The sequence below is a fragment of the Acidipila rosea genome (assembly GCF_004339725.1).
GTDB classification, from domain to species: Bacteria; Acidobacteriota; Terriglobia; order Terriglobales; family Acidobacteriaceae; genus Acidipila; species Acidipila rosea.
The window spans coordinates 115,343-173,013 of record NZ_SMGK01000006.1 but is presented as its reverse complement, the minus strand read 5'-3'; the positions used below and the strand labels follow the sequence as shown (position 1 = coordinate 173,013).

The 57,671-nt window shown below is 57.6% G+C and carries 49 protein-coding genes (2 of these 49 running past the window's edge); 23 read left to right on the top strand and 26 right to left on the bottom strand.

All coding sequences use genetic code 11. From position 1 onward, the window contains the following. The 3 genes from C7378_RS15855 to C7378_RS15845 form a co-directional block, all read left to right on the top strand. Positions 1 to 889: the 3' end of a multidrug efflux RND transporter permease subunit gene (locus C7378_RS15855; protein ID WP_131998913.1), read on the top strand. The gene continues 2,225 nt to the left of window position 1, outside the view; the window shows 889 of its 3,114 coding nt (coding positions 2,226-3,114); its start codon lies beyond the left edge, outside the window; the stop codon is at positions 887 to 889. Between the two features lie 3 nt (positions 890 to 892). Then, positions 893 to 4,036, top strand: a complete 3,144-nt coding sequence (locus C7378_RS15850; protein WP_131998911.1) for a multidrug efflux RND transporter permease subunit — start codon at positions 893 to 895, stop codon at positions 4,034 to 4,036. 66 nt (positions 4,037 to 4,102) lie between these two features. Further along, on the top strand, positions 4,103 to 4,651 hold the full coding sequence (locus C7378_RS15845) for a hypothetical protein (RefSeq protein WP_131998909.1): 549 nt from the start codon (positions 4,103 to 4,105) through the stop codon (positions 4,649 to 4,651). A 47-nt stretch (positions 4,652 to 4,698) separates the two neighbouring features. Here the strand turns inward: C7378_RS15845 and rpoD are convergent, their stop codons facing one another. The 3 genes from rpoD to gatC all read right to left on the bottom strand — a co-directional run bounded on the left by rpoD (position 4,699) and on the right by gatC (position 8,429). Further along, on the bottom strand, positions 4,699 to 6,384 hold the full coding sequence (gene rpoD / locus C7378_RS15840) for an RNA polymerase sigma factor RpoD (RefSeq protein ID WP_131998907.1): 1,686 nt from the start codon (positions 6,382 to 6,384) through the stop codon (positions 4,699 to 4,701). A gap of 212 nt (positions 6,385 to 6,596) precedes the next feature. Further along, positions 6,597 to 8,045 (bottom strand): Asp-tRNA(Asn)/Glu-tRNA(Gln) amidotransferase subunit GatA, encoded by a 1,449-nt coding sequence (gene gatA / locus C7378_RS15835; RefSeq protein ID WP_131998905.1) that lies wholly within the window; start codon positions 8,043 to 8,045, stop codon positions 6,597 to 6,599. Between the two features lie 81 nt (positions 8,046 to 8,126). Continuing rightward, positions 8,127 to 8,429, bottom strand: a complete 303-nt coding sequence (gene gatC, locus C7378_RS15830) for an Asp-tRNA(Asn)/Glu-tRNA(Gln) amidotransferase subunit GatC (protein ID WP_131998903.1) — start codon at positions 8,427 to 8,429, stop codon at positions 8,127 to 8,129. Between the two features lie 96 nt (positions 8,430 to 8,525). Here gatC and rfbD point away from each other — a divergent pair, with 96 nt between their 5' ends. The 9 genes from rfbD to C7378_RS15785 all read left to right on the top strand — a co-directional run bounded on the left by rfbD (position 8,526) and on the right by C7378_RS15785 (position 18,077). Further along, positions 8,526 to 9,419 carry a dTDP-4-dehydrorhamnose reductase gene (gene rfbD / locus C7378_RS15825; protein ID WP_131998901.1) on the top strand — a complete coding sequence of 298 codons (894 nt, stop codon included), beginning with the start codon at positions 8,526 to 8,528 and terminating at the stop codon, positions 9,417 to 9,419. Between the two features lie 27 nt (positions 9,420 to 9,446). Next, the gene (gene rfbB / locus C7378_RS15820; RefSeq protein ID WP_131998899.1) at positions 9,447 to 10,529 is read left to right on the top strand and encodes a dTDP-glucose 4,6-dehydratase; all 1,083 of its coding nucleotides are present in this window, start codon (positions 9,447 to 9,449) and stop codon (positions 10,527 to 10,529) included. Next, positions 10,517 to 11,392 carry a glucose-1-phosphate thymidylyltransferase RfbA gene (rfbA, locus tag C7378_RS15815; protein ID WP_131998897.1) on the top strand — a complete coding sequence of 292 codons (876 nt, stop codon included), beginning with the start codon at positions 10,517 to 10,519 and terminating at the stop codon, positions 11,390 to 11,392. Before rfbB ends, rfbA begins: the two co-directional genes overlap by 13 nt. Before the next feature lie 341 nt (positions 11,393 to 11,733). Next, positions 11,734 to 12,456 carry a hypothetical protein gene (locus C7378_RS15810; RefSeq protein ID WP_131998895.1) on the top strand — a complete coding sequence of 241 codons (723 nt, stop codon included), beginning with the start codon at positions 11,734 to 11,736 and terminating at the stop codon, positions 12,454 to 12,456. A 36-nt stretch (positions 12,457 to 12,492) separates the two neighbouring features. Further along, a complete protein-coding gene (locus tag C7378_RS15805; RefSeq protein WP_131998893.1) occupies positions 12,493 to 13,824 on the top strand; it encodes a flippase in 1,332 nt (443 codons plus the stop codon). Positions 13,825 to 14,062: 238 nt separating this feature from the next. Further along, positions 14,063 to 15,031, top strand: coding sequence for a glycosyltransferase family 2 protein (locus tag C7378_RS15800; RefSeq protein ID WP_131998891.1), 969 nt, complete (start codon positions 14,063 to 14,065; stop codon positions 15,029 to 15,031). A 60-nt stretch (positions 15,032 to 15,091) separates the two neighbouring features. Next, positions 15,092 to 15,919 carry a glycosyltransferase family 2 protein gene (locus C7378_RS15795; RefSeq protein WP_131998889.1) on the top strand — a complete coding sequence of 276 codons (828 nt, stop codon included), beginning with the start codon at positions 15,092 to 15,094 and terminating at the stop codon, positions 15,917 to 15,919. Positions 15,920 to 15,945: 26 nt separating this feature from the next. Then, entirely contained in the window at positions 15,946 to 17,172 is a 1,227-nt protein-coding gene (locus tag C7378_RS15790) for an O-antigen ligase family protein (protein ID WP_131998887.1), read from the top strand. Next, positions 17,172 to 18,077: a glycosyltransferase family 2 protein gene (locus tag C7378_RS15785; RefSeq protein WP_131998885.1), complete on the top strand. Its 906-nt coding sequence runs from the start codon at positions 17,172 to 17,174 to the stop codon at positions 18,075 to 18,077. The genes C7378_RS15790 and C7378_RS15785 overlap by 1 nt, the downstream gene beginning before the upstream one ends. A 3-nt stretch (positions 18,078 to 18,080) precedes the next feature. Here C7378_RS15785 and C7378_RS15780 read toward each other — a convergent pair whose 3' ends face one another. After that, entirely contained in the window at positions 18,081 to 18,869 is a 789-nt protein-coding gene (locus C7378_RS15780; protein WP_131998883.1) for a hypothetical protein, read from the bottom strand. Positions 18,870 to 19,042: 173 nt separating this feature from the next. On the opposite strand from C7378_RS15780, the gene C7378_RS15775 reads away from it, so the two are divergent. Next, positions 19,043 to 20,260, top strand: a complete 1,218-nt coding sequence (locus tag C7378_RS15775; RefSeq protein WP_131998881.1) for a glycine C-acetyltransferase — start codon at positions 19,043 to 19,045, stop codon at positions 20,258 to 20,260. Between the two features lie 92 nt (positions 20,261 to 20,352). On the opposite strand, the gene C7378_RS15770 is transcribed toward C7378_RS15775, so the two are convergent. Continuing rightward, complete coding sequence (locus tag C7378_RS15770; RefSeq protein ID WP_165876847.1) at positions 20,353 to 21,858, bottom strand: TolC family protein; 1,506 nt, start codon at positions 21,856 to 21,858, stop codon at positions 20,353 to 20,355. 300 nt (positions 21,859 to 22,158) lie between these two features. Between C7378_RS15770 and C7378_RS15765 the strand changes: the two genes are divergently transcribed. From C7378_RS15765 to C7378_RS15750, 4 genes are all read left to right on the top strand, one after another. Beyond that, positions 22,159 to 23,337 (top strand): sensor histidine kinase, encoded by a 1,179-nt coding sequence (locus C7378_RS15765; RefSeq protein WP_131998877.1) that lies wholly within the window; start codon positions 22,159 to 22,161, stop codon positions 23,335 to 23,337. A 177-nt stretch (positions 23,338 to 23,514) separates the two neighbouring features. Next, positions 23,515 to 24,708: a D-alanine--D-alanine ligase family protein gene (locus C7378_RS15760; protein ID WP_131998875.1), complete on the top strand. Its 1,194-nt coding sequence runs from the start codon at positions 23,515 to 23,517 to the stop codon at positions 24,706 to 24,708. 70 nt (positions 24,709 to 24,778) lie between these two features. Further along, positions 24,779 to 25,231 (top strand): hypothetical protein, encoded by a 453-nt coding sequence (locus C7378_RS15755; protein ID WP_131998873.1) that lies wholly within the window; start codon positions 24,779 to 24,781, stop codon positions 25,229 to 25,231. A gap of 217 nt (positions 25,232 to 25,448) precedes the next feature. Next, positions 25,449 to 26,756: a DUF5666 domain-containing protein gene (locus tag C7378_RS15750; RefSeq protein WP_131998871.1), complete on the top strand. Its 1,308-nt coding sequence runs from the start codon at positions 25,449 to 25,451 to the stop codon at positions 26,754 to 26,756. Here C7378_RS15750 and C7378_RS15745 read toward each other — a convergent pair whose 3' ends face one another. Next, positions 26,757 to 28,022: a class I SAM-dependent rRNA methyltransferase gene (locus C7378_RS15745; protein WP_131998869.1), complete on the bottom strand. Its 1,266-nt coding sequence runs from the start codon at positions 28,020 to 28,022 to the stop codon at positions 26,757 to 26,759. Between the two features lie 55 nt (positions 28,023 to 28,077). Here C7378_RS15745 and C7378_RS15740 point away from each other — a divergent pair, with 55 nt between their 5' ends. Both C7378_RS15740 and C7378_RS15735 read left to right on the top strand, forming a co-directional pair. After that, positions 28,078 to 29,376 (top strand): alpha/beta hydrolase family protein, encoded by a 1,299-nt coding sequence (locus C7378_RS15740; protein ID WP_131998867.1) that lies wholly within the window; start codon positions 28,078 to 28,080, stop codon positions 29,374 to 29,376. Between the two features lie 72 nt (positions 29,377 to 29,448). Next, on the top strand, positions 29,449 to 31,692 hold the full coding sequence (locus C7378_RS15735; protein ID WP_131998865.1) for a RelA/SpoT family protein: 2,244 nt from the start codon (positions 29,449 to 29,451) through the stop codon (positions 31,690 to 31,692). Positions 31,693 to 31,815: 123 nt separating this feature from the next. Here C7378_RS15735 and C7378_RS15730 read toward each other — a convergent pair whose 3' ends face one another. The 3 genes from C7378_RS15730 to C7378_RS15720 all read right to left on the bottom strand — a co-directional run bounded on the left by C7378_RS15730 (position 31,816) and on the right by C7378_RS15720 (position 33,590). Beyond that, positions 31,816 to 32,343, bottom strand: a complete 528-nt coding sequence (locus C7378_RS15730; protein WP_243648298.1) for a hypothetical protein — start codon at positions 32,341 to 32,343, stop codon at positions 31,816 to 31,818. A 9-nt stretch (positions 32,344 to 32,352) separates the two neighbouring features. Then, entirely contained in the window at positions 32,353 to 33,126 is a 774-nt protein-coding gene (locus C7378_RS15725; RefSeq protein WP_131998863.1) for a hypothetical protein, read from the bottom strand. A gap of 83 nt (positions 33,127 to 33,209) precedes the next feature. Next, positions 33,210 to 33,590 (bottom strand): hypothetical protein, encoded by a 381-nt coding sequence (locus tag C7378_RS15720; RefSeq protein ID WP_131998861.1) that lies wholly within the window; start codon positions 33,588 to 33,590, stop codon positions 33,210 to 33,212. Between the two features lie 245 nt (positions 33,591 to 33,835). Here C7378_RS15720 and C7378_RS15715 point away from each other — a divergent pair, with 245 nt between their 5' ends. Both C7378_RS15715 and msrB read left to right on the top strand, forming a co-directional pair. Continuing rightward, positions 33,836 to 34,234: a RidA family protein gene (locus C7378_RS15715; RefSeq protein WP_131998859.1), complete on the top strand. Its 399-nt coding sequence runs from the start codon at positions 33,836 to 33,838 to the stop codon at positions 34,232 to 34,234. 63 nt (positions 34,235 to 34,297) lie between these two features. Next, positions 34,298 to 34,708 carry a peptide-methionine (R)-S-oxide reductase MsrB gene (gene msrB, locus C7378_RS15710; RefSeq protein WP_131998857.1) on the top strand — a complete coding sequence of 137 codons (411 nt, stop codon included), beginning with the start codon at positions 34,298 to 34,300 and terminating at the stop codon, positions 34,706 to 34,708. Positions 34,709 to 34,777: 69 nt separating this feature from the next. Here msrB and rpmB read toward each other — a convergent pair whose 3' ends face one another. The 8 genes from rpmB to C7378_RS15670 form a co-directional block, all read right to left on the bottom strand. Beyond that, a complete protein-coding gene (gene rpmB / locus C7378_RS15705; protein WP_131998855.1) occupies positions 34,778 to 34,966 on the bottom strand; it encodes a 50S ribosomal protein L28 in 189 nt (62 codons plus the stop codon). Positions 34,967 to 35,174: 208 nt separating this feature from the next. Then, positions 35,175 to 36,434, bottom strand: coding sequence for a lactonase family protein (locus C7378_RS15700; RefSeq protein ID WP_131998853.1), 1,260 nt, complete (start codon positions 36,432 to 36,434; stop codon positions 35,175 to 35,177). Positions 36,435 to 36,579: 145 nt separating this feature from the next. After that, complete coding sequence (locus C7378_RS15695; RefSeq protein ID WP_131998851.1) at positions 36,580 to 37,899, bottom strand: lactonase family protein; 1,320 nt, start codon at positions 37,897 to 37,899, stop codon at positions 36,580 to 36,582. Between the two features lie 163 nt (positions 37,900 to 38,062). Further along, positions 38,063 to 40,132 (bottom strand): M13 family metallopeptidase, encoded by a 2,070-nt coding sequence (locus C7378_RS15690; RefSeq protein ID WP_131998849.1) that lies wholly within the window; start codon positions 40,130 to 40,132, stop codon positions 38,063 to 38,065. Positions 40,133 to 40,303: 171 nt separating this feature from the next. Continuing rightward, positions 40,304 to 41,380, bottom strand: coding sequence for an MlaD family protein (locus tag C7378_RS15685; protein WP_165876846.1), 1,077 nt, complete (start codon positions 41,378 to 41,380; stop codon positions 40,304 to 40,306). A 115-nt stretch (positions 41,381 to 41,495) separates the two neighbouring features. Next, entirely contained in the window at positions 41,496 to 42,611 is a 1,116-nt protein-coding gene (locus C7378_RS15680) for an acyltransferase family protein (protein ID WP_131998847.1), read from the bottom strand. 23 nt (positions 42,612 to 42,634) lie between these two features. Further along, positions 42,635 to 43,339 carry a UMP kinase gene (gene pyrH, locus C7378_RS15675; protein ID WP_131998845.1) on the bottom strand — a complete coding sequence of 235 codons (705 nt, stop codon included), beginning with the start codon at positions 43,337 to 43,339 and terminating at the stop codon, positions 42,635 to 42,637. A gap of 102 nt (positions 43,340 to 43,441) precedes the next feature. Beyond that, on the bottom strand, positions 43,442 to 44,641 hold the full coding sequence (locus C7378_RS15670) for a hypothetical protein (RefSeq protein ID WP_131998843.1): 1,200 nt from the start codon (positions 44,639 to 44,641) through the stop codon (positions 43,442 to 43,444). Between the two features lie 189 nt (positions 44,642 to 44,830). Here C7378_RS15670 and C7378_RS15665 point away from each other — a divergent pair, with 189 nt between their 5' ends. Together C7378_RS15665 and pgeF are read left to right on the top strand one after the other, a co-directional pair. Continuing rightward, the gene (locus tag C7378_RS15665) at positions 44,831 to 46,246 is read left to right on the top strand and encodes a sigma-54 dependent transcriptional regulator (protein ID WP_131998841.1); all 1,416 of its coding nucleotides are present in this window, start codon (positions 44,831 to 44,833) and stop codon (positions 46,244 to 46,246) included. A 363-nt stretch (positions 46,247 to 46,609) separates the two neighbouring features. After that, on the top strand, positions 46,610 to 47,653 hold the full coding sequence (gene pgeF, locus C7378_RS15660) for a peptidoglycan editing factor PgeF (protein ID WP_243648297.1): 1,044 nt from the start codon (positions 46,610 to 46,612) through the stop codon (positions 47,651 to 47,653). A gap of 65 nt (positions 47,654 to 47,718) precedes the next feature. Here the strand turns inward: pgeF and C7378_RS15655 are convergent, their stop codons facing one another. The 9 genes from C7378_RS15655 to C7378_RS15615 form a co-directional block, all read right to left on the bottom strand. After that, complete coding sequence (locus C7378_RS15655; RefSeq protein ID WP_131998839.1) at positions 47,719 to 48,051, bottom strand: HU family DNA-binding protein; 333 nt, start codon at positions 48,049 to 48,051, stop codon at positions 47,719 to 47,721. 66 nt (positions 48,052 to 48,117) lie between these two features. Beyond that, positions 48,118 to 49,026 carry a signal peptide peptidase SppA gene (gene sppA / locus C7378_RS15650; protein WP_243648296.1) on the bottom strand — a complete coding sequence of 303 codons (909 nt, stop codon included), beginning with the start codon at positions 49,024 to 49,026 and terminating at the stop codon, positions 48,118 to 48,120. 120 nt (positions 49,027 to 49,146) lie between these two features. Continuing rightward, positions 49,147 to 50,004, bottom strand: coding sequence for an Fpg/Nei family DNA glycosylase (locus C7378_RS15645; protein WP_131998835.1), 858 nt, complete (start codon positions 50,002 to 50,004; stop codon positions 49,147 to 49,149). 2 nt (positions 50,005 to 50,006) lie between these two features. Beyond that, positions 50,007 to 54,701: an Lhr family helicase gene (locus C7378_RS15640; protein WP_131998833.1), complete on the bottom strand. Its 4,695-nt coding sequence runs from the start codon at positions 54,699 to 54,701 to the stop codon at positions 50,007 to 50,009. Positions 54,702 to 54,761: 60 nt separating this feature from the next. Next, on the bottom strand, positions 54,762 to 55,586 hold the full coding sequence (locus C7378_RS15635) for a CheR family methyltransferase (RefSeq protein WP_131998831.1): 825 nt from the start codon (positions 55,584 to 55,586) through the stop codon (positions 54,762 to 54,764). Further along, positions 55,586 to 56,671, bottom strand: coding sequence for a protein-glutamate methylesterase/protein-glutamine glutaminase (locus C7378_RS15630; protein ID WP_131998829.1), 1,086 nt, complete (start codon positions 56,669 to 56,671; stop codon positions 55,586 to 55,588). Before C7378_RS15630 ends, C7378_RS15635 begins: the two co-directional genes overlap by 1 nt. 5 nt (positions 56,672 to 56,676) lie before the next feature. After that, on the bottom strand, positions 56,677 to 57,048 hold the full coding sequence (locus C7378_RS15625) for a response regulator (protein WP_131998827.1): 372 nt from the start codon (positions 57,046 to 57,048) through the stop codon (positions 56,677 to 56,679). 26 nt (positions 57,049 to 57,074) lie between these two features. Next, positions 57,075 to 57,557 (bottom strand): chemotaxis protein CheW, encoded by a 483-nt coding sequence (locus C7378_RS15620; RefSeq protein ID WP_131998825.1) that lies wholly within the window; start codon positions 57,555 to 57,557, stop codon positions 57,075 to 57,077. Then, positions 57,548 to 57,671 carry the end of a chemotaxis protein CheW gene (locus tag C7378_RS15615; RefSeq protein ID WP_131998823.1) on the bottom strand. 2,210 nt of this gene lie beyond the right edge of the window, so only the last 124 of its 2,334 coding nucleotides appear in the window; its start codon lies off the right edge, out of view; the stop codon is at positions 57,548 to 57,550. Before C7378_RS15615 ends, C7378_RS15620 begins: the two co-directional genes overlap by 10 nt.

Sequence of the window (57,671 nt, the reverse complement as noted above, 5' to 3'; positions counted from 1 at the left end):
GACCATGTTCACCCAGCTGAACCAGTACCATGTCGTGCTTGAAGTTCCGCCCAGCTTTGAACGAACCCCTGACGACCTGAAGAATATCTACGTTGCCTCATCGACCGGAGCACAGGTTCCGCTCAGCACCTTTGTAAGAATCCGCTCAACTCACACACCGCTCGCCGTCAATCACCTCGGCCAGTTCCCCGCCGCGACCATTTCCTTCAACCTCGCCTCCGGCGTTTCGCTGGGCGATGCGGTGCAGGTGATCAACCAGGTCGAGCAGCAGATGGGAATGCCGGCCAGCATCAACGCCAGCTTCCAGGGTACGGCCGCCGCCTTTGAGTCTTCGCTTTCGAATGAGCCCATCCTCATTCTCGCCGCGCTTATCACCGTCTACATCGTGCTCGGCGTCCTTTACGAGAGCTACATCCACCCCATCACGATTCTCTCCACGCTGCCTTCTGCCGGTGTCGGGGCTATCCTCGCGTTGATCCTTTTCAAGATGGATCTCAACGTGATCGGCATTATCGGCATCATCCTGCTGATTGGCATCGTTAAGAAAAACGCCATCATGATGATCGACTTTGCCCTGGAGGCAGAACGCGGTCAGGGTAAGCCCGCCGAAGAGGCGATCTATCAGGCGTGTCTGCTGCGCTTCCGGCCGATCATGATGACCACCATGGCCGCCCTGCTGGGAGGATTGCCTCTCGCTCTCGGCACGGGAATGGGCGCAGAGCTGCGCCGTCCACTGGGCATCACGATTGTCGGCGGCTTGATCTTCTCGCAGGTGCTCACGCTCTACACCACACCTGTCGTTTATCTCTATTTCGATAAGCTGGCGCGGCGCTTCTCCCGGAGCGACCGCCTGCGTATCCATGATGAACACGTGGTTTCGGCGGACTAGCGCATGCACCTTTCCGCCCCATTTATTCGCCGGCCCGTCGCAACCACGCTACTGAGCTTTGCGCTGCTGCTCGCCGGAGCCGTCGCCTACGGGCTGCTCCCCGTAGCCTCGCTGCCGGAAGTCGATTTTCCGACTATCAACGTGAACGCTAATCTCCCCGGCGCCAGCCCGGAGACCATGGCCTCCTCCGTTGCCACGCCTCTGGAACGCCAGTTTGGCAGAATCGCCGGCGTCACGCAGATGACCTCTGCCAGCTCCCTCGGCGGCACCTCGGTGACTCTGCAGTTTGACCTGGACCGCGATATCAATGCCGCCGCACGCGACGTGCAGGCCTCCATCAATGCGGCCCGCGGGCAGCTCCCCACCAACCTTCCCCAGAATCCGCACTACTGGAAGGTCAACCCGGCGGATGCGCCCATCATGATCCTGGCGCTCACCTCCGATGAACTTCCCAAGGGAAGGATCTACGATGCCGCAGATTCGATCCTTGCCCAGAAGATCGCGCAGATCCCAGGGGTCGGAGAAGACTTTGTCGGTGGAAGCTCGCAGCCAGCGGTAAGGGTAGAGCTCAACCCGCTACAGCTGAGCTCCTACAACATCGGGCTCGAAGCCATCCGCACCATGCTCGGCGCGGTCAACATGGATTCGGCCAAGGGCTATCTGAAGTCCGGCGGTCAGATGTCTACCATCGCCGCCAACGATCAGCTCATGAAGGCCAGCCTCTACGGCCCTCTAATCGCCGGCTACAACAGCGCAACCGGCGCGCCGGTACGTCTCGACCAGCTCGGCGAGGTGACCGACGGCATCGCCGACATCCACACCGCAGGCCTGGCGAACGGCAAGCCCGCTGTCCTCATCATTGTCTTCAAGGCGCCCGGCGCAAACGTGATCGCCACCGTCGAGCGCCTCTACGCAGCGCTCCCGGCGCTCAAGGCCTCCATCTCACCGCTCATCAACCTGCAGGTGACACTGGATCGCACCGTAACCATCCGTGCGGCGGTGCACGATGTAGAGATCACCCTCATCATTTCGATTCTCCTCGTGGTGATGGTCGTCTTCCTCTTCCTCCGCAACTTCTGGGCGACGATCATTCCCAGCGTAGCCGTCCCGCTATCGCTCGTCGGCACCTTCGGCGTCATGTACCTGCTGGGCTACTCGCTCGACAACCTGTCGCTGATGGCGCTGACCATTTCGACCGGCTTTGTCGTGGATGACGCCATCGTCGTCATTGAGAACATCAGCCGCTATCTCGAGATGGGGATGAGTCCGCGCGAGGCAGCGCTCAAGGGCTCGCGCGAAATCGGCTTCACCGTGCTCTCCATGAGCACCTCGCTGATCGCCGTTTTCATCCCGATTCTGCTCATGGGAGGCATCGTCGGCCGGCTCTTCCGCGAGTTTGCCGTAACTCTCAGCGTGGCCATCGCCGTCTCCATGTTCGTCTCGCTGACGACCACGCCCATGATGTGCGCCGAGTTTTTGAAGCCTCACGATCAGGAGAAGCATGGCCGCTTCTATCTTGCCGGCGAGCGATTCTTCAACTGGCTGCTTCGCGGGTACGATCACGGCCTCCGCTGGGTGATTGCGCATAAGGGGCCGGTTCTGCTCATCACCGTCGCCACCTTCTTTCTGAATGTCTATCTCTTCATCCTCGTGCCGAAGGGCTTCTTTCCCCAACAGGATACGGGCCGCATCATGGGCTCCATTCGCGCCTCGCAGGACATCTCCTTCGACGCAATGCATGTGAAGCAAACCGCTCTCGCCAATATCGTGCGGCAGGATCCCGGCGTTCAGGCGGTCATCGCCTTCGCCGGCAGTGGCGGCGGCGCAACGGTGAACGTAGGCCGCATGTTCATCACCCTCAAGCCGCTCAACGAGCGCGGCGGCGTCACTTCAGATCAGATCATCGACCGCCTGCGGCCAAAGCTGGCGCAGATTCCCGGCGTCGCACTGTTTCTTCAGTCTGCCCAGGACATCAGTGTCGGCGCACGTGCCAGCGACGCCCAGTATCAGTACACGCTCGAAGGCGAAGATCTGAAACTGCTGAACGAGTGGGCGCCCCGGCTGCTCGCCAAGATGCGCACCATGCCCGAGTTGCGGGACGCTTCCACCGACCAGCAGGACCAGGGTCTCGCAGCAAACCTGACCATCGACCGCGACACCGCTTCGCGCCTGGGCATCAGTGCAGCGATGATCGACAACGTGCTCTATGACGCCTTTGGCCAGCGCGAGGTCTCCACCATGCTGACCCCGCTCAACCAGTACCACGTTGTCATGGAGGTCGCGCCGCAGTATCAGCGCAATCCGGATTCTCTCGCTAACATCTACATCAAATCGCAGACCGGGCAATCCGTTCCCCTGTCAGCCGTTACGAAGTTTGCTTCCGCGCGAACCGCCCTCGCCGTCAATCACCAGGGCCAGTTCCCCGCCGTCACGCTCACCTTTAACCTCGCGCCTGGCGTTTCCCTCGGGCAGGCGGTTACGGCACTCAATATCGCGCAGGAAGATATTGGAATGCCCAGCGCCGTTCACGCCAGCTTTCAGGGAACGGCACAGGCTTTTCAGTCCTCGCTTTCGAGCGAACCCTTCCTGATTCTCACCGCGCTGGCGACCGTCTACATCGTGCTGGGCATCCTCTACGAGAGCTATATTCACCCCATCACCATCCTGTCGACGCTCCCCTCGGCTGGCGTCGGCGCCATTCTCGCCTTGCTCATCACCCATACAGACTTGAGCGTGATCGCGATCATCGGCATCATCCTGCTCATCGGCATTGTGAAGAAAAACGCCATCATGATGATCGACTTCGCGCTCGTCGCCGAGCGGGAACAGGGCAAGACGCCGGAGCAAGCCATCTATCAAGCCTGCCTGCTCCGCTTCCGTCCCATCATGATGACCACCGCAGCCGCGCTGCTTGGAGGACTGCCGCTGGCGCTTGGCACCGGCACAGGCTCCGAGCTGCGACGCCCTCTGGGCATCACCATCGTCGGCGGCCTCCTGGTCTCCCAGATGCTCACGCTCTTCACCACTCCCGTGGTCTATCTCTTCTTCGATAAGCTGCAGGTTCGGGTCCAGCGCTTCGGCAAGCGTTTCGAATCGGGAGAGCGCGTCCCAACTCATAAATCGCCGAATGCTGTCCCCGGCGACTAAATTCCATGCTGCCCTTTTCCTGTAATCTGCTTCATAATGCGGATGGTTAAGACGCGAAAGGGAATCATGCCAGGAACGAAACCGGTACTTGCCGCTGGACTGCTGCTGGTTGCTGCACTTGGCTGCAACTCAAAGACAAAGCCGACGCCCGCCAACTTTCAGGCAGCGCTGAACGCACACTTTACCGAACGGAATGAGTGTCTCTTCCCTACTATGCTTCATTTTCCCTACGAGGTTGGCTCCACTGCGGCCTCCCGGAAAGAGGCGCAGCAGATGGAAGCTCTGATGAAATCCGGCCTGTTGACTCGCCAGGAAGATCTGACGATTCACGTCAATCGCTATTCGCTCACCCCCGCGGGTCAGCGTGCCACAGCCCGCTTCTGCTATGGGCATCGGCACATAACCGGCATTGACAGCTCCACCCCTCCCGTCAAAAAGGATGGGTTCCCCGAAACACAGGTCACCTACAAGTACGTCCTCGAAGATGTACCCGTATGGGCCCGGACTCCCCAGGTCATCCAGGCGTTTCCTCAGCTTAAGGAGCAGCTCTCGGGTGATGCGACGGACAAGGCTACCCTTGCCCAGACTCTGGCAGGCTGGCAGGTTCCGGAATAAAAAAGGCCCGCCGCAGAGAAGCGACGGGCCGGTTGTTTTCTAAGTCTTTATTCGCTGACGTTATCGACGAAGGCCTTGAGCTTCCGGGACCGCGACGGATGCCGCAGCTTGCGGAGGGCCTTCGCCTCGATCTGGCGGATACGCTCGCGCGTTACCTGGAAGCTCTGACCAACCTCTTCCAGCGTGTGTTCGGAGCCGTCTTCGAGCCCGAAGCGCATCTTGATGACGCGTTCCTCTCGCGGAGTGAGCGTTCGCAGGACCTGCGAGGTGTACTCCTTAAGATTCACGCTGATGACGGCCTCAGAAGGAGACACAGCCTGGCGGTCTTCAATAAAGTCGCCAAGGTGCGAGTCTTCTTCTTCGCCAATCGGCGTCTCGAGCGAAATCGGCTCCTGCGCGATCTTGAGGACCTTCCGGACCTTCGCTACAGGAATATCCATGCGACGGGCAATCTCTTCGGAAGTAGGTTCGCGTCCCAGTTCCTGCACAAGCTGCCGCGAGGTGCGGATCAACTTGTTGATCGTTTCGATCATGTGGACAGGGATGCGGATCGTCCTCGCCTGGTCGGCAATGGCGCGGGTAATAGCCTGTCGTATCCACCACGTCGCGTAGGTCGAGAACTTGTAACCGCGACGGTACTCGAACTTATCGACCGCCTTCATCAGGCCGATATTGCCTTCCTGAATCAGGTCGAGGAACTGCAGTCCGCGATTGGTGTATTTCTTCGCAATGGAGACCACGAGGCGCAGGTTAGCTTCAATCAGCTCACGCTTGGCCTGCTCGGCGTCCATGTCGCCCTGGATAATCTCCCGCTGCGTGCGCTTGAGATCGGCGATCGAGAGTCCGGCTTCAACTTCGAGCTTCTCAAGATCCGTCTTGCAGTTCTTCTGCTGCCGGCGGTATTCCTTCCGGAGTTCTTCGCTCTTCGACTGCTCGAACTTGTGATCGAGCGTCCTGATCTGCCGCTCCAGCGTACGCATGGCATCGACAGTCTTGTTGACCTTGTCGAGCAGGCGCTTGCGCTCCTGATTCGTGTACTTCAGCTCCCGGACAACGCGGTTGACCAGAACCTTCTCGCGCCCGATGGCCCAGCGCGTCTTGCGATGCTCCTTGGCCTTGCTCTTGGGGTTGATCTCGGCCAGCTTCTCTTCAAGAGCCAGGGCTTTCTTCTGGTGCTTGCCGAGCGTGTCGATCTTGGCGGTCGTCTGCCGGATGCGCGCCTGCAGGATCTCTTCCGTGATCTCTTCTTCATCGAAGATCACGACTTCCTTCACATTGCGCACACCGCGCTTGAGGTCTTCGCCCAGGGCCAGGATCTCGCGGATCACGATCGGCGAACGAGAAATCGCCTTCATCACGCGAAGCTGGCCGCGCTCGATGCGCTTCGCGATCTCGACCTCGCCTTCGCGAGTGAGCAGCGGAACGGTGCCCATCTCGCGCAGGTACATGCGGACGGGGTCATTGGTTTTTTCGAGTGTTCCGGGCGTCAAATCCAGCTCGACATCTTCGCCCTCTTCACCCTCATCAAACTGGTCGCCGCCGAGCTTGGGTCCGCCTTCCAGTATGTCGATGCCCTGTGTCCCGATGGTTGTCATCAGGTCATCAAGATCATCGGGAGACTGGAGCTCGCCAGGAATCAGGTCATTGACCTCACCGTAGGTCAGGTAGCCTTTTTCCTTGCCCGCATCAATCAGTTTCTGTATATCTTCTTCGTACTTGTCTTCTATCGCCAAGCGCGTTACTCCCGCGGATGATTCGGATTTTTATGGCTTGGGTAGGACACAGTGCGGTCAAGGCCATTCAGGCATTCCCGGAGCGAAAATCTAAATGTATCGCTGGGCGAAGGGCGCACGTCCACCAAAGAATCTCAGGATATCATATGCGACGTCCTGAATCCCGTAAGGAATCCATCCTAGTTATTAGATGTAAATAAAATGAATTCGTTTCAATCCGCTTTCTCAATCGCGTGGCCAACCTGGAAGACCGTCGCCTCGTCAAAGTGCCGGCCAAGGATCTGAACTCCAATGGGCAGGCCCTCCGACGACTGGCCACAGGGAATAGAGATGCCGCAAATGCCTGCAAGATTGGCAGTTACGGTATAAATATCAGCCAGGTACATGGCCAGCGGATCGTCGGTTTTCTCCCCCAGTTTGAAAGCAGGCGTGGGGGCAGTGGGGGTCACAATGGCATCCACATCGGCAAATGCCGCAATAAAGTCATTCGTCAGCAGGCGGCGCACCTGCTGGGCCTTCTTATAGTAGGCATCGTAGTAGCCGGCGCTTAGTACGTAAGTTCCGAGCATGATGCGGCGCTTGACCTCCGCGCCAAAGCCTTCTTCCCGCGAGCGGCGGTACATGGCGGACAAGGTATTCGCCTCAGCCGAGCGATGACCGTAGCGAACGCCATCAAAGCGCGCCAGGTTGGCACTGGCCTCAGCCGTCGCCAGCACGTAATAGGTTGGTACCGCATACCGGGTGTGCGGCAGAGAGATAGGCCGAATCTCGGCGCCATGCGTCTTGAGTCGGTCAATCACCGCTTCTACAGCAGCCCTGACCTCCTGATCGAGTCCCTCCGCAAAATACTCCGCCGGCACTCCGATCTTCATCCCATTGACTCCCCGATCCAGGTCCGCAGTGTAATCGGGAACGGGAAGAGGAGAAGAGGTAGCGTCGAGAGGATCATGCCCGGCAATCACACCCAGCACGGTCGCTGCGTCGCGGACGGTATTCGTAAAAGGGCCCACCCGATCCAGGGAGGAGGCAAAGGCAATCAACCCGTACCGGGAGACGCGGCCATAGGTTGGCAGCATCCCGACCACCCCGCAGAATGAAGCAGGCTGCCTGATCGAGCCACCCGTATCGGTACCCAGCGTAGCGACCGACATGCCGGCAGCTACGGCAGCCGCCGAACCGCCACTGGAGCCTCCCGGCACGCGATCGAGCGCCCGCGGATTCTTCACCGGCCCATAGGCGGAGTTTTCATTCGACGAGCCCATCGCGAACTCATCGCAGTTGAGCTTGCCCAGAACTACCGCGCCAGCCTCCTCCAGCTTCCGCACCGAAGTCGCCGTATAGGGCGGCAGATAGCCTTCGAGGATCTTCGACCCGGCGGTTGCGGGCAGCCCCTCAATGGTGAGCACGTCCTTGATACCCACGGGAACACCGGCAAGAGGCGGCAAATCGTTTCCAGACCTTGCCGCGGCGTCAATCTTTTCCGCGCTGGCCATGGCCCGTTCCCTGCTTACCGACAGAAAAGAATGAATGACACCATCCTCTGCATCAATCCGCGCCAGTGCAGCCTCTGCAATTCCAGAAGCCGTAGCCCGGCCGGATTCGATTGCCTGGCGGACTTCGCCAATCGTAGCGTAGGTGCTTTTTGCCGTATCTACCGTCATTTGTTCAATATTCCATTTCCCGTTTGCAAGCCTGTCATTCGGGCCCTGTACATCCAGGCCAAGGTTGAGCCGGTCCGGTTACTATCGCTCGATCACCTTCGGCACCTTGAAAAACACCCCGTCCGTCTCAGGGGCTCCTGCCATGACTGCATCCCGCCGGAGCGACGTGGCGACATCATCCGGTCGCAAGGCCTCATGGCCGGCCAATTCGCCCACCTGCGCCATCGGCTCGATGTTCGCCGTATTCAGCTCGTTCATATGCTGGACATAGCCAAGGATGGCATTCAGGTCACGCACCATCCGTGTCTCTTCTTCACTGGTCAGCTCCAGACTGGCCAACTCCGCCACCCGCTGCACATCTTCCGTCGTCACTGTTTGCGTCATCCGCCAAGCTCCACTTCTGATGAGTATATCCGCTGTCAAATAGAAGATGCGGCATACTGGACGGTCATAACTTTGATAGCCTAAGGTAACGAAAACATGAGGATATTGGTCACAGGGGTCAACGGGCAGCTCGGCAGGGAGCTATGCCCCATGCTCAGCAGGCTGGGGAAGGTCGTAGCACTCGGCCGGGACGGGTGTGATCTTGGCAATGCCGATGAAATTCGGGCATCCGTCCAGCAGTTGCAGCCTGATGTAATCGTCAACCCCGCTGCCTATACCAACGTCAATGGCGCAGAAACTGACCGCGAACGCGCCATGGCGATCAACGGCGTTGCGCCGGGCATCTTTGCAGAGGAAGCGGCAAAGATGAACGCCCTCTTCCTGCACTACTCGACAGATTATGTTTTCGACGGGGAAAAAGCCGGCGAGTATCTCGAAAGCGATGCCACAAACCCCCTCAACGTCTACGGCGCAACCAAGCTGGCTGGAGAGCACGCCGTGATGGCAGCCGGGGGACGCTCCCTGATCCTGCGAACCAGCTGGGTTTACAGCGCGCATGGAGCCAACTTCGTCCGCAGCATCCTGCGCCTGGCGGCCGAGCGCGAGGAGCTCTCTATCGTTGACGACCAGGTCGGAGCGCCAACCTCGACCCCTGATCTTGCCCGCGCAACCGTCCGGCTCATCGAACAATGCGCCGGCGTGAGCCCGGCTGATTTTCCATCCGGGATCTATCACGCAACCGCCGCAGGCCATGTCTCATGGTGTGGCTTCGCGACAGAGATCGTGAAGCTGGCCGGGAAGAGCGCACCGGTGAAGACGCAACAGGTGAAGCCTATCCCCAGCGCAAGCTATCCCACTCCGGCTCAGCGGCCGATGAACTCAAGATTGAGCAATCAGAAACTGCATGACGTCTTCGGCTTCAACCTGCCACAGTGGCAGAGCAGCCTCGAAGAGGTCATGCACCAGATTGGTGCGACGGTGGCACGATGATTAAACTTCAAGAGGTTCACGCAAGTTATGAATGAGACCATTCTGGTAACAGGCGGATGCGGCTTCATCGGTTCCAATTTTGTCCTTGATTGGTTTGGGACAACCCAAACTCCGCTTATCAATCTCGACAAGCTCACCTACGCCGCCAATCCTCTGACGCTTGCGCCTCTTCAAAGTAAGCCCGGATACAGCTTCGTCCACGGAGACATCTGCGACCGCGAGCAGGTCACGCGCCTCCTTTATGACAAGCAGCCGCGCGCGATTCTGCACTTCGCTGCCGAGAGCCATGTGGATCGCTCGATCGTTGGTCCGGAAGACTTCATTCAAACCAACATTAACGGAACCTTTACTCTGCTCGAGGCCACGCGCTCCTACCTTAAGACGATGAGCGCAGCCGAGCACGCCCGCTTCCGCTTTCTGCATGTTTCCACTGACGAGGTCTACGGCACTTTGCGTCCCGAGGATCCGGCTTTCCGTGAAGACACAGCCTACGCCCCGAACAGCCCTTACGCCGCATCGAAGGCGGCCTCCGACCATCTCGTTCGCGCCTACGTCCACACCTACAAGGTGCCCGCGATCATCACCAACTGCTCCAACAATTACGGGCCTTACCAGTTCCCTGAGAAGCTGATTCCGCTGATGATCGAGTCGGCTCTCGCAGGCAAGCCGCTGCCGGTCTACGGCGATGGCCAGCAGGTGCGCGACTGGCTGTATGTGAACGATCACTGTGCCGCACTGCGTCTCGTGCTCGAAAAGGGTGCACCGGGAGAAACCTACAACGTTGGCGGCTCCAATGAGCGTGCGAATCTGACCATTGTTCGCACCATCTGTGCCTTGCTCGACGAGCTCTCGCCACAGGGCGCTCCCCATGCCCGTCTCATTTCGTTTGTCCAGGACCGGGCCGGACACGATCGGCGCTACGCAATCAACGCTGAAAAGATCAAGCGCGAGCTCGGATGGCAGCCCAGCGTCAGCGTCGAACAGGGATTGAGAAAGACCGTCGAGTGGTATCTCGCGAATCGCGAATGGGTCCGGGGAGTAACGAGCGGCGACTATCTCAAGTGGTTAGAGACGAACTACGCTACACGAGGAGCAGTATGCGCGGAATAATATTGGCCGGCGGTTCCGGCACACGGCTCTATCCAAGTACACATTGCGTCTCCAAGCAACTGCTGCCGGTCTACGATAAGCCCCTGATCTACTATCCGCTCTGCGCTTTAATGATGGCAGGGATACGCGACTTCCTCGTCATCTCGACGCCCGTCGATCTCCCACGTTTCGAACAGTTGCTGGGCTCCGGGCAGCAATGGGGTCTGAATATCAGCTACGCCGCACAACCTGAGCCGAAAGGGCTCGCGCAGGCACTTACGATCGGCGAGCATTTTTTAAACCATGAGCCGGGAGCGCTGGTCCTTGGCGACAACATTTTCTACGGGCACGATTTCGTAAAGTCTGTTCGCAATGCCGCCAGCCTGCGCGATGGCGCCGTCGTATTCGCCTATCCGGTTCACGACCCCGAACGCTATGGAGTAGTGGAGTTTGACGCCCAGGGCAAGGCGCTTTCCATTGAAGAAAAGCCAAAGCAGCCGAAGTCTCGCTACGCCGTTACAGGATTGTATTTTTACGATGGACAAGCCTCCGACGTTGCGAAGTCGATCAAGCCATCTGCACGCGGAGAACTGGAAATCACAGACGTAAACCGTTGGTACCTCGAACGCGAGCAGCTTCGCACAGAGATCCTGGGCCGCGGAATCGCCTGGCTCGACACAGGAACGCACGACTCCCTCCTGGAGGCCGCGCTCTTCATTCAAACCATTGAGAAGCGCCAGGGGCTGAAGGTATGCTGTCCTGAAGAAATCGCCTACAGGCTCGGCTACATCGACGACGGCCAGGTCGAAGTCCTCGCCCACAAAATCGCCAAAAGCGGCTACGGCGAATACCTGCGCAGTATCCTGCTCGATAGGGTATTTTGAATCAGGGCTTTTATATCCCAGACATTAGGCCGGAGCATCGATAGCGTACCGCGCACCTATTTCGAGATCGAATAATGACGCCATTAGAGTTGTCCTCATCCTCGCCCATGCAGGAGAGAGACTTTATCGCAAACGTTCCTGTCTTTATTAACGTACGAGATCGCCTGGGATGCCTTCTTCGTCTGCTTGCCTGGCTGGAGCAGGCAGGGCATCGAAACATAACCTTAATCGACAATGCATCCAGCTACCCGCCGCTGATCAGTTTTCTTCAATCGACAAATCACCGCGTCATACGTCTCAAGAAAAACGCGGGCCATACTTCTCTATGGCAGATGTCCGAGTTGAAAGAGACCCTCGCCCGGAGCTGGTTTATCTATACAGACCCGGATGTGGTGCCCATTGAGCCATGCCCCCTCAACATGGCATGGTCCCTGTTCGAACTCCTCCGCGCCTTCCCTGCTTACATCAAGGCTGGTCCCGCCCTTCATCTCGATGATCTCCCAGCTCACTACCACCTTCGCGAGCAGGTAATCGCACTGGAGAACTCCTTATATGGGAGGGAAATATTGCCTGGCGTATTCCAGGCTGATATCGATACGACCTTTGCCCTCTATCGCCCACACTCCCCATATACGCTAGGCCCTGCCATGCGGGTGCGCGGGGACTGCGAGCTTCGCCATCTCCCCTGGTATGTAGACAGTTCCAACGTTGACGAAGAAGAGCGCTACTATCGTGAACACGCGTCGCAGAACGTGACCAACTGGAATACTGGTGGCGACGTCAAGCTCAACCACGCGCCCGTCCCGGGAGGATTGGCTGCTCGCATGGAAAGCGATCCCACGGGGCTTCTGAATGACCTTCGCGGGTCCAAAACCGGCAAGACAGCATTGGCGATTCGAGCGATCAGGCACGCTATACGCGGCAACTTCTCCCCGCTGATAAGTTCCACGGCTTCCCCCACTGAGACACAAAACGCCATAATGAACTTCCTCCTCTCCGATGAGTGGCGGATGAGCTTTAACCTTCTCGCACCCATGCGTAAGCTGAGAGCAGCACTGAGCTAAGGCAGACTCTGCCGCACTTTACGCGAGCATACATACATGTTGAACAGGCTATGGGCAAGCAAAAATAGAAGGTCGATATCGGGCCTGGTATCGGTAAGCCTGGTGGCTGCAGCTATTTCGCTTCTCAGCAGCATCGTTCTTGCCCGCGTCCTCGGAATTTCGCAGTACGGGGTCTATGTCTATCTTTTATCGGCCGCTGGGCTCACGGGTTCGATAGCTACTCTGGGCCTGCCCACCCTCGTCTTGCGACAGGTTTCTGCCTGGAGAGAAACCTCGCAGTGGGGGCTTTTTCGCGGAATTATAAAGTTTAGTATTACCGCCGGGATATTCAGCTCATTATTCTTAGGAGCTCTGCTTCTGGCCTCCGGCCCCTTTTTAGGGAAGATACGCCAATCTGAGGATTTTATGCCGGCCTTGTTCCTGTCCGTAGGAATTATGCTGTGCACCTCTCTTGATCAGATCATCGAAGGCGCGCTTCAAGGAATGCACATTATTGCTAGAAGCCAGATTCCTCGAACGATCATCGTCCCTTCCTGCGTACTCCTCTTCGCGATCATCGCCAGAAATACTCTGTTGATCACCACGAAGCGGATCCTCATCGTGCAATGCATAGTAGGCTTGATGGCCCTGTTCTACCTGCTTAATCAATTGCGCGCGGCCATACCAGATGCAGCCAGACTGGAAGCACCGGTGATGCAGCCAAGGCAGTGGCTGCTGGAAGCCTTTCCATTCCTCGGCAACGGAATCATGTTCTTGATCAACACGCAGGTTGACACCCTCCTCATCGGCTATTTCAAAGGCGAGCGGAGCGCAGCCGTCTACACAGTAGGCACCCGTGGAGCCCAGATGCTCATCCTCGTTCTGGGCGCAATCGTCACGGCCATGCAGCCGCGAATGGCTGCCCTCTCTGCAAGTGGCGATAATACTGCACTCGCCCGACTGGTTACCCGCACATCCCGTGCCGGCTTTGGGGTTGCATTCGCCGGAGCTGCATTTTTCGTTGCATTCGGCGCGCCCCTCATCTCCATTCTTTATGGAAAGAGCTACGTGACAGCTTCGGCCGTTCTTTCCATTCTGGCTATCTGTCGGCTGGCGCATGCGAGCACCGGCTCGTTAGGGGCTTATATGAGCATGACAGGAAAGCAGCACTTATTACTGCAGGCGCTTACTGGCGAGGCACTGGCAAATGTTCTTTTGAATTTTCTATTGATTCCGCGGTGGGGCATCTACGGAGCAGCATTCGCAACCGGCATCAGCATGGCATCGATGAATATAGGACTGACTATCTATGTGCGCTGGCGCTGGGGTATGGATGCCTCCATCTTCGGCAGACATTCAGCCCCGCGGCATGCCCCTCAACCTCTCTAATCCGACGGAGTGCCTACGCCCTGTAGCTGGAAAAAACAGCTAATCTCAGCGATCATTGAAGATCATGACATGAAAGCGAGTGACGGGAACGGCCTGCCCCTGCTCTGGCATCAATAATCGCGCCACGGTAGTGCTTGTATTCCCCAGCGATGGGCGGTTCTAGGACTTTGAGGTATGTTGCCGTACCGGCCAGCACAGATATACCCTGAACTTCGGAAACAAATCATTCCGCCTATTCATGAATACATCTCACACTCCCGCAATCACTTCATCTTCGAACAGTGATTCCGCCTTCCCTAAAATAGGCATCGTTACCGTAACCTATAACAGCTCCGAGGTCTTGGATGATTTTTTGCGATCGCTGGACCATCAGACATACCGCAACTTCATACTGATTGCGATAGATAACGCCTCTACTGACGATACGTTACAAAAACTGCGTGCGCGTCAAATTCCCAGCGACATTGTAATCTCCAACATCGATAACGTAGGAATCGCAACTGGAAATAACCAGGGCATACAGTTAGCCCTCGAAGCCGGTTGCGACTATGTGTTGCTACTCAATAATGATGTCACTTTTGGGCCTGAACTTATCACGAGGCTGTTACAGGGACTAATCGAGCAGCGGTGCGATATGGTATCGCCACTCATGTATTATCACGATCGTCCCGATGTATTTTGGGCAGCGGGAGGATACTTTCAGCCGTGGCTGGGTTATCGCTGCCTGCATTACGGACTAGATCAAAAGGATACAGGTCAGTTCAACTCGGTAAGGCGTGTACAGCATGCGCCAGCCTGCTGCATCTTAATCCATAAAACTGTTTTCGATATTGTCGGGCTTATGGATGACCGCTACTTTGTCTATAACGACGATACAGATTTTACTCTTCGTGCATGGAAGCATGGTGTTTCACTTGTTTGCTTGCCCGATGCCAAACTCTGGCACAAAGTAAGCAGTCTTACACGTAAAGGTTCAACTTTTTTCGTGAGGTATGGGACGCGAAATCGGGCCTTTTTCATGGGTAAGTATCTTGGGCGAGGCGCCCTCTTTGCTATCGGTCTCACTTACAAAGCATATTTCTTGCTAAGACTACTACTCCGCAAAGATGATGTGGCCCTCTTTAAACTCAAGCTCAGCAGCTGGAAAGAGGGCGCATCTATCAGCAAAAACTGGCTACCTCAATCCGCGGCAAAGGTCAGCTCATAGATGACCACCGGCTATACCAGGATCGCTTCAATGAATGCCGTCGATAAGAGCAGGCTCTAGATGAGTTCAATCGGGATAATTGTAGTCACCCACAATAGCAGCAAGTTTCTTGGCAGATGCATTGGCGGAATCGACAGCCAGACCTTACCCCCGGATGCGGTCGTTATCGTTGACTCCGGTTCAACTGACCCAGGATACCTGCGTGCATTAAGCCATCGGCCCAACTACTCCCTGCTATTACGGAAAAATATCGGCTTCTGTGCGGCGAACAATCTGGGCTGGCGCGAATGTCAGACGCTCGACTACATCCTGCTCCTCAACCCCGATGCATTTCTGCCTCCCGACTTTCTCGCAAACGCTCTCGATTTCATGGATCGATCAGCAAATCTCGACGTGGGCGCAATCTCGGGTGTTCTCCTCGGCTACGATATCGATAAAGATCAGCCTACGGGATTGATTGACTCCACCGGAATCGATCAGAGATGGTACGGGAGACTTCATGACAGGGATCAACGTTCCCCTGTCGCAAACCTTGCCCGCTATCACTTACCTGAACCAGCCAATGCCCTCTGTGGCGCACTCATGCTCTGTCGAAATAAAGCACTCCGTGAAGTCTGTACATCGGGAGAGCTCTTTGATCCCACATTTTTCATGTACAAAGAGGACATCGATTTGTCTTGGCGGCTTAAAGCCTCAGGATGGAAGATACTTTTTCATCCTGATCTATGGGCTTACCACTGCCGCGGATGGAAAGGCCGGCATAACGTGTCGAAAGCAGCACGCGTGATGTCTTCCCGCAATGAGCTCCGGTTGTTCAAGAAACACCGCTCCCCTTATCTGCTGTACGCTCTATTTAAATATCCGATCGTTCAACTGTTAGGAATTTAACGCTACGAGGAGCCCCCAGTAGAAGAATGCGAGTTTCGCTCAAAATCTATCATTGCTTCTTCTGGCTGACGGTATTCTGCGTTGCAGTGCCGGGATTCGCTCCTCTTAAGGCAATGGCTATTTTTTCTGTATGGCTCTACATCGTAATCAAAGGCAGAATGCGTATCAGTTCCACCATATGGTTTCTCGCGGTTTGCGCGATGATAACGGTGTGGAGCGGCATTTCAATCCTCAAAGGCTTTGAACTCAATCAAGTACTGGATCACGGCTCGCGCATACTGCTGTTCTTCCTGGTCTTGGCCATAGGTGCCTTCGCAGCTCAGAAGTCAGCATTGTCAAGAGACCAACTGGATTCGCTGTTACTCGTCATTACAACCGGCGCAATGCTGCTGAAGATATTAATTCTTATCGGCGTGCTTACCGGTTTTTTTACTTTAGAGACAGCAGAAAAAACGATAGGATTTGAGACTGTTACCGACAGTATTGGTTTAGGGCTGCTACGCTTGCAGTTTCCCTCGGACATCATCATTCTCTTCCTGCTCCCTTGCTACTTAGGGGGACGCCGAAGGTGGAAAGACATCCTGTTTCTGATTGGCATCTCAGGGGTCGTCCTCTTGAGTTTTTCCAGATTTCTCTTCGCAGCCTATCTCATCTGCATATTTCTCCGAGCTTTTTGGATAAAACGATCAGATTTTGTTTCGCGGACAGGAATCGTTGTTACGACAATTCTGGTCTTAATATTCTCGGCGAGTCTTCTGACACGGTTTGCAGGAGAAGGTTCAAGCGCCTCCGATGAAACGCGTACCGAGCAGATAGCGCAAATGGATCGAGTAATTCTGTCTAATCCATTCTTCGGGACAGGAATCGGGTCACACGTTCCCAACTATAAAAGAAGTGATTCATTCCCCTTTTTCTATGAAGTGCAGTGGTATGCAATGACGATGCAAATGGGAGCCATTGGCATTTCCCTCTTTGTAGCTTTGCTCGGATTGATTATTTTTAGCCAGATTGATGGGCGCAGAAATATGTTTTATTCCTCTTGCATTTTCATGCTTTGGTTTATAGCTGGATTCACGAATCCCTATATCACTTCTTTAGGTAGCGGATTTGGTTTTGCCATTCTATTGATTAACTGCAGACTGCACACTAATTCTCCAGTCGTTCGCCAGCGGCATTCAGGCCACAGATTTAGATCGCTTCTGCGACTGCCCTTCAACACAGAAGCGGCTCACGAATTTGGTCTAATCTCGTAATGACTGCCTCCATCATCGTCCCCACCCTCAACGCCGCTCCGGACTGGCCGCGCTTCGCGCCAGCATTGTTGGCTTGCGCGCGCCCGCAGGATGTACTCGTCATCGACTCTTCTTCCACCGATGGAACCGCTGACCTCGCGCGGGCGGCAGGCTTTCGAGTTCACACCATTGCCCGGGAGGATTTCAGCCATGGGCGCACCCGCCAGCTCGCTGCGGAGCTGCTTCCCGAGGCCGAGATCCTTGTCTATCTCACTCAGGACGCCATCCTCACCTCTCCCGATGCGATCCATAAATTAATCGCCTCGTTTGATGACCCCTCCGTGGCTGCAGCGTATGGGCGGCAGTTGCCACGGCCCGGGGCAGGGCCCATCGAGGCGCATGCGCGGCTATTCAACTATCCAGCCCATTCCCAGGTGCGCACGCTCGCAAGCCGGAGCGAACTCGGCTTTAAGGCCATCTTCATCTCCAACTCCTTTGCCGCTTACCGGCGTTCCGCGCTCATGACGACCGGCGGTTTCCCCGTGGACACCATATTCGGCGAAGATACCGTCACTGCAGCGCGCATGCTGCTCACAGGCTGGAAAATTGCCTATGTTTCCGACGCAGCCGTATACCATTCCCACAGCTACACGGCCGCGCAGGATTTTCGCCGCTACTTCGACATTGGAGTTCTGCACGCCCGCGAGCCTTGGCTCTTGAAGGAGTTCGGCACCACCGGCGGTGAGGGCAAGCGCTTCGTCTTCTCAGAGATTGCTTCCCTCTGGCCTGCCCATTTCTGGCTCATTCCCTCGGCACTTCTGCGAACAGTTGCCAAGCTGGCTGGCTACCAGATTGGACGGCGCGAAGCGCGCCTCCCTCTCGGCGCTAAACGGCGTCTCAGCATGCATCGCGGTTTCTGGAAATAATCATCATCGTAGAAGCAGGGCTTGAGACAGCCTGAAGCTGACAACGGATTCAGCTGGCAGGTTGATGTCGCGATTCCCGGTAAAAGCTGCGCCTGCCGTACCTGCGCCCGCACCAGCCAGGCCACCGACCAGCAAGCCCACTCCACCCGTGGCTACGCCACCGATCAGCATACCCAGCCCCGATCCGCCGCCGATAAACGCAGCTGTCCGCCGACCTTTGCCCTTCTTGGTACGGGTCAAGCTACGCGTGTCGATCTGGTAATGACGATTGTTGACTTCGAGTCCCGTAAGCCTCAACTGCAGAATGGAAGCTCCCTTGAACCGGCCCCGGCGATGAGCCCGCAGCACAATCCCCTCGGCCGTAGAGCCGGCAGGGATCAGCATTTCTCCATTGGCGCTGATCGGATTGACGATAGTTCCAGTGAAGCTCTCACCCGTAGACGCCGTCTTCACATTGATGCCCTGGTTCAGTCGCACGCTCAACACCGTTCCGGCTGGAACCGAGAGAGGCGCGGCGGCTGGCTTCGACTGTGCCGATGCATTCGCCGTCGGAACCGAGGGCCCTGCTATCGCCTGACCGTTAGCCGCAGAAGCCAGGCCACTGTCGGATGCCGCGGAGGGCTGCCCTGTCGTCGACGCTGCCGGGCCGTTGTTGGAAGCATTCGGCTGTTGAGCTCCCTGCTGGGGATTGGAATAAACCTTTGCTCCGTCGCTGTTGCCGTTTTTCGCAGTCCGGCTGCAGCCCGCCACAAGCAGGACTGCGACCACCACCAGGAGACTCTGAGACTTCATACGGGATTTCGTAAACGTTCGCTTCATTCTTCTGCTTTCTTTCTCAGAATGGAAAGCGCACACGCTGTATAGAAACAGCCGCCGCGCGCTACCATAACAGGTTACGCGAAGCCGAACCCCCATATCGTTCGTCAACATCCGCGGAACAAATTTCAATCGCTAGGAGTAACTCCATGCCGGGCACTCTTTCTGAACGTCCGCAACTTCAGCACCTGACTGCACAGCTCGATGAGCTGAAGCAGAAGGGCACCTATTTTCGCCTTCGTGTGCTGGATGACGTACAGGCGCCGGTCTGCACCTATGACGGCAAGCGCGTCATCAACCTCGCCTCGAACAATTACCTGGGGCTGACCGCACACCCCAAGCTGCGCGAAGCCGCGATCGAGGCGATCAAGATGTACGGCGTGGGTTCAGGCGCGGTGCGCACCATCGCCGGAACCATGAAGATACACATGGAGCTCGAAGAAAAGATTGCGCGCTTCAAGAATGTCGAGGCCTGCGTTGTCTTCCAGAGCGGATTCACGGCGAACGCCGGCACAGTATCCTCGATCCTCGGCAAAGAAGACTTCATCATCTCCGATGAGTTGAACCACGCCTCCATCATTGACGGTGCACGGCTTTCCCGCGCCAAAATCAAGGTGTTCCGCCACAAGGATGTCTCTCACGCCGAGGAGATCCTCAAGGAAATCGCCAGTGAGCCGGGCAGAAAGCTCATCATTACCGACGGCGTCTTCTCCATGGACGGCGATATCGGGCCGGTCGATCAACTCTGCGACCTGGCCGAAAAATACGGCGCAATCATGATGGTGGATGACGCTCACGCTTCAGGCGTTCTGGGGCGCAATGGGCGCGGCAGTGTCGATCACTTCGGCTGCCATGGCCGGGTCGATATCCAGGTCGGCACACTCTCTAAAGCCATCGGCGCCCTCGGCGGCTATGTCTGCGGGTCGAGAGATCTCATTGATTTTCTCTACCACCGCGCTCGTCCCTTTCTTTTCTCGACCTCGCATCCCCCCTCAGTCACAGCCACCTGCATCGCGGCCTTTGACTTACTTGAGTCGGAACCGGAGCGCATCGAGCGCCTCTGGGACAATACGCGCTATTTCAAGGCTGAACTTGGCGGCATGGGCTTCGATATCGGGGGTCTTACTACGCCCGCCAGTGAAACGCCCATCACTCCCATCCTCGTCGGCGATGGCAAGAGGACCATGGAGTTTTCCCGCGCCCTGTTTGACGCCGGTGTCATGGCTACCGGAATCGCCTTCCCCACCGTCCCCGAGGGCAAAGCACGCATTCGCACCATCATGACCAGCGAGCATACGCGGGAACAGTTGGATCAGGCTCTCGAAACTCTGGAGCGGATCGCCCGCAAAATGGGGATTCTGGGCTGAGGGGGAATGGCTCTTCCCAATCGAAGCAGCTGGCCAGATGATCCGCGCTGGCCAGCTGCCTCATGAATGAGCCCGAATGCGTAGAGGCGCCCTTAGGGCCGAGCCGCCGAAGCGCTCTCCGCAGCCCGGTCATTCTTGATCGCTGGGGGATGGCCACCCTGCAGATACGTCTTGTACTGCGTATCGATAATGCCGAGGCTGCGAGCAAACCCTAGCTTCGTCTGATTGAACCTGTAAACGTCAGAGACGTACTGAGCCTGCGCCCGGGCCAGCGTCGATTGCGCCTGGGTTACTGGCAGATTATCGTCTATCCCGGCGCGGAAGCGTTCCGTCGCCTGCTCGAGCGCCACCGTGGAAAGCTCGACATTGCTTCTCGCCACACGAACCATCTCCGCATCGGTCTTCAGGTCGAGCAGGCTGTCCCGCAGTTGCTGCTCAATCTTCAACCTGAGATCCGCAAACTGCGCACGCAGCGAGTCCAGCTGGGCCTCGGCCACATCCCTGTCACCCCGGAACTTCGCTTCCTGAAACAGCGGGATCTCCAGCGTTCCCATCGCCGCAAACGTTCCGTGATAAATCCCCCCGGAAACGCCTGTCACGCCGTAGTTGCCACCGAATTTGAGAGTCGGCAGCCGCTCATGCACGGCGGCGCTATGCTCCAGGCGCGCAACCTCCATCTTCTGCTTGAGCGACTGGTAATCCTGCCGATTGGCGTACGCTTGCGCCCGCGCCTCATCCAGGCTTACCGCGGCAATATCCGCGTAAGGAGCAGTTTCCGTCAGCTTCACCCGCTGCCCCGGAGGAACTCCGATCTGCCTGCTGAGCGAAATAATATCCTTCTGTAGCCTTGCCTCATCCGCAATCACCACCTGCTGCTGCTGCTGATCCTGCACCCGTGCGCGCAGCTCATCCACATTCGGAACCACTCCGGCCCGGTGCTTCTCCACCGCCTGATAGAGCAGCTGATCATCCGTCCTCAACAGCGAGCGGGCGTAGTCCAGCTGCGCCTGGTCGGCCAGCGCCTGCAGATACGAATTCCCGACATTCAGCACCACAAGCCCCCGCGACGATTCCGCATCGTAGTAGGCAGCCCTCGTGTTCGACCGCAGCGCACGATAGAGATCGAAGCCAGCCCAGTTAAAGAGCGTCTGGTCGAGGTTGATCTGGCCCTGCTGGGTCGTAACCTTCACGACAAAGGGAAAATTGATCGATCCGCCCGCAGGCAGCAGCCCTGCAAACTCCGGCAACAACCCAGGCCGGAAACCCTGCGCCGCAAGGTTCAACTGGTGAAAGGCAAGCTGGCCCTGAAGGCTGACTTCGGGCAGAAACAGGTTCAAGGTCTGCAGCTTCTGTGCCTCAGCCTGCTTCTGATTCTGGCGAGCGAGCGTCAGGGCGAGATTATTCTGGATGCCCAGGCGGATAGCCTCGTCCAGAGAAAGAGGCATCACTTCCGCGGTGGGCGATAAAGTCTGCACGCTTCCTGAATAGGCGTTCGCGGCCGAATTATCCGGATTGCTCTGCGCACCTGCCTGCAAAATCCCGCAGGCCGCCAGGCAGAATCCGACTGCGAGATGTCTGAAGCGCGATGATTTCTTCATATCTGTCAATGCTTTAGATTGCGAAGCTGCAGCGAGGTTGCCAAAAACTATCGGAAGGTTCGATATGCACTCTAAATGGTGCATTTCCAGAATCTCATCCTTGGTGGATTTTGGCCGATCTGGTAGTCAGAGGCCGGCATCGGGACTGATTGGCGAAAAAGTAACTCCTGGGCGCATATCTATTTAATGCAAAGCAACAGCCAACAGGCCATAGCCATCGTAGAGGCATGACAGAACCACTCTTAGGATAGCAATGAGAGCGGGATGGTTTGAAGTAGTTGCAATTTCAGGAATTCACTTATGGCGCGCACCATGATTCCAACCATACTGCTACTGCCGGGGCTTGATATTCCCGCGCATTCGCTTCGCGTATCGGCGCGGCGAGCGCGGATGACGCTTACTTTTCACCACGTTGCAACAGCCGCCGAGTTGAAGAGCAGAATTCAGTCTCATCGACCGGAGACCATTGTCACCAGCCCTGAGGGGCTGCCGAATCTGCCGGTCAGCGCCATCAGGAAACTGGCAATGGAGAGCGAGGTTCCGCTGTTGTGCGTCGACAGGGCGGCCAGCAGCGAGCTACGCCCCACGGGCGACAGCATGCGGCGGATCACGCCTGAAAATCTGCCCCGGGCATTGAATGAACTCCTCCACACGCGCAAGGCATTGGTTGCGGAAGGTCCTGCTTACGATGAAATCTGGGCCCGGAGCCTGCGTGAAAATCAGAAGCTGATCATCCTGGGCAGGGTGACCGCATCGATCGTCCATGAAATCAATAACCCGTTGGAATCCATCACGAACCTGCTTTTCCTGCTGCAGGAAGAACCGGGGCTTCCCGAAAAGGCCCATCTTTATCTCACCATGGCCCAGCAGGAACTGAACCGTGTGGCGCAGATCAGCAGGCAGACCTTGAACTTCTCCCGCGAGACCTCCACGCCGATCAAGTCCCAGCTGGATGATCTCCTGGAAGAGGTGCTGTCGCTCTATTCCCGCAGGATCACCGAAAAGAAGCTCACGATTGTTCGCCGCTTCGAGACCCACGGCAGCACGAATGTTTATCCCGGTGAAATGCGGCAGGTCTTCTCCAACCTCGTCGCCAATGCTATTGAAGCAACCGCCGCCGAGGGCAGGATCGAGGTACGCATCCGTGCCGCGCGCAAGTGGTCTGATCCCAAGGTCTCAGGACTGCGGATCACCGTCGCTGACACCGGCACCGGTATTCCGTTGACCGTCCGCCGTCGGCTGGGGGAGCCTTTTTTCACCACCAAGGGACAGCAGGGAACCGGTCTTGGCCTCTGGGTCAGCCAGTCCATCGTCGAGCGCTACGGAGGCAGCGTGCAACTACGTTCGTCCATCGTGCCCGAGCACCACGGCACAGTATTCAGCATCTTTCTGCCTACCAACCTTCGGCCCAGCGCCGTCTCCCACCAGGGAGAGTTCGAACAAGCGCGGAGGGTAAACTCCTTCAAGCGTCCCGCCTAGAGCAGCAGCCATCCTGCGTGCCCCGCCGCGCCTCTTCCCTGCTCGCACGCTTGCGCCCGGCACGCCGCTGCCCATGGCCTTCCGGTGAGCCTGGGGTACACAACCTGCCATTCCGGCGAGCACAAACACCAGCTAAATTAGAGAGAGACCGCACCCAGGGAGCAGCTTCCAGTCAGCATGGCAAAACTTCGCGTAGGGATTCTCTTTGGCGGACGCAGCGGCGAGCATGAAGTCTCGCTCCTCTCCGCCGCGTCCGTCCTCAAGGCTATCGATCGCCGCAAGTATGAAGTCATCCCCATCGGCATCACCAAGGATGGCCGCTGGGTCGCCTCAGCCGATGCAGAACGCTTGCTGGCTGGCGAAGCTGCAGCGGAGCCGCGTCCTCTACGCGCCGGTGATCCCGCCACAACGGCTCCTGCCGCCGTACTCCGCCGCGGTGAAGCCGTGCTGGTTCCACCCGTGCCGGCAGCTGGCAAACGAGGCGCGCTCGTCCCGTTCGAAACCCACAACCCTGCCCAGCAGGCACTCAGTGTGGACGTGATTCTGCCCGTCCTCCACGGAACCTTCGGCGAGGACGGCACGATTCAGGGCCTCTTCGAGCTTGCCGGAATTGCCTATGCCGGCTCCGGCGTACTCGGCTCGGCAACGGGCATGGACAAGGATGTCATGAAGCGGCTCTTCGCCTCGGCCCGGCTGCCTATCGTGAAGCACATCACCCTCCTGCGCTCCGAGTGGAAGGCCAGCCCCAGAAAAATGACCACGAAGATCGAAGCCGCCCTCAAGTACCCGCTCTTCGTCAAACCGGCCAATCTCGGCTCTTCGGTTGGAATTTCCAAGGTGCACGACCGCAAGGAACTGGGTCCGGCCATCGAGCTGGCTGCCGGCTTCGACCGCAAGATCGTGATCGAGCAGGGCGTCGGCGGCAAGAGGAAGAAGGCCCGCGAGCTAGAGGTAGCCATTCTCGGCAATGACGCGCCGCAGGCCTCCGTCGTCGGCGAGATTGTGCCCGGCAAAGAGTTTTACGACTATGAGGCCAAATACCTCAGCGAGGGCTCGGCCGCCATCATCCCCGCCCGTCTGACCAGGGCGCAGACCAGGCAGATCCAGCAGATGGCTATCGAAGCCTTCAGGTCCTGTGACTGTGCCGGGCTGGCCCGGGTCGATTTCCTCATGGAGCCGGACTCCCCATCAGGCAAGCCGGGCCGCATTTATCTGAACGAGATCAACACGCTGCCCGGCTTCACTGCCATCAGCATGTATCCCAAGCTCTGGGCAGCCTCTGGCCTTCCCTATCCGGCGCTGATCGATAGGCTCATCGAGCTGGCCCTCGAGCGCCATGCAGAAAAAGAGGGCACCAGCTACAGCCGCTAGGAACCTGAAACCACTTAATGGTGTCAGAATGAATGGGGATTGTTTTCCCCGAGGAAATGGTGCCGCTGCTATGACTTTGCTCGATGCTCCTGCCTATAACGCGCACAAGGCGCGAGTTGTTCGCAACTCCATCATCGGCGGCCTGATCGCCGTAGTCGTTCTCGCGATCGCCACCTTTGTGCTTTGGGACTGGCCGCAGCAGCACAGGGTCAACCGCTTCTTTGCCGCAGTCGAATCCCGCGACATGAACAAGGCATACGGCATCTGGAACAACGATCCCGACTGGCAGCAGCACGCCGCCCGCTATAAGGACTACGATTTCACCCAGTTCCAGAAAGACTGGGGTTCGGCAAGTGATTACGGCGTCATCCATGCGCACAAGATCGTGATCACCAAAACCGTCGGAAACGGAGTCGTGATGGGCGTGGATATTAACGGCGGCAAGACGCCGCTCTTCCTGCGTGTAGATCAAAAAACCAGGCAGATCGGCTTCTCACCCGTCGAGCTCTACGTAGGCCCGTAAAGGCGCTGAAATTAAGTAGGCCGCTCTTCTTGTGTAGTACACTTGCGCGGAATCGAAAACCCGGATGCCTTTGGAGATTTCGCCGATGCAAGTTCTGCCTTGCGCCCATTCCTGCCGCTGCAGGATTAAGCTGCTCACTCCCTTCGCATTCGCCGCGCCAGTTGCAGCAGCACTTCTAACATTGGTGCTTTCTGGCTGCGCAGGAAACAGCAGTCCCATGTCGACAGCGCCGGGAACCCCGGTTACCGGCCAGAACTCAGCCCTCACGCTCTCTGCCTCCAGCCGATCCAATGGGCAACTCACCGTCCTCACGATGGATGTTGTGAGTGTGACACTCAAGGATCAGAGTGGCCACTCTGTGAGTCTGCTCAGTTCGCCCCAGACGGTGGAGTTTATCCATACAAATGGCGATCCGGAGCCGATTGCACAAGGGCTTATCCCCCAGGGGACATACACCTCGGCAGCCATCACCTACAACACGCTGAATGCATCCTATCTGGGATTTACTCAACCCAACACAATCACTAGCTACACCGGCACAGGCGGAAGCACGGCAACCACCACAGTGAATTTCACCACACCTCTGACGATAAGCGGCAAGGCAATGGTGATTCCCCTTGATTTGCTGACCTCACAGTCAGCCAGTCTCCCACCTGCCGGGGGACCAGATATCAAATTCAGTCCAGCGTTCAGTCTGGAATCGCAACCTGTTGCGTCTACCAGTGAGCCAGCGTCCTCCTTGCTGGTCGGGCGCGTCTCCGCAGTCAACGCTGCATCGAGCACACTCCAACTGAACACCATCGACGATGCTCAGTTGACGTTCCGGACGAATGGATCTACGAGCTTCCAGGGGATAGCTGATATTTCAGCAGTTCAGCCCGGCATGTTCGCAATGGTGGGAACCAGCGTCCAGGATGACGGTGGCCTGCTGGCAAACAATATTCAGATAATAGATCCAACGGTCAAGGACATCGCAGTCGGAATTATTTCAAGCGTCTACACAAGTGGCAGGGATATGTTTCTCCAGATTGGCCAGAGGGAGGGTGACGACCTCGCGATGATTCCCTCTTTCGGTGAGGCACCGATCCATTTTGCAAGTAATGCCACCTTTGCAGTCTCCCGGCAGGTGAGCACCGCGCTTCCCTTCTCTCCAGGCTTCAACCTCATGAGCCTCATGCCTGGGCAGAGACTCAGTATTGGCTCTCCAAACCTGGCATCATCAAATGGCTCCTATCCTGTTGCTGGCACAGTGACGCTGCTTCCCCAGACCATCAACGGGACGGTCGCCAATGTCACCACCAGCGGCAGCTATACCGTCTACACCCTGGCACTTGCGCCATACGATCCGATTTCCCTGCTAAATGGCGGCGCAGAGGTCTCCGTCTACGTCGACGCTGCCACGCAGAATCTTGCCTCCTCCGCCCTGAGCAGTGGCAGCCTTCTCCGTATGCATGGCCTGCTCTTCAGCGACCACGGCGTACCGCGGCTGGTCTGCGACTGGATCAAGGACGGCGTTGCCGAGTAGTTAGCTGACCCGGCAGATGAGGCACTTCAGATACTCCGTCTCAGGAAGCGTCAGCACAAAAGGATGATCGGCAGCAGCACCCCTGCGCTCAAGCAGAGTCACGCGCCGCCCCGCATCCGCAGCAGCAGCCGCCACCACCGCCTGAAAGTCGGCCAGCGAAACATGATGCGAGCAGGAGCAGGTCACCAGCACCCCCTCCGGACGCAGCATCTTGATGGCCCGGAGATTCAGCTCCTTGTATCCGCGGAGCGCCCCCTCGGTTGCCCGCTTGGATTTCGCAAACGCAGGCGGGTCCAGCACAATCGTGTCGTACGTCGAGCCCGCATCGCTCCAGTCGCGCAGCAGGTCAAAGGCATTCGCCTCCAGCCAGTCGACGCCGGCCACCAGCTTGTCGCGATTCAGTGCCAGGTTCTGCTCTGCAACTTCCAGCGCGGCACGGGACACATCGACGCCGGTAACGCGAGAACAGACCGTCGCCAGGTGCAGCGCAAAGCCGCCCTGGTAGGTACAGACATCGAGTGACTCTCCGTGCGCGTAGCGGGCAGCAGCGGCATAGTTTTCCCGCTGGTCAAGAAAGGCGCCCGTCTTCTGCCCAGCCGTCACGTCGAAGTGGAAGCTCAGGTCATTGAGCCGAAAGATAGTCTTGAGCAGAGGCTCTGCTGCATCGCGGGCATACAGCGGCCCGTCAGCGGGCGTGCTCAGCTGCTCCAGTTCGCGGATACGCGGATCAGGCCGCTCGACAATGGTGGCGGGCAGCAGTTCGTCCCGCAGCACAGCCATCACTGCGTCCCTCGTGGGCTGGTTATCCAGGCCTTTGGCGAGCAGCTGCAGCACAACGATCTCGCCATACTTGTCGGCGACGAGCCCCGGCAGTTCATCCGCCTCACTGAAGGCCAGCCTGCAGGCATCGTTCTCCACATCGAGCATGGACCGCCTGCGCCGAATGGCGAGACGGAGCCGCTCCTGCAGCATCGCAAGCCACTGAGCCTCGTCCAGTGCCTCCCGCGAGACCACCCGGAGTGCGATCTGGGAGCTGGCGCTGTAAAGCCCAACCCCCAGGAAAATGCCACGCTGATCCGTTACGGAAACCAGCGAGGGAGCATTCTCCTGCTCAAAATTGAGCCCAACTACGTCAGACTGGTAAACCCACACATGGCCAGCCCTTAGGCGATCGGCGGCACGGCGCGAGATAACTGCTGCGACCGGGTCGCCATTTTCTCGCCTGGCAGGCGCTTCTACTTCTTCGTTTTGGTTTGCTTTGCGCATCAGACTCGTTTAAGTTTCATCTTCGCACAGCTGACCATAAGGAGGAGCCCCAAGAGTGCCGGGACGACGTACCGCGAGAGCTTTGCTCTCCCTCTGCCTTCTGCTTTCGCTTCTTCCGTCACACGCGCAGGTCGCGAGCCCCACCGGCCAATCCAACAGCAAGCCGCGGAACGCCGCGCCCCCGGTCAGCACTCGGGCTCCGCGCCTGGGTTCCAAGTCCCCCAGCGTCACCCCTGAGCCGCCGCCAGTCCCGGTGAAAACCGAGATCGGGACACTCAACGGCGCATCCTTTCGCATCGATACGCCGCAGAACTGGAATCATGGCCTCGTCGTCTACTACCACGGCTATGAACAGAAAGCGCGTGTCTTTCAGCCGCATACCCCCAGCCGGGTACTGCAGCAGATCCTCAATCGCGGCTACGCAGTCATTGAATCCGGCTACTCCGCCGGCGGCTGGGCCGTTCCCAACGCAATCAAGGACACGGCAGCCCTGCTTCGCTACTATCGGAAGAAATACGGCTCACCGCACGAAACCCTTGTCATGGGTCACTCCATGGGTGGCCTGCTCACCGTGATGACCCTTGAGCAGCGGCCAAACGACTATCAGGGTGGCCTCGCCCTCTGCGGCGTACTCGCTCCTGCAGATCTCGTCATGCAACGGGCTTTTGCCAATCGCGTTGCCTTCGACGCATTCTTCCCCGGCATTCTGCCCGATGTCGAACATATCCCCGACAACTTCACCATGAACGATCTGCCGACCATCTCCACCGTGCAGAAGGCCCTCGACGCCCACCCCGCCGAGGCCGGGCTTGTGCGCTCCCTCGCCGACATCCACACCAATCGAGGACTCGCCGACGTACTCGTCTTCAACACCTTCGTCATCAAGGATCTTCGCCAGAAGACCGGCGGCAACCCCTTTGACAACCGCAACCTGATCTACACGGGCACCACCGATGACTACACCCTCAACGAGAAGGTACGACGCTATGCAGCCGACCCCAGGGCGCTCCGGTTTCTTGCCGATTACTACTCCCCCACCGGCGAGCTGAAACGCAAACTCCTCGCCGTTCACACCACCTACGATCCGCTTGTGCCTGCGGCCACCGCTGCCTACTACGATGAGTTGACCCGCAGGCTGGGAAACGACGACATGTTTGTCCAGCAATACGTCAACCGCGACGGCCACTGCAACATCACCGCGGATCAAACCGGCCTGGCCTTCGATGAACTTCTTGCCTGGGTCCATCACGGCGCCCGGCCTATCCCGGGAGAACTCCCCGGCGAGCGCCAGCGATCACCCACCGCGCCCCTGCAGAAGCAGCCACCTCCCAGGCAGATTGGCAAGCCGCAATAGCAATTCGACAGGGCTGCAATACAGATTCACTCCAGTAAATTCGTCTTTCATCGGCCCGGCCTATAATCAGATATGGCGACTGCGCAAAGCGCCTCACCCGAATCCGGCTCCGTGGTAACAGACTTAATAGCTCCTCGCTTTGAGAAGCTGTTGAAGACCGTCCGTGCCAATCGCCCGACGGACGACCCCGAGATTGTCCGGCGCGCCTGGGAATTCTGCCTTGAGCACCATAAAGGCCAGTTGCGCGCTTCCGGCGAGCCCTACGTACTCCATCCCCTTGAAGTAGCCCTCGTGCTGGCCGAAATGAAGCTCGACTCAACCGCCATCGCCGCCGGCCTGCTGCACGACGCAGTGGAAGATACGCCGGTCACAACCGAGGACATCACCGCCAGGTTTGGCGAGCAGGTCGCTCACATCGTCGAGGGCGTCACCAAGATCGATAAGATCCAGTTCGCCAACCGCGAGGACCGCCAGGCTGAAAATGTCCGCAAGATGCTGCTCGCCATGGTCAGCGATGTGCGCGTGGTCATCATCAAGCTCGCCGACCGCCTGCACAACATGCGAACCCTCGAGCACCTGCAGCCGGAGAGACAGCAGGCCATCGCGCGCGAGACCTTGGATATCTACGCACCCCTCGCCCACAGGCTCGGCATGGGCAAGGTGCGCGGCGAGCTTGAAGATCTGGCTTTCCGCTACGTCGATCCGTTCAGCTACGAACAGGTCCACGATGCAGTAGAGTCGCGCCGCAAAGAGGGTGAGCAGTTTCTGGCAGGCGTCGAGGCGCTGCTAAACGAAAAGCTGCGCGAAAACAACATCAAAGCGCGGGTGGAATGGCGCATCAAGCGCCTCTACAGCATCAATCAGAAGCTCGTAAAGTCCCGGACCACCGTCGATCAGGTCTACGACCTCCTCGCACTTCGCGTCATTACCGGCAGCGTTCAGGACTGTTATGCCGTCTTCGGCCTGATTCACAGCATCTGGCGCCCGGTGCCCGGGCGTATCAAGGACTTCATCGCCATGCCGCGCCCCAACCTCTATCAGTCGCTGCACACGACCGTCATGGGTGAGGGCGGCCACCAGTTTGAGGTACAGATTCGCACGGAGGAGATGCACCGCATCGCGGAAGAAGGCATCGCCGCGCACTGGAAATACAAGGCCAATGGCTCCCCGATCTCTGCACGCGACGAGCAGCGCCTCGCCTGGGTTCGGCAGTTGGTCGAGTGGCAGCGCGAGATGTCGGACCCGAATGAGTTCCTCTCGACGCTGAAGATCGACCTCTACCCGGAGGAGGTCTACACCTTCACGCCCAAGGGAAAAGTAGTGGTGCTGCCCAAGGATGCCAGTCCCCTGGACTTCGCCTACAGCATCCATACTGAAGTCGGCAACACCTGCATCGGCGCAAAAGTAAATGGGCGGATGGTGCCCTTAAGGTCGAAGCTGCGCAATGGCGATATCGTCGAAGTCGTTACGCAGAACGGCCACACGCCCAGCCGCGACTGGCTTACCTTCGTTAAGAGTTCGCGTGCCCGCAACAAGATCAAGCACTGGCTTAACGAGCATCAACGCGAGCGGGCGATTGAGATCGGACGCAAACTGCTTGAGCGCGAGGCGCGCAAATACAAGGTAGCCTTGAGCAAGGTCGAGGAGTCGGACTTCGCGCGCGTAGCCACCAGCGACTATAGCCTGGCCACACCCGCTGACCTGATGGCCGCCATCGGCTTTGGCAAATATTCGGCGCGGCAGGTGCTCAATCGGCTTGCCCCCGGGATTCTTTCGCCCCCGGCAAGTGAAGCGGAAGCAGCCCCCGGGGTCTCGGACGCCGTCAAGCGCGTATCCCTGGCAAGCGGCACTGACTCGCTCGTCGTAGAGGGTCAGGACGAGCTGCTTGTCTATCGAGCCCGCTGCTGCAATCCGATTCGCGGCGAGGAGATCATCGGCTACGTCACCCGCGGCAAGGGTGTCGCCGTTCACGCGCGGAACTGCCCTAACGTACAGAATCTCCTCTATGAATCGGATCGCCGCATCTCCGTCGAGTGGGCGCGGGCAGCAGAGAATGTACCCGGCCGCCGGATGACCTACCCCGTCAGGCTCACCGTTTACTGCGATGACCGCACAGGAATGTTAAAGGAGCTGACCGCCGTTATCAGCGACGAGGGCACGAATATTCGTACCGTGGATTCACGCTCAGGCCCGAATGAGAGCGCCATCGTCGAGTTTGTTGTAGAGGCGGAAGATGTCAGGCATCTCAACAGGATCGTAGGCGGCATGCGCCGGGTTCCAGGAGTACGAGAAGTCCAGCGCTCGCAGAAGCTATAAAGCTGTTCAGGAATTACCTGTCAGCAGCAGCGACGATTCAGGCGAAGCGTGCCTCCCCCTCATCCCGAAAATAAAAAGGCCCCAGCTGAGCTGGGGCCTTTTTTTTATCCATTTCGCTACAGTCTAGAGAACCTCAGCAAGCGCCGGATAGAGACCAGCATGGCTCGACTGATAAAGCGAGAGCAGGCGCTGGGTCATGAGGTAATAAGAGGTCGCAGCCTGATGTAAGTTGAAAGGCAGCCCGATCACCCTCTTGGTGAGAATTTCCAGTCGAATACGGAAAATCGCGCTACGCAGTTGGGCCGCATCGCGGCGCATACGCTCTGCAACGATAATCGCTTCTTCATAATTCCACTGGTGTACATGAGCGGCGAGCGCAATCAGGACATTTGCATTTCTGCTCATCCGTCGCAGCCCCTCGACGCCACCAACCAGGTCCCACATCTCTGCCGGGTCAAAGCGAAGCTGGTTTTGTCCAGGTTGAAGGTTATCGAGTGCTACCAGCTCGAGCCCTTTGCGATGAAGCGGCTCCAGCCGGGCAACGAGATCGGCCCAGGATGCCGCTCGAGCACTGCGTGCCTTGAGCGTGAGGTAGAGAAAAGCCGAAAGCAGAATCCCGGCAAAACATCCGATTAAAACGATAGAGACCATAGTCAGCCTTCAACGCGAGTTGCGAGCACTTCTGACAGTTGACAAATCGTAGCTGACCTTCTCGTGGAGCGCAAGCAAATAATCACGCATTTCTGGAGAAAGTGGCTTACGTTCAGGCTCTGGTAACCAGAAGGTGATCGTCCAGTAAACAAGGGCACCAAGGTAGGCAAACGTACGAGCATAATCAATTTTATAAATTTGAGCCCAGCCAAAGTAACTGTCCGCAATTCCTACAAAGAGCGAGACTAGTGCCCACATTCCGAGGCCCTGCCCCAAGCCCATAACATGATTTCTCCACACGAGGCCCAGTCGATGAGCGGAAAACATCATCGCAACGAAAAGTTCAGCGATAAGTAGGCTGGTGAACAGATTAGCTCGGATTATCCAAGCTTGTACCGCACTTGATGCAGAAGGACTGATGGCGAAAGATAATGCAACCGCAACCAGTGCTCCTGCTAGCCCCCAAGAAAGGAAGGCCTTGCTCGCGTCACGAACCCATGTCCCAGTAGGCCTCAATACCGCTCGGGCTATTTCATACATAATGCCTAGCTGGAACAACAGATCGAGAACGGACGAAAGCCAGAAAATCCAGAAATATAGAGCTTTATAATTTTGGCGATAGCTTACAAATAAGCCAGCAGTAAGCAAAACTTGGAAAACCGCTGAACTGGTAAAAATTGGGAATTGGCGCCAGCGGCCTTTCGAGACGAGAACAGTTGCTAAAAGGGCATGGCCAATGAAGCCCGCCACCCACAAAAGATCGTCTAGCCGAGATAGATTCACGCTACCCTCACACAGATGCAGCGAGAATAGTGTCGCCTAAAACATCCGAGAAAAGATAGTAGCTAACATACTATATTTGAGGCCTAACTCACGCGCGGTAGCGGGTTTGTACCCATCGGGAAAGCGGCTTCATTCACGCGCGGCAGCGGGTTCGTACCCATCGGGAAAGCGGCTTCATTCACGCGCGGCAGCGGGTTGGTGCCCATCGGGAAGGCGGCTTCATTCACGCGCGGCAGCGGGTTGGTGCCCATCGGGAAGGCGGCTTCATTCACGCGCGGCAGCGGGTTGGTACCCATCGGGAAAGCGGCTTCATTCACGCGCGGCAGCGGGTTGGTGCCCATCGGGAAAGCGGCTTCATTCACGCGCGGCAGCGGGTTGGTGCCCATCGGGAAGGCAAACATTGGCGTTGCGGAGAAAGCTACTGCAAAGGCGGCGACAGCGAACTTCTGAGCGGAAAGCTTCATAACGGTGATTCTCCTGTGTGTTGAGCCCAAGTGCTCTATAGAGACATTAAGGTCGATGGAATTCTATGCAGCAACTATCTGTCCTCTTACATGGCAGTTTCGTTACCAATTACCACCCATCGGTACTCGAATCCCCGGATTTCTCATTGTCTGTATCTGCTTGATTCAATTTGATTTCCTTTTGTTTATTACCTGACAACTAGCGCCCATTGCGGGATCCGGTAACCAGGTTGAGAATGGACTTCATGACGAACCGCGAAAAAATTGCAGTCTCTACCGCCCACGCGCCGGCTGCTATCGGCCCATATTCACAGGCTGTTTGTGCTGCCGGACTGGTATACACGTCTGGACAAATCGGGCTCGATCCGGCTACCGGAAACCTCGTCGAGGGCGGCATCGAAGCCCAGACAGAACGTGTTTTTCTCAATTTGAAAGCCGTGCTCGCCGCCGCCAAAAGTGATCTCTCGAAAATCATCAAGGCGACAGTTTTCCTCAACAATATGAATGACTTCGCGGCGATGAATCAGATCTATGCGAAATACCTTGCAGAGAATAGTAACGTTACTCCCTCTCGCTCGACAGTCGAGGTGGCGCGGCTGCCCAAAGACGCCCTTGTCGAAATAGAAGTAATTGCACTTCTCTAGAGCGAAGAGAGAGCTTCGCTTCCAATGTTCTTGAATCTAACCAAATAGAGGAAAGGGACAGATATGTCAGAGATTGAAACAGATCGGATCGAGAAGACAGATCAGGAGTGGAGGCAGCAGCTGAGCCCGGAGCAGTATCACGTACTGCGACAGAAAGGCACCGAGCCGGCCTTTACCGGAGCGCTCTACCAGAACCATGACGATGGTGTGTACCACTGTGGAGCCTGCGGGGCAGCACTCTTCACTTCGGAGACGAAGTACGAATCCGGCAGCGGGTGGCCCAGCTTCTGGACGCCGGTGAGCCCCGGGGCAGTAGCCACGCACGAGGACACCAGTCACGGAATGCGCCGCGTCGAGGCGACCTGCTCACGTTGCGGGTCACACCTCGGCCACGTCTTTCCGGATGGCCCCAACCCCACCGGCTTACGCTATTGCATCAACTCTGCCGCGCTGAGCTTTCAAGGCCAGAAGTGAAAAAGACCCACTCGTTCGCATCCAGTCACGATGAGAACGAGTGGGTCTTTTGAAATTGCCTGAACGAACCTAAGCCTTTGTGATCTTGCCGCTCTTGATGCAGCTCGTGCACACGCGCACACGCTTCGAACCACCATCGACCTTTGCCTTCACGGGACGCAGATTTACGTTCCAGCGACGACGGGAGATGTTGTGTGCATGCGAGATGTTATTACCGAACTGAGGACCTTTGCCGCAGATTCCACAAACCTGTGCCATGACTTACTCCAAAATTTGATTGAACTCTTCGCGCCGGTCGGACCACTGCAACTTGGGCACTGTCAGGCAGGAAAATTACACCTGCTAGGGCGAAATCTCAGTGTATCCCAAACAGGCGCGTAGAGCAATAAAAAGGGCTTCCGGCATCGCAGGTAACAAGCGATGCCAGAAGCCCGGTTTCAACTAAAACTACGCTGGTCCCAGGTTTCTAGGTGCCAGGCGCAGACTGTACATGCTCGAAAGCATGGTTCCCGTGCGGAACAGCTGCAGCACAAGTAGGCTGACCGGCCGCCAGGTAGGGTGAGTTCTGGTTGAGAATCAACGTACCGGTATTCGGGTTCAACTGGAAGCCGGTGACGGTGTTATCGAGGAAGTTGGCCGTGTAGACAAAACGTGCCAGGCCAGGCTCCACAATAACGCAGATTGGACCAGTTCCCGTTCCGTAGGTTGCTGCGCCCGCCAGTGCAGACGGCGAGCCGGTCTGCTGGTTGATGGCATAAGCGCTCACGTCATTCGACGTGTAGTTTGACACGTAGATATACTGACCGCGCGGATCGACCACGATACCGTCAGGAAACACGTCAGTGTTCGATGGACCGCTCGGGAAGGTAACTAGTTGACCAGTTGACAGAATGGTATAGCCGATCAGCTGGTTCTGCCTGCTGTCTGTCACGTAGAGGAAGCGGCTGGTCGGATCGCTGGCAATCGCTGAAGGAGTCGTGCCCGCGCAATAAGGAGTGCCGGGGGCTGGCGTCAGCACACCCGCCGAGCTCACCTGCAGACCATCGATTCCGCCCTGTCCAACGCTGCATCCAGCGCCATTGACGGCCAAAGTATCGGAGACGTAGACAAATCCGTTATTAGCCAGAGCGCTTACGCCTGAAGGCCCAACGCCCAGCGGATAGTACGGCGCTGAAACCTGTGTGCCGTTCTGCGTAAAGGTCTGGGTGACCGGACCGCCAAGGCTGCCGTCGGAGTTGATCGTATAAACCACGAGATCGCCAGGCCCAGGATTCGTCGGGCTATAGGGAGCTGCGCCCGTTGACACCGGCTGGTAGAAGTCGGCCACAAACAGCAATGTCCCTGCCTGGTTAATGGCAATGGCATTCGGCTCGGAGCCAGGGGTGTTGTAGGTGTTCAAAGGATAAAGCTTACCGTCGCTACCAATCGCAAACTGAACGATGTTGTTGTCATCGCGATTGATCACGTAGAGGTTCTTACCGTTGGGGCTCGTGACTTCGCCCACCGGATTGCGGCCTCCGGACTGGTACGGCGAGTCCGGAATCTGAGTCAGCGCGCCAGACAGTGAGTCCGCGTAGTAGACGTTAATTTGCCCCGGGTTTGCCTTCGTGTTCGTGATGTAAACGTAGTCGATCGTGTTACTGGGACTGCACGATGTAAGCCCGAGGCCGACACCGAGTGATACGACGGTGGCCAGCAGGATCTGGCCCGATTTCCTCAACTTCATGCGCTTCCTTCGGCGTGCCCGGGGTCAGGCACGGCATCTGTATAAGGGATTGCTCCCGCTTGCATTGTAAAAGCTGACCCGGCTTTCGGCTAGCAAAGCCAGGCCGGAAGTTTGGCCGGGGCTTTCAAACCCCGGCCAGCCTTCCCTAGAAAATTGCCGCCGTCGTCGCACAGAACGTCGGATTTCCAATCGTTGAAAAGTCCGTCTGATGCTGCATCGGCACCATAAATCCAGTCGAAGGGTTATATACCTTGCCCGTCACCGTATTCGCATTGAAATTCGCCGTGTAGAAGTACTGCTTGGACGTATCTTCAATGATGCACTGCGGACCGGAACCCGTCGAATATGGCTCGCCTGAGATCGTCGACAGGGTGCCGCTGCTGTCGATGAAATAGGCCGTAATATCACTATTCGGATTCGTCAGGTTGCTGGACGGAGGCCCGGCATTCGCTACGTACAGGAACTTGCCCTGCGTATCGACAACCAGCTGAGTAGGATTACCGGCCAGAGAGGTGCTGTTCGACATCGGGCCGTTCGTCTGGCTCTGCAGAGCGCCGTTGGCTCCCACCGTAAACGGCCTGATCATGTTTGCCGTCGGATCCAGGATGTACAGGTACTTGTTCGCAGTATCTCCGTTGATCGCCGAGATCGACATGGCGCCTGTCTGCAGCGGGGCATTCTGCGTCAGGGTCAGCTGACCATTCGTAGTGTTGATCGCGTAGGCGAAGACCGTGTTTACGTCTGCGGTAGCGTTGGTGCCGGCGTCTGCCGTATAGAGATAACCGGACGTAGGATGGAAGTCGATCGGAAAGCAGCCAACCGGGAAATACGTGAGCTGCGTGCCGTTGGAGCTCTGCTGCTGCTGGTTCGTGACCAGCGTCAGACGGCCCGTGTTCCCATCAATGCTATAGACCGAGACATCGCCATACGGATGGAACTTGCCATCGCTGCTCTGGCATGGAAAGCTCGTGCCCTTGCCGCCGGTCGGCGAAACATTTGTGCCAACAGGCGAGTACTCGTCGAGGACGAAAATATATTTCCCTGATGCGTCAGTAGCGATGCGCTGGGAATCGCTACCCTGGCTTTCGTAGTTAGCCTGGAAAGCCAGTGTTCCGTTGCCGCCGATGGCAAACAGCGAGATATGGGCGCCGGAGTAAGGGATATTGCCCGTTGCCGGATCCGCTGTACCGGGGGTGCCCTGGTTCAGGACATAAAGATAGCGGCCGCCCGGAAGGACAACGACGCGAATCGGGTTGGTGCCGCCCGAACCATAAGGTGAGCCGATCGACTGGAACAGATTGCCGGTCGAGTTCTGCTCTTCAAAAGAAGCGATCTGATTGTACTGCGAGCCTGTCACGAAGACGTAGCCGACTGTGTAGTTCTGCTGGCAGGAGGTAAGTCCCAGAGCGAAACCGAGTGACGCGACCACGGCCAAAGCGGCCCGGCCCAACTTTGTAAACTTCATGCGCTTCCTTCGGCCCGTCGCCGGAGCGGCGTACAGGCAAACTGATTCGGGACGAGTCCCGTATGCATTGTAAAAGCTAGCAGCGGTTTAGGGAACTGTGATGAGCAGTAAACAATAAACAGGCATCAGGGAGCATTCTCCGTCTGCTCCCTGATATCCCTTTCTACCATACCCGACAGGCGTCCTTCGGCATCATCGGCTGACCAAGGTGGCAGCCGAAGGCTTTGCCAAACTCTTCCGAGTTCTGGACCGTCCCATTGGTGCGGAACATACCCGGGGAGTGAGGATCAACCCGCGCAGCAACCCGCGCAGACTGGTCGGTCTTGTTTTCGCACCATACCTGCGCAAACGAGATAAAGAAACGCTGCGCAGCTGTATACCCGTCTATCTTCTTGTTCGGGTCGATATGATCCTGTGCAAGGGTTGAGAGGAGCGCCTGGTAGGCAATGTGGATGCCCCCGTTATCTGCCGTGTTCTCGCCGAGTGTCAGCTTGCCGTTCAGCTTTTGTCCCGGAACCGGCTCGAAGCTGCCATATTCTTTGACTTCGCAATCCGTCTTGGCATCGAAGGCAGTGCGATCGGCAGGTGTCCACCAGTTTTTGACATTTCCCTGCGCGTCATACTTGCTGCCTTCGTCGTCAAAACCGTGGGTCATCTCATGGCCAATCACAACGCCGATTGCCCCGAAGTTGACCGCAGGATCCTTGGTGTAGTCATAGAACGGAGGCTGCAGAATGCCCGCCGGAAAGTTGATGTCGTTCATGCTCGGGTCGTAATAGGCATTGACGGTAGGCGGAGTCATGCCCCACTCCTTCTCATTGACCGGCTTGCCGATATGCCCCAGATCCCACTGAAACTCGAAGGCGTCGGAGCGGCGGATATTACCCAGAAGATCATCCCTCTTCACCTCGAGAGCGGAATAATCGCGCCACTTCTCCGGATAGCCGATCTTCTGCCGGAAGGCATCCAGCTTCAATTCGGCCTGCTTCTTCGTTGCCTCCGTCATCCACGGCAACTGCTGGATATCCTCGGCAAGCGCCTTCCTGAGAGCTGCAACCAGCTTCTCCATGTTGGCCTTGGCGTCCGGCGGAAAGTTCTGCTTGACCCAGTCCTGGCCCACGGCTTCTCCTAGAGCGCCATCGGTAAGCGCTGTACAGCGCTTCCAGCGGGCGGTCTGCTCTGCCTGCCCTTGCAGCGTCTTCTGGAAAAACCCGAAGTGAGCGTCGGCGAACGGCGTCGACATCCACGGTGCGGCACTATTAATCACATGGAAACGGAGGTAGCTCTTCAGTCCGTCCATGCTCTGCTCGGCGATCACACCGTTCATCGCCTTGAAGAAGTCAGGCGTAGCCACATTCAGCGTCGCCAGCGAAGGAGCGTGGATGCCGGAAAGGTAAGAGTTCCAGTCAAAATCAGGAGCAAGCGTCTTGAGACCGGACACTGGCATCGGGTGATACCGCTTGTCCGGATCGCGAAGGTCAACCCGTGGCGTCGATCCTTTGGCGAGCGCTGTTTCAATCGTCAGAACGCTCTCCGCCTCGGCCTTCGCTTTGGCATCATCATCCCCGACCAGCTTGAACACGCTCACGACATAGTCTTTGTATTCCGCACGGATCTTTGTCATGCGGGCGTCGTCCAGCAGATAGTAATCGCGATCGGGAAGCGTCAGTCCGCCCTGGAAAGCACCGGCAATCTGCTTGGTAGAGTCCTTTTCATCCTGCTCGCTCCCGAAATTAAAGAACGCCCGTGTGCCGTCCTGCGCCTGCAGTTGAGCAACCAGCGCAGCCAGCTTGCCCTTACCACTCAAACCATCCACCTGCTCCAGCAGGGGAAGGACAGGCTTATCCCCTAACTTGTCCACCTCGTCGGTATTCATGCAGGAGGCAAAAAAATCGCCATACTGCTTCTGCAGAGGCGTCTTGGGGCTGTCAGCCGCTTGTTTCAGGTCAACATACAGCAGGTAGCGGTTACGCTCGCCAAGTTCATTGAATCTTCCCCAGCGCGACTGGTCTCCGGGAATCGGATGATCCTTGCGCCAGTTGCCGCAGGCGTATTGGTAGAAGTCCGTGCAGGGGTCTGCACTCTTGTCGATCGCCGTCAGGTCAAAGCTCTGGGGGGCCGCCGGCGCTTTCGGCGCGGCCGAGGATGACGTGTCGGCAGGGGCAAAGCTGCTCTGTGCAGCTGCTATTCCGGTACATAACAGCAGCATCGAGGCAATTCGGGTAAGTTGCATATACTCCTCAGGATTGGGCCCACGCGTCGCATTGATTTAAGCGTGGCTCGCCCTCAAGGCGCAGTTTCTCTACGAACTGCGTCACGCTTCAAAAATTAACACGAGCGTCGCAGAACGCGTGCAACTCAATCCACCCGCCGACTACCAGATGAAAAAATTCGCGATCTGCGCTTAGAAGATTTTGACGTGGAAGCTTAGATACTTCTTGGGATTCTCTCGAATCGTATTCACCAGCCGATTCGTATTCGAAATCATTTCATCCGAATGATTGTAGAGCGCCGGATCGCGCATCAGCTTGCCGATCGTGCCCTCCCCGCTGTCCATGCGGCTCAACAGCGAGTCCAGCTTCGTCACCGAATCGTTAAGCTTCGCCGCGAACCGGGGATCTTTCGCCAGCATGCCCAGGGAACCCTTTCCGGCATTGATGTTCGCCAGCAACTGGTTGGCATTCTGGGTCGTCTCGCGAAGATTATTGTAGAGTGCATCATCCTTCAGCAGCTTGCCCAGTGTGCCCTGGCCGTTATCCAACTCATCGGAGATGTGCTGCAGGCGGCCTACCGTAGCATTGGCGCGATCATAGAGGGTATCGTCGGCGATCAGCTTGCCAATCGAACCCTTCCCATTGCCTATCTCCTCAACAATCTGCTGCAGCTGGTTCAGCGTGGAATTGGCCTTGTTATAGAGGGTCGGGTCATTGATCAGCGAGCCGATCGAGCCTTTATTGCCGTTCAGCGAGTCAGCCAGCTGATCGACTTTGCCCAGAATAGTATTGACCTGCTCGATCGTGCCCTGGCTGGATTTAATCACGTCGCTTAGGTTGGGCGTCTCCGTAGTCGGCAGCTCGTCGCCATCCTTCACTTGGCCGCCCTTGGAGCTCTTGCTGCTGATATCTACCACCGTATCGCCGAGTACGCCCACCGTTTCCAGGCTCGCTCTTGAATCAGGGTGCAGGGCACTGATGAACTTGCGGCTGATCTTCATCGTGACCTCGACAGGCGCGGGACTGCGCTGCGTCACGATCTTGACCGACTTCACATTCCCGATGCTCACGCCCTCGAGATTGACGGGCGCACCCACCTTCAGGCCCGAGGAGTTTTCAAAGTAGGAGCGCACGGTCAGCTTCTTCGTAAAGAGCCCACCCGTGCTGCCGGACATCAGGAAGATCAGCGCAGTCAGAATAAGGAGCGCCGCGACGACCAGAATGCCAACCTTCAGCTGTGACCACTGTACTTCCTGCTGGCTAGCCACATGCCTCCTTCAAAAGAAACCTGCTGCTGGGGTAGCATACCAAATGCTTTTGCCTATCAAGGTTCTACTTTGGATGATGCTGACCTGCATCGCGTTGCGCAAGCTTGCGTCTATCTTACTGGTTTATGCTTCGAATCCATCTCTGCGCCGGGCGTTCTATCAAAACCATCGTCAGCACCGCGCCCGTAATCAGCAACAGGTAGCTTATCCATGGATCAAGCTGAATCAGTCCTGTCTTCTCCAGCAGCCCGGAGCTGTGGATCAGGTTCCATAGATTGAAATGCAGAATATACAGGCAGTAGCTGGCCTGCCCCAAAGCGACAAAAGGTGCAAAGCCGAAGAAGCGGGAGATCAGGTTCCTGCCCGCCAGCCCCAGGATAGCCAGCGCAAACAGCGGCATAAGAAGACCATCATGCATCATCGGATACGGCATGTGGTCGCCGAAATACAGGATCGTGTAGAGTCCCGCCACTCCTCCAAGGCCCAGCAGCAGGCGCTTGTAGCCGTCCCGAGCCAGCTTGGCATCTACATCCGCCAGCACTATCCCGAACAGAAATGACGGCAGATGAGGAGGAGGCGTGAACTTCAGCGCCCGCATCCAGAACCCGTCTGTATAGCGGTCCGGGTGCAGCACGCCGTCAGGATGCAGCCAGAGATACAGCACCGGCAGCACCATCCCCAGCAGCCACAGCAGGAACAGATTGACCGTGAGTCCGCCAAGATGCTTCGGCCGCCGCCAGCGTACGACCATGGGAAAAATCAGGTAGAAGAAAGCCTCGGTGCACATCGTCCAGGCAGGCGTATTCCAGAAGGTCGCCAGCGATGGGCTCCACCCCTGCAACAGCAGCGGAGTCATCACAAACCCTGCGGCAAACTGCAGGTGCGTCCTCACATGCCATTCCTGCACCAGCATTCCCAGCGAGACAATCAGCGCGAAAAAATAAACCGGATACAGCCGTGAGAGGCGCGCTACCCAGAACGTCGGTGCCCGCAGTTCACCGCTTTTTGCCCGGTCGCTGTAGTTGTAGGCAAGAATGTAGCCCGACATCAGCAGAAAAAAACTGACCGACGTGTAGCCGTTGTCGACGATTGGCGCAAACGGCCCAAACCATTTGGGGTTTGAAAAATGGAAGAAGACGATATTCAGAGCTGCAAAGGCTCGAAGCCCGGTCAGGGCCGGGAGACGGCCCTTCTTCGCGACAGCCGGCGCAGATAAAACAGCAGGAGGCATGGAGACTGCTTGCGGCAATTCGCTCAGGCCGTGACCAGCGAGCCGACTTTCTCGCCCGAGATCACGCGGCGAATATTGCCGGATTCGTTCATGTTGAAAATAATCATCGGCAGGTTATTGTCTTTGCACAGGCTCACCGCAGTCGCGTCCATCACCTTCAGTCCAAGCCTCAGAATCTCCATATAGGTGATCTCCTCAAACTTGACTGCGTCCTTGGTGATAACTGGGTCGGCATCGTAGATGCCTTCCACTTTGGTGGCCTTCAGAAGTACGTCTGCCCTGATTTCCATAGCGCGCAGAGAAGCAGCCGTATCCGTCGAAAAATAAGGATTACCCGTGCCCGCTGCGAAGATCACGACCCGACCTTTTTCAAGATGCCGAACGGCCCGGCGGCGGATGTATGGCTCGCAAACTTGATTCATTTCAATGGCTGACATCACCCGGCAATGCAGCCCCTGCTTTTCAATGGCATCCTGGACAGCCAGCGCATTGATTACGGTTGCCAGCATCCCCATGTTGTCTGCCGAGACGCGATCCATCTCCTTGGCCTGCTCTGCGACGCCACGGAAGAAGTTGCCTCCGCCCACCACGATGGCCACCTCGACCCCCATCCTCGAGACCTCAGCTATTTCGGCTGCAACCTCGTGAACGCGGATCACGTCTACGCCGAAACCACGCCCGGCGGCCAACGCTTCCCCTGAAAGCTTGAGAACGACACGCTTGTACATGCTTTGAAAAGTATCGCATGGCCAGCCCCGAATTCATGCAACCCCTTCGTCAAACCCGGAAGGGGCGAGGGACTCAGCTTTCAGTTCATCAACCGCAGCTCCCTATGCAGCTGCTTTCTCGGGAACAGCGGCCTCCGTGCGCGCAGCCACCTGGAGTGTCCCCCACAGCGCAAGAAGATAAACCGCCGGGATCACATAGCTGATCAGGAACCACGGCCCCCCGCCAAATCCTGTGAGGATGCCTGCCAGGATGCCCGGAATCCCGAGAACAACAACGAGCGAAATGCCTGCCAACAGCAGAATTCGTTCCGTCGTAAGTCGCACCAGAAAGCCGACAACTACAGGGACGAGCGCGGCCAGCAGCAGCAACCTCTGGACGAGTGCCCTTGAAGCAACAGGGAGGAAGTCCAATTTGTGCTCGATATGAAGCGGCGCAAAATGCGCCGGATCATAGAAGTAGAAAGGCAGGGCCAGTGCGGCAGCCACCAGCAGGGGCACCGTAACCGCGCGCGCCGCAATCCAGAACTTGCGCTGTTGCAGAAGATAGGCGAAAAGCAGGGGTAGAAACACCAGATAGACAGCACGAGAACAAAGCGCAATCCCCAGGAATATCTCGCTGAGAACCTGCTGCCACACGGGAGTGACCCGCTCGTGAGTCTTTATGAAAACAAGTACCGCGATCAACACATAATAGAAGTTCGCTGAAAAGTCTCCACCCACCACGAAGTCGTCAAGCGTCCCCAGCGCAAGAATCGCCATGATGGCCACGGCAATCAGCACTGCGGCGCGATTCCGGAAGAAGCGATCGACGACATACAGGAAAAGACCCAGCCAGAACAGGTTCTCGATTCCGACATACTTCAATGCCAGAAAAGGGGCGGACAACAGAAGTGCTCCTGGAAGCGGAGAAATCGGATTTCCAAGAAAGGTGTGGACGTAGTAGGGAAAATGTCCATGCACGAGTTGGAGTGAGGCAGCGCGCAGCGCGTCTTCACGATCCGATCCCCCGCCATAGATGCGCCTCTCCGCCAGCGGATAAAGGGCGACGAACATCAGCGTCAGGGCGCCCCAGCAGGCCCACAACCATTTCGCTGATACAGGACGCTCTCTGTCGCGGGATCGAAGCCACAGCAGCAGCGCTGCAATCACAACGCCCGCAGCCAGATCGAGCATCCATGCAACGTGTGTCGAAAAATGTTTCAGCAGCTGCGTCTCTGCACCCAGCAACCAACAAAAATAGATCAGAAGGAAGAGTCCTGCATCCTTCCATTGAAGGCTCGGAGATTTTCTATTTGCGTGCAAGGATGCCTCGTCAGAGCGGTAAATGCCCTTCCAGCATACAGGTCAAGCGCGTCATACCATGTTTAATTTCACGCCGGAAAGTCACTTCTCCTGGCGCTCGCAGGCATCTGCCCGGCTCCCGCCTGCAGCTACCGAACGTGCTTACCGGAATCGTGCTGAAATTGCTGATTCAGAATAGGATATTGCCAAATGCCCGACTCTAAACTTCCGCGGGCTCTGGTCGCTGTCAGCGAGGAGAAAGCACGCCTGACGCTATCCGCGCACTTGCGCTATCACGGGTGGCTCGTCGAGCGCTTCGATGGTGTCTCGGCCGACGTTTGCGACCTTGTCCGCGTCCACTGCCCCTCGTTACTCATGCTGAGCGTCGAGAAGGACTCACATACACTCGCACGACTGCTGCACGAGTTCCCGTCCCTGAAGGTCGTGGTCATCGCTCCCCCTTCCGCAGAGACTGCCTTCGAGGCTGCCCGGCTCGGCGCGCAGCGAATGCTCACGCTGCCGCTCGATGAAAAGCAGCTTTCGCAGGATATTTTCTCCATCCCGGCTGCTGACAACGGTGCCGGCAAGCAGACTGGAGCAGAACTCGCCAGCTTCAGTTCCTCCGCCCGCATGCAGGAGATTCTCGAAACGGTTGGAAAAGTGGCTACGACCTCCGCGACGGTGTTGATCCGCGGCGAGAGCGGCGTGGGCAAAGAGCTTGTCGCACGAATGATCTACTCCCAGTCTGCGCGCCGCGATCGACCGTTCGTAAAGGTAAACTGCGCGGCTATCCCCCACGAGCTTCTTGAGAGTGAACTCTTTGGCTACGAAGCCGGAGCCTTCACGGGCGCTCAACAGCCTAAACCGGGCAAATTCGAGCTGGCCGATGGTGGAACACTCTTTCTGGATGAGATTGGAGAGATGCATCCGGCCCTTCAGGCCAAGCTGCTGCACGTCCTACAAGACGGACAATTTGCCCGCCTCGGCGCCAAGCGTGACACCAACGTAGATGTACGTCTGCTGTGCGCCACAAACAAGCCGCTCGAGCAACGCGTCACGGAGGGACTTTTTCGCGAGGACCTCTTTTACCGAATCAATGTCGTCACCGTACACGTTCCGCCCCTGCGTGAAAGGCGAGATGAAATCCGCGGGCTGATTGAACACTTTCTCGCCCGATACTCCAAGGTTTACGAACGCCATGCCCCTCCGTTCACCGACGAAGTTCTCAGCTTTCTAGTGAACTACTCCTGGCCGGGAAATATTCGAGAGCTCGAAAACCTGGTCAAACGCTACGTGATCGTAGGGGGCGCCACCCAGATCGTCCGGGAGCTGACCCTCCACATGCTCGAGCAGGCTGAATCCAAAACCGGGGGAATCAACCGCCAGAGCACCTCTGAAAGTCAGCCCCCCTTAGCCGCCGAGCCAACCCTTCTCGAAATCGGCAGGCGAGCAGCCTGGGATGCAGAACAGAAGGCAATACGAGCGATGCTGCTGGAGACCAAATGGAATCGTCGGGAGGCAGCACGACGCCTAAAGGTAAGCTACAAAGCTCTCCTGAACAAAATTCAACTGATGAATAAGGAAGAAGGCGGCAGGGATGCCTTAAAGCCTAGAAGTGGTATTTAGATGCCACATGTAGGTACCGGCATACACTCCTCCAAAGGGATAATGATTCTCCAAAAATTGATCAGCCGCGCCGCCAGAAGCGCATTTAACAGCCAGAAGGCGAATCTACAAACTTGCAATCTTTTTAACTTACCCGTGCAACTTTGGATATGAATTTGCAATCTACATCAATAACACTAAGAGGCATCTTCATCTGTTGTTCACCGTTGTGTCTATCAGCTTTACGTCCATTTATGGACCCTCTTCCACTTCTACCCTTGGCTTCCCACCTATGATTGCCTCTTGAGCGGGCCCGCTGGAAAGCGGGCCCCTTCGCTCTTTTAGGGGCAAGCAACCCCTCCACTGCACTAAACTAGTGGATGAATGCCTTCTGCAAAAAAGAATATCCATACTGATCTGAAAGCCGTAGATGAGTTGCTGGCGGGCGTAGGCCTGAAGCATGGCAGACGTCTCCTCATGAGTGCCGGGTTTGAACGGCAGCCAAAGCACCCGATGCAGCAAGCAAAGCCGAAAGGCTCGCGCGCTGCCGTCAAGGAAGCGGGACCGGCCATTGTGCAATCGCCGCTGTTCCAGCAGATTCCATGGCTACTTCACGGCTTTTCGACCCGGGTGGGGGGAGCGAGCACCGCTTACAGTTCCGATCGCCACACGGGTGAGCTGAATCTTGGATTTACGTCCGCTGACACGGTCAGGAATGTCACCGCTAACCGGAAAACCCTGGTGCGCATGGTGGCCGGCGCACGAAGAGGCAGCGCCCCTAAACTGCTTACTATCAATCAAATACACTCCTCGATGACTCGGCTGGTCCGTCCCGAAGATGCGGCCAGGACGCTGAAGGGAGACGGAATGATGACGGGCGAGGCGAGGCTATTGCTGGGCATTCAGACCGCAGACTGCATCCCTGTACTGGTTGCAGACCGCCGCACGCGCGCCGTAGCGGCATTCCACGCCGGCTGGAGAGGTACGCTCAAGCGCATCGTAGAAGGCGGAATCGGGCGCATGCGCCTTGAATTCGGCAGCCGCCCTGAAGACCTGATCGCGGCAATTGGCCCGGGAATTGGCCAGTGCTGCTACAGCGTAGGGGAGGAAGTACGGAGCGAATTCGAATCGCAATTCGAGTACGCGTCGAAGCTGTTCCGGGACGTCTACGACTCCGATCCCATCAAGGAAAAGTACCCGCTGCTATTCCTGACCGCGCGGGCGCCTGGCCACAGCAACATTGGACCCAGCCTTCATCTGGATCTTGTGGAAGCGAATCGGCGGCAGCTACTCGACGCTGGAGTCGCAGAGGACGCCATCTTTGTCAGCGGGGAATGTACAAGCTGCCAGACCGGACGGTATTTTTCCCACCGGGCAGAACATGGATTTACAGGGCGAATGATGTCGGTGATTGGCGTGAGAGGTTAAAAGTGGCGGCAAGTGCAGCGGTACCTAGTGGCATATAAGCTGCACCTGCTTGCACAAGTTCAACCTCAGGCCGCAGAAGTATCAGCCGGCGAAGCCTGCCCACCATCCTCAGGAGCGCTCCCGTGCGGGTTTACAAGGTCGCGAAGCTCCTTGCTCGGCTTGAAGTAAGGGACCCGCTTGGCAGGAACATCGACTTTTGCCCCGGTTTTAGGGTTGCGGCCAATGCGAGGCTTACGCTGCCGGATGCGAAAGCTGCCAAAACCTCGAATTTCGATCTTGTCCCCCGACCGCAACGCGCCAATCACGGAGTCAAAGATCGTATCCACGATCACCTCCCCGTCCCTGCGGGTAAGATCTCCGAGTTGTGTAATTTCTTCAACCAGATCTGCTTTGGTCATATTGGTCGTGCTCCAGAATACAAGGCTAAGCCCTGTTATCCATAGTAGATGCAGCCAGATACTATCTTAGCGCCAAAGAAAATAGAAACCGGCATGTTTTTCAAGCAGTTGCTCGGGTGCGCTGAAGAGACTATCCGTGTCAGTTGTCAACATATCGAGGATAGTCTTGTGGTGGCGAGCCGGTTTTATGACATTTGGCTCTCCTGAAATACCGGCTCTATGAGCAGTGTCAAGCAGTGCGACCCGGAAGCCGCCTGCCTGATCAATAAGATGCAGCGGGAGAGCTTCTTCCCCAGTCCAGACTTGCCCCGTGGCCAGTGGTTTCAGCTGATCCGGCTTAATCCCGCGTCCGGCGGCAACGTCGCGAATGAATTGCGCGTGCATATTGTCGACAAGCCCCTGAAAGTAGGCCCGCTCCTCCGGAGTCATGGGGCGGTCGGCAGAGCCCGCATCCTTAAGTCTGCCACCTTTGATGACCTCAGGCTGCAGTTTTGCCCACTTAAGCAGATCTCCGTAGTTCGTCCACTCCATGATGACGCCTATCGATCCTACGATGCTGGCATCGTTTGCGTAGATCCTGTTGGCGCCCGAGGCGATGTAGTAAGCGCCGCTCGCCCCTACACTTTCGATGGAAGCGACAATCGGCTTCTTATGCTCCTTACGTATACGGATGACCTCGTTGTATATCTCCTGCGAGGGCGCAGCAGCGCCGCCCGGAGAATCGATGTGCATCACAATCGCTTTAATGGAGTCGTCGTCATTGAACTTGCGAAGCTGGTCGACGGTGCTATCTGCGCTCATGATGACGCCGTCGATATCAATGACGCCCACGTTGCCACCGCCGATCGAAGCAAAGCTACCCCCGGAATCGAACGAGTGTAGAGCCAGTAAACCCAACACGGAGGCGACCACAATGAGGCCAAAAAGCAACCCAGCGCCAATCAGCAGCCAGAACCAGCCTGAATGCCGCTTCATTTCATTCATAGCCGCGAGTTTAGCACCGATGGCGCCTTTGTGGCTCCCGACGGAGGAGGCGTAAAACCCTTGGCACGGTGAGCGGCAGCTTGCATCAATCGTCCTTAACTGGGTGGGCTTTCACCACCTGGCTCGATCTGCCTGTTCCTCTATTGGCTGACACCGTGGACACCAATAAGTCGATCGCGCTTGAGCGCCCTGCTTGCGCATGAGGACACTCTCGCCGCAACGGCGACAGGGGCGTCCCTGCCTGCCATAAACCCAGAGTCTCGCCCCCGGATCGGCGGCGCCGGTCGTGCGACGAGCGCCTGTATACGTGATCATCCCATCCCCGGACGTCTCGGTGACATTCAACGCCAGCAGTTGACGCGCCTTATCGATAAGACAATCGACTTCGGTCCGGGTCAGCGCATCGACGCGGCGAAAAGGATGCACACCACAGACGAAGCATATCTCCGACTTAAAGACGTTTCCGATCCCGGCCATTACCTGCTGATTGAGCAGGGCCACCGCTACTTCCTCATCTCCCCGGGCTCGCAGCCGAATTGCGGCTTCACCCTCTGAAAATCCGCTGCCGAGCAGATCCGGACCTAGCCTTGGAATCGCCGATTGGCGTTCAAGAGAGCGGGCGGTATGGAAGCGAGCAATCGGAACATCGAATGCAACTGCTTCAAACTCCTCTGTGGCAATAACCAGGCGCATGTGCTGGCGCGACCGTCGCCAGCGCTCGCCGCGACGGTAGATGTGCCAGCTTCCCTTCATCAGCATGTGAGTCACGAGGATGAGATCGCCGGAAAAATAAATGAGCAGCCACTTTCCGCGCGACTCCACCTGCTCAATCGTGCGTCCTGCAACCGGGGTGTTATCGTTGACGCTCGCGAGAGGCGCATAGGCGGTATCAAACGCCACCACCCGGTGGCCTGTAAGAGCTCGGCCCAGAGCGCGCGCCGAACGGAAGATGGTATCTCCTTCAGGCATAACTACTGCACGTCCCGCGAAGCTGCCTGCACTGGCGGCAGCATGCGCCGCAGGTTAAAGCCCAGTGGAGCGGCCTGGAAGCCTGCATCCTGCAGAAACCGCGCCATCCAATGTTGGTGCGCCGGCCGCCCGTTGATTGTCGAGATCAGCATTCCTCCGCGCTGACGTGCTTCCCCTTCACTCTCTCGCATCAGCGCCTGCACGTGCTCGCCCAGGAATCGAGCCAGGTCGCGCGCGGCGTTGGTACGTTCCGGATCTTCCGGCGGTAGAAATATCTGCACATTTGGATTATTGCGGCGCAAATAAGCGAGGAGTTCCCCGTTGCGCAGGACGACGCTCGCCCCGACGCTGCGGGTTAGCACCCTGGGCACGTCGGAATCCTCTTCGGTCACCTCGACGGCGGGCCACCGCAGCACCGCACCATAGGGATTTGCAGGATCGGTTGCTGCGATAGCAACAATCTCGGACTTTTCCGGCGGGCCGCCGGAGCGCAAGGAGCGTAGCAGATCGACAGCTGCAGGCATGGCAAACTGTGTCGCACCCAGTCCTGCTACGAAATATCCGCGACGAATGCGGCCGGCCTCTTCAAGCGCCTTCAACACATCGTAAATAGCGCTGAACCCGCCGGGGAGATCTTCCTGCGCAACAGATTCCCGGGTAAGGATGCCATAGCGATTGAGAAGCTGCTGCGCGATTGCATGGCTCCACTCCGTTGGCGATGCCAGTTTTGTCGCACTGGCAGGTAAGAGAGTCCAGCGACCCTGCGCGCTGGGGGGCGTGGTTCGACGCGATCGAAAGGCTGAAAGGTTATGCTGTCGCTTTGCGGGCCGCGCTGCAGCAGGTCTGGCGATATAAGCGCGCAGCGCGTGAAAGGTATCGTTGGTGACGAGGCCGCGCCAAACGAGACTCCATAGCGCGTCCAATGTCTCGCCCGGATAACCTCCCCCCACTGCATCGTGAAGCTGTGCGAAGAAAGCAGCTCCGCCCTGGGAAAGCTGGTCGACTAGAGCCTGCTCCCGTGCTGGGAGCGGAGTACGCGAGGCGCCGCGGGGCGGGAGCAGCGTTGGCATCGCATCCGCGAGGTAGAGAGCGATGCGGCCATCGCGCTCACCAAGAGAGTCAAGCCCGCTCCATATCACTTCGCCTGCGGCAATCAACGTGTCGAGATCTCCCGGCTGATAATTCATCAGACGTGCGGGCAGGATCGAGCTCTCCACCAGTGATGCTGCCATCGGGGCCCCCTGCAAGTGCTCAATCGTATCGAGCAGCGCATCCAGGCCACGCCTGCGCTGCAGAACACCCTGCCAATGAGTGTTCAACCGCGCGAGCATCTGCTGTTCGACAGGTTCGATCTCTTTCCGCAGACGTGCAAGCGACTTTCTCCGGATGAGCCGGAGTGACTCTACATCGCACCACTCGCGATGCATGCCCTCGGGACGAAATCCTCCCTCAATAATGCGCCCATCGAGCATCAGCTTGCGTAAGGACGCCTCTACCTGCACAGGATCAAGGGCGAACCGCTGGGACGCTTCACTCAACGTGAAGGGTCCGTGAGTTCGAGCAAAGCGCCGCACAATCTCGAGAACCGGCGCAGCAACCGGCTCCAGCAGAGGCCCGGCAATTCCCGGCGGCAGAGGAATCCCCAGGGCATCGCGGTAGCGCGCTGCGTCTTCTACAGCAAGCAGGCGCTTCTCGCCGGCTATCCTTACCTCGAGCAGGCGGCGCGCACGGAGCAGGCGCTCGATAGAAGACATCAGGTCAGGCGATGCGAGACGACGCGCGAGCTCTTCCCGTGAAAGATCTCCAATACGCAGCAGCAGATCATGAATTCCGTCAGCGGATCGCACACGCTGTGTTTCACCCACGCCCTGCAGCTGCTCCTCCACCTCCGCGATTGCATCGGCGTTCAGCAGTTCACGCAGGTCAGCATCCCCGAGCAGATCACGCAACTGATCCTGATCGATCGAGAGCGCCTGGGCTCGACGTTCAGCCAGCGGAGCGTCGCCATCATAGATATAGTTCGCGACATAGCTGAAGAGCAGTGAGGAGGCAAAGGGCGAGGGCGTGCGCGAATCGACGACATGCACACGAATTTCACGCTTCTGCACGGCACGGAGAATTTCAAGAAAGGCCGGCATGTCGAAGATATCGCGCATACACTCGCGGTACGCCTCCAGCAGCATGGGGAACGATGGATATCGCGCTGCCACTGAAAGCAGATCGTAGGCACGCTTTCTCTGCTGCCACAGCGGAGCCCGTCCTTGCGCGCGGCGGCGCGGAAGAAGTAGAGCGCGCGCCGAAGCCTCGCGAAATTTCGCGGCGAACAATGCCGTCGAGCCAAGTTGCCTCAAAACCAGCTCCGTCGCCTCGGCCGCTTCGAGCAGCAGCATGTCTGCGTCCGGCGGCGTATCCGTGTCCGGAAAGCGTAGAACGAAGCCATCATCGGCCCACATGGTCTCAACATCGGGGCCACCGGCAGCTCGAATGCGTCCGTTGACTGCCATCGCCCATGGCGCGTGTACACGGCTGCCAAAAGGTGTGAGCACGCAAACGCGCCAGTCTCCCAATTCGTCGCGGCTGCGCTCGATGATGATGGTGCGGTCATCTGGAACAACGGTGGTTACGATTTCCTGATCGGCAAGATAACGCAGCAGATTCTCAGCCGCCACCGGCGCAAGGTCGTGCTCTCTCGTGAGCCTGCTCAAAGCTGCGTTGCGCGGCAGCTCTCGCAGTTCACGGACCAACTGCCCAATGCGGCGGCCAAACTCCAACGGACGTCCCGCTGCATCGCCATGCCAGAACGGCATCTTGCCTGGTTCTCCGGGGGCAGGAGACACAAGCACGCGATCATGGGTAATCTCATCGATTCTCCAGGTAGAAGCGCCAAGGATAAATGTGTCACCCGTGTGGGTCTCGAAGACCATCTCTTCGTCGAGTTCGCCAACCCGTACGGCTTTGCCTTCTGCACCTGAAAGAAACACACCATACAGGCCACGATCGGGAATCGTGCCCCCATTGAGGATGGCGAGTATCTTAGCGCCCTGTCGTGGAGTAATGAGGTTATTCACGCGGTCCCACGTCACACGGGGGCGCAACTCGGCAAATTCGTCCGAAGGATAACGGCCCGCCAGCAGGTCAAGCACCCCCTCAAAAGCCGCGCGTGTGAGACCGGCAAATGGCGCCGCCCCCTGCACGAGGCTATAGAGTGCATCGGCAGAAATCTGGGCTTCCGGCGGGGGCTGCCCACGCTTCCGAGGCAACGCACTTGATGGCGGCTGTGCAACAATGGCGACCATCTGCTGCGCCAGTACGTCCAGCGGGTTGCGCAGAAAGCGGGTGGACTCAACCATCCCCTCGTGCATCGCCCGGGTCACTGCGGCGCAGGCAACAAGATCTGCGCGATATTTTGGGAAGATAATACCTTCGCTCGCCGCGCCAACGTGGTGCCCGGCGCGGCCGATGCGCTGCATGCCGCTCGCAACAGACGGAGGCGCTTCAATCTGAATGACCAGGTCCACGGCGCCCATGTCTATGCCGAGTTCCAGTGACGAGGTCGCAACCAGAGCTTTGATCGCACCGGCTTTCAACAGCTCTTCAATTTCTGAACGCTGTGCGGCCGCCAGGGAGCCATGATGGGCACGTGCAATCTGTTCATCTGCCAGTTCATTGAGCGCGCCGGCCAGTCGCTCCGCAATGCGGCGGCTGTTTACAAAAATGATCGTCGATTGCCGATCGCGGACAATTTCCAGCAGGCGGGGATGGATGGCGCTCCAGATAGAAGTCCGCTTTGGTCCCTGCGAAGCTGCCCCGCTGGGCAACTCCTCCTGCTGCCCGAGCCGCGCCATATCCTCGACCGGCACTTCAATCTTTAATTCCAAGCGTTTCGGCTCACTCGCATTGATGATGGTCACTGGCCGATAGACAGGCGCCCTGTCTTCCGTCGTTCCTGTCCAGGCATCTTCGGGAGGAGATACAGCTGCGTCCGACTGGTTAGTGCGCGCCTCTGCGCCAGCCAGAAAATGCGCGACCTCTTCCAGCGGCCGTTGCGTTGCGGAGAGGCCGATACGCTGCAGACGTCCCTCTACGATTGCCTGCAACCGCTCCAGACTCAGCGCCAGATGCGCGCCACGCTTGGTGGGTACGAGGGCGTGAATCTCATCGAGAATGACAGTATCGACCATGCGCAGAGAGGCAGCTGCCTCTGAAGTGAGCAGCAGGTAGAGCGACTCCGGCGTAGTAATGAGAATCTCAGCCGGATGACGGCGGAAGCGATTGCGATCCTTCTGCGATGTATCGCCGGTACGGATACTGATTTCCGGCTGGTGAAATGGGATACCCGCCTGGCGAGCCATGTTTGCGATCCCGGCGAGCGGAGAGCGTAGATTACGTTCAACATCGACCGCAAGCGCTTTGAGGGGGCTGATATAAATGACCCGGCATCCGCTCGGCTCAGCCTGCTTGCGGTGCAGCATCAAACGATCAAGGCACCAGAGAAAAGCGGTGAGGGTCTTGCCCGTGCCAGTCGGGGCGAGGATGAGCGTGTTCTCTCCGCGCGCAATTGCCGGCCATCCCAGCCGCTGGGGCGCGGTTGGCTGGTCAAAGACTGCACTGAACCATGCCGCAGTTATGGGATGGAAAAGAGCAAGCGCGGTATCCGAATTCTTCTTTTTGGACTTAGCTCCCATGCGGGCACTCATCTGAGCATACTTCGCATAAGCTTGAGATGCGCCCGGAGCTTTGACGGGAACAAAAACAGATCAGCGCTGTGGAACAGGGACGTGATAGCACGCCCGATCACTGAGTACCGGCTTCCAGAGCTCCGGCAGGCTGGCCTGCTCGCTGGCGCCGAGAAAGAGAAAGCCATCCGGGGCCAGCATTTGATGTACGCGCGTCAGCAAGCGGCGGCGGGTCTCATCGGAGAAGTAGAAAAGCACATTGCGTAACAGGATGCCATCGTAGCGCTCAAAGAGCCAGGGAGCGGCGCAGAGGTTTCGCTGCTGAAAGGAACAGAGCCGCCTCACGTGCGGTTTGATCGTCCAGTCATCCTCGCCCTTGTCAAAGTAGGACAGCAGATATCGTGCAGGCAGTCCGCGATTTACTTCGATGCGAAGATATTTGCCCGCATTGGCACGCTCGACCATCTCTGCGCTGAGATCGGTGCCAACGATCTCAACCCGCCATGTTGTGAGTTCAGGAAACTTGTCCAGCAGGAGCATGGCAAGCGAATACGCCTCCTGTCCGCTGGAGCAGGCAGCGCTCCAGAAGCGCAAATGACGCTCCCTGCGACGGTTCGCTATCAACCGGGGCAACAGTTCGCTTTCCATTAAGCAGAAGGGGCGAAGATCGCGAAAGAAGCTGGTCTCATTAATGGTCATCGCTTCGGCAATCGACCGCTCCATGTGAGGGCTGGAACGCATACGGAGAGACTGCACAAGCTGGCCAAGAGTGCCCAGATTTTCAGAACGCATCAGGTGATAAAGCTTGGTCTCGAAAAGGTGATCGCGCGAAGGATCGAGGACCATTGCTGAATGATTACGTACTATGTCCCGAAGATAGCTGAGGTCCTGCTCGGTCGAAGACATCAAACGGCAGCTCCATTGAAAGCGGGATGGGAAAAGCGAGAAGCAGGGAGCGCAAGCCGAACCAACTCTGCGGCAATGGCGTCAAGCGCGAGCACCCGGTCTGCAAGGCCAGCCTCGACTATCACGCCGGGCATGCCCCAGACAGCGCTGGTAGCACGATCCTGCGCGATGACGCAGCCGCCGCGGCTACGTACTACCTGAACCCCCTCAAGCCCATCGGAGCCCATGCCGGTGAGCATCACGGCGATCACACCGGCACCATAGGCCGCTGCGGCAGACCGGAAGAGCACATCGACGGACGGGCGGCAGAAGTCGTTCCCTGCAACCTGCGATAGCTGCAGGCGGGGCGCGCGCGAGGCTACGCCTTCCAGGACCTCCAGGTGCCAGTCACCGCGCGCAATGTAGACATGCCCAGGCTCGGGAATGATTCCTGCCGAGGCCTCGCATACACGCAAGGCACACAGTCCGTTGAGCCGCTCCGCGAGCAGAGAAGTAAAGACCTGCGGCATGTGCTGCGCAATCAAAACAGGAAGCGGGAATAGCGAAGGCAGGCCCGGAAGCAGTTTTTCCAAAGCCGCCGGCCCTCCGGTTGAGACACCGATTACAACGGCGCGAAGTCTGTTGATCCGAACCGCAGCGGGAGGGATGGAAACCTGTCGAATGGTTGTCGGCCAGGCAGTGCGGCCGGAAAGCGCGTGAATCTTCGGCAGTAGATCTTCACGCAGCGTTCGAAGCGCACTCTCGGGGCCGTTCGCCGCTGTAGGCTTGGCCACATAGTCGGTCGCACCGCGTGCCAGTGCCTCGAGCGTTATACCTGCGCCGCGCCGGGTTAAAGTACTGCACATGATGATCCTGGCTTGTGATCCCTGCGCCCGCAATGCCTCGAGAGCCTCAAGTCCATTCATGCGCGGCATTTCAATATCGAGCAGAATAATGTCCGGCTTCAGAGCAGCCGCCTGAGCAACTGCTTCGACGCCATCGGCAGCTACTCCTACAAGTGTGATGGAGGGATCGCCAGCCAGCACCCTTCGGAGCAGGGTCCGCATGACCGCGGAATCATCGACAAGCAGAACGCGAATTGGCATGCCCGCTAGTCTCCGATCGCGCCAATCATTTCAAGCTTGTCCATCAATCCCATCTCGTCAAATGGCTTCATCAGATATTCATTCGCCCCGGCATCAAGCGCCGCTTCGAGAAACTGATTGTCCGCCTCTGTCGTGACCATCACGATTTTCATCGTGTCGTAACCGTGATCAGCGCGGACGGCACGGACAAAATCCAAGCCACCCATGATGGGCATATTCCAGTCCACCAAAGCCAGGTCATAAGGCCCGGATCGCCTCATGCAGTCCAGCCCTTCCTGTCCGTTGATGGTGCCGGTGCACTCGATTCCCTGCTCTTCCAGCAGTGACGCGAGATAGTCGCGAATAAATCGGGAATCATCAACAATGAGCGCGCGCATGAAGATCCTCTGGGTACCGCTGATTTTTATCCTTCTACCTCGGCCAGCTGATCGGGGGCGAAGTGATCCGGATCGAGCATCACGAGAAGCGAGCCGTCGAGCTTATAGGTGCCTGCGAAAAGTGCCTTGTGGCGATCTTCAAGAGTCGAAGGATTTGCCTCGAACTTTTCTGATGAAACGGTGCTTACTTCGCCCACGGCATCTACCATCAGCCCGAAGTAGCCGTCCCAGCCCTCAAAGACCAGTACATCGGAGAGCCCGTCCTGGAGGCTCAGGCCAAGCAGTTGACGCAAGGACACCGCCGTCAATACCTCGCCGCGATAGTGGACGAGGCCCCCGATATAAGCGGGAGCGAGCGGCACCGTCTGTACCGTCTGCTTGCCCAGAATCTCGAGCACGCGCATAATCGGCACTCCAAAGAGCGCATCGCCCGCACGCACCGAACATACCTCAAGTACCCCCGACGCTGTTACTGCTGTGGTGGAGCTGTCTTTTGTTGTCATTGCCATGCCTCAGCAAACTCCTGTTCCGGAAATTGCGATGGCAGCAGTTCCATCGGCGGGAGCGCGGGCACACGCGCGAGGTTGACAACTCCGGTGACTCGCTCCTTGAGCAGTGTGACG

What these genes read in the sequence shown, in the direction of transcription:
- C7378_RS15850 (WP_131998911.1), top strand. Translation starts at nt 893, where the DNA reads ATGCACCTTTCCGCCCCATTTATTCGCCGGCCCGTCGCAACCACGCTA.
- C7378_RS15845 (WP_131998909.1), top strand. Translation starts at nt 4,103, where the DNA reads ATGCCAGGAACGAAACCGGTACTTGCCGCTGGACTGCTGCTGGTTGCT.
- gatA (WP_131998905.1), bottom strand. Translation starts at nt 8,045, where the DNA reads ATGACGGTAGATACGGCAAAAAGCACCTACGCTACGATTGGCGAAGTC.
- gatC (WP_131998903.1), bottom strand. Translation starts at nt 8,429, where the DNA reads ATGACGCAAACAGTGACGACGGAAGATGTGCAGCGGGTGGCGGAGTTG.
- rfbD (WP_131998901.1), top strand. Translation starts at nt 8,526, where the DNA reads ATGAGGATATTGGTCACAGGGGTCAACGGGCAGCTCGGCAGGGAGCTA.
- rfbB (WP_131998899.1), top strand. Translation starts at nt 9,447, where the DNA reads ATGAATGAGACCATTCTGGTAACAGGCGGATGCGGCTTCATCGGTTCC.
- rfbA (WP_131998897.1), top strand. Translation starts at nt 10,517, where the DNA reads ATGCGCGGAATAATATTGGCCGGCGGTTCCGGCACACGGCTCTATCCA.
- C7378_RS15805 (WP_131998893.1), top strand. Translation starts at nt 12,493, where the DNA reads ATGTTGAACAGGCTATGGGCAAGCAAAAATAGAAGGTCGATATCGGGC.
- C7378_RS15800 (WP_131998891.1), top strand. Translation starts at nt 14,063, where the DNA reads ATGAATACATCTCACACTCCCGCAATCACTTCATCTTCGAACAGTGAT.
- C7378_RS15795 (WP_131998889.1), top strand. Translation starts at nt 15,092, where the DNA reads ATGAGTTCAATCGGGATAATTGTAGTCACCCACAATAGCAGCAAGTTT.
- C7378_RS15790 (WP_131998887.1), top strand. Translation starts at nt 15,946, where the DNA reads ATGCGAGTTTCGCTCAAAATCTATCATTGCTTCTTCTGGCTGACGGTA.
- C7378_RS15785 (WP_131998885.1), top strand. Translation starts at nt 17,172, where the DNA reads ATGACTGCCTCCATCATCGTCCCCACCCTCAACGCCGCTCCGGACTGG.
- C7378_RS15780 (WP_131998883.1), bottom strand. Translation starts at nt 18,869, where the DNA reads ATGAAGTCTCAGAGTCTCCTGGTGGTGGTCGCAGTCCTGCTTGTGGCG.
- C7378_RS15775 (WP_131998881.1), top strand. Translation starts at nt 19,043, where the DNA reads ATGCCGGGCACTCTTTCTGAACGTCCGCAACTTCAGCACCTGACTGCA.
- C7378_RS15770 (WP_165876847.1), bottom strand. Translation starts at nt 21,858, where the DNA reads ATGAAGAAATCATCGCGCTTCAGACATCTCGCAGTCGGATTCTGCCTG.
- C7378_RS15765 (WP_131998877.1), top strand. Translation starts at nt 22,159, where the DNA reads ATGGCGCGCACCATGATTCCAACCATACTGCTACTGCCGGGGCTTGAT.
- C7378_RS15760 (WP_131998875.1), top strand. Translation starts at nt 23,515, where the DNA reads ATGGCAAAACTTCGCGTAGGGATTCTCTTTGGCGGACGCAGCGGCGAG.
- C7378_RS15755 (WP_131998873.1), top strand. Translation starts at nt 24,779, where the DNA reads ATGACTTTGCTCGATGCTCCTGCCTATAACGCGCACAAGGCGCGAGTT.
- C7378_RS15750 (WP_131998871.1), top strand. Translation starts at nt 25,449, where the DNA reads ATGTCGACAGCGCCGGGAACCCCGGTTACCGGCCAGAACTCAGCCCTC.
- C7378_RS15745 (WP_131998869.1), bottom strand. Translation starts at nt 28,022, where the DNA reads ATGCGCAAAGCAAACCAAAACGAAGAAGTAGAAGCGCCTGCCAGGCGA.
- C7378_RS15735 (WP_131998865.1), top strand. Translation starts at nt 29,449, where the DNA reads ATGGCGACTGCGCAAAGCGCCTCACCCGAATCCGGCTCCGTGGTAACA.
- C7378_RS15730 (WP_243648298.1), bottom strand. Translation starts at nt 32,343, where the DNA reads ATGGTCTCTATCGTTTTAATCGGATGTTTTGCCGGGATTCTGCTTTCG.
- C7378_RS15720 (WP_131998861.1), bottom strand. Translation starts at nt 33,590, where the DNA reads ATGAAGCTTTCCGCTCAGAAGTTCGCTGTCGCCGCCTTTGCAGTAGCT.
- C7378_RS15715 (WP_131998859.1), top strand. Translation starts at nt 33,836, where the DNA reads ATGACGAACCGCGAAAAAATTGCAGTCTCTACCGCCCACGCGCCGGCT.
- msrB (WP_131998857.1), top strand. Translation starts at nt 34,298, where the DNA reads ATGTCAGAGATTGAAACAGATCGGATCGAGAAGACAGATCAGGAGTGG.
- rpmB (WP_131998855.1), bottom strand. Translation starts at nt 34,966, where the DNA reads ATGGCACAGGTTTGTGGAATCTGCGGCAAAGGTCCTCAGTTCGGTAAT.
- C7378_RS15700 (WP_131998853.1), bottom strand. Translation starts at nt 36,434, where the DNA reads ATGAAGTTGAGGAAATCGGGCCAGATCCTGCTGGCCACCGTCGTATCA.
- C7378_RS15695 (WP_131998851.1), bottom strand. Translation starts at nt 37,899, where the DNA reads ATGAAGTTTACAAAGTTGGGCCGGGCCGCTTTGGCCGTGGTCGCGTCA.
- C7378_RS15690 (WP_131998849.1), bottom strand. Translation starts at nt 40,132, where the DNA reads ATGCAACTTACCCGAATTGCCTCGATGCTGCTGTTATGTACCGGAATA.
- C7378_RS15680 (WP_131998847.1), bottom strand. Translation starts at nt 42,611, where the DNA reads ATGCCTCCTGCTGTTTTATCTGCGCCGGCTGTCGCGAAGAAGGGCCGT.
- pyrH (WP_131998845.1), bottom strand. Translation starts at nt 43,339, where the DNA reads ATGTACAAGCGTGTCGTTCTCAAGCTTTCAGGGGAAGCGTTGGCCGCC.
- C7378_RS15665 (WP_131998841.1), top strand. Translation starts at nt 44,831, where the DNA reads ATGCCCGACTCTAAACTTCCGCGGGCTCTGGTCGCTGTCAGCGAGGAG.
- pgeF (WP_243648297.1), top strand. Translation starts at nt 46,610, where the DNA reads ATGCCTTCTGCAAAAAAGAATATCCATACTGATCTGAAAGCCGTAGAT.
- C7378_RS15655 (WP_131998839.1), bottom strand. Translation starts at nt 48,051, where the DNA reads ATGACCAAAGCAGATCTGGTTGAAGAAATTACACAACTCGGAGATCTT.
- sppA (WP_243648296.1), bottom strand. Translation starts at nt 49,026, where the DNA reads ATGAAGCGGCATTCAGGCTGGTTCTGGCTGCTGATTGGCGCTGGGTTG.
- C7378_RS15645 (WP_131998835.1), bottom strand. Translation starts at nt 50,004, where the DNA reads ATGCCTGAAGGAGATACCATCTTCCGTTCGGCGCGCGCTCTGGGCCGA.
- C7378_RS15640 (WP_131998833.1), bottom strand. Translation starts at nt 54,701, where the DNA reads ATGAGTGCCCGCATGGGAGCTAAGTCCAAAAAGAAGAATTCGGATACC.
- C7378_RS15635 (WP_131998831.1), bottom strand. Translation starts at nt 55,586, where the DNA reads ATGTCTTCGACCGAGCAGGACCTCAGCTATCTTCGGGACATAGTACGT.
- C7378_RS15630 (WP_131998829.1), bottom strand. Translation starts at nt 56,671, where the DNA reads ATGCCAATTCGCGTTCTGCTTGTCGATGATTCCGCGGTCATGCGGACC.
- C7378_RS15625 (WP_131998827.1), bottom strand. Translation starts at nt 57,048, where the DNA reads ATGCGCGCGCTCATTGTTGATGATTCCCGATTTATTCGCGACTATCTC.
- C7378_RS15620 (WP_131998825.1), bottom strand. Translation starts at nt 57,557, where the DNA reads ATGGCAATGACAACAAAAGACAGCTCCACCACAGCAGTAACAGCGTCG.